At 67.8% G+C, this 56451-nt stretch carries 55 protein-coding genes and 1 pseudogene (1 of these 56 cut by a window edge); 24 read left to right on the forward strand and 32 right to left on the reverse strand.

Going from position 1 to position 56451, the window contains the following annotated elements:
* Window positions 1–113: 113 nt before the first annotated feature.
* The 5 genes from rsmA to rsmI form a co-directional block, all read right to left on the reverse strand.
* The gene (rsmA, locus tag ACFRFC_RS08830; RefSeq protein ID WP_382689708.1) at window positions 114–1007 is read right to left on the reverse strand and encodes a 16S rRNA (adenine(1518)-N(6)/adenine(1519)-N(6))-dimethyltransferase RsmA; all 894 of its coding nucleotides are present in this window, start codon (window positions 1005–1007) and stop codon (window positions 114–116) included.
* 405 nt (window positions 1008–1412) lie between these two features.
* Window positions 1413–2645: a ubiquitin-like domain-containing protein gene (locus ACFRFC_RS08835; RefSeq protein WP_382689866.1), complete on the reverse strand. Its 1233-nt coding sequence runs from the start codon at window positions 2643–2645 to the stop codon at window positions 1413–1415.
* 289 nt (window positions 2646–2934) lie between these two features.
* Window positions 2935–3846, reverse strand: a complete 912-nt coding sequence (locus ACFRFC_RS08840; protein WP_382689710.1) for a TatD family hydrolase — start codon at window positions 3844–3846, stop codon at window positions 2935–2937.
* A 102-nt stretch (window positions 3847–3948) separates the two neighbouring features.
* On the reverse strand, window positions 3949–4371 hold the full coding sequence (locus ACFRFC_RS08845) for a hypothetical protein (protein ID WP_382689712.1): 423 nt from the start codon (window positions 4369–4371) through the stop codon (window positions 3949–3951).
* A 351-nt stretch (window positions 4372–4722) separates the two neighbouring features.
* Window positions 4723–5571 (reverse strand): 16S rRNA (cytidine(1402)-2'-O)-methyltransferase, encoded by an 849-nt coding sequence (rsmI, locus tag ACFRFC_RS08850; protein ID WP_382689714.1) that lies wholly within the window; start codon window positions 5569–5571, stop codon window positions 4723–4725.
* 149 nt (window positions 5572–5720) lie between these two features.
* On the opposite strand from rsmI, the gene ACFRFC_RS08855 reads away from it, so the two are divergent.
* From ACFRFC_RS08855 to ACFRFC_RS08870, 4 genes are all read left to right on the forward strand, one after another.
* Window positions 5721–7475, forward strand: coding sequence for a dolichyl-phosphate-mannose--protein mannosyltransferase (locus tag ACFRFC_RS08855; protein ID WP_382689716.1), 1755 nt, complete (start codon window positions 5721–5723; stop codon window positions 7473–7475).
* 80 nt (window positions 7476–7555) lie between these two features.
* Complete coding sequence (locus ACFRFC_RS08860) at window positions 7556–7798, forward strand: hypothetical protein (protein ID WP_382689718.1); 243 nt, start codon at window positions 7556–7558, stop codon at window positions 7796–7798.
* A 206-nt stretch (window positions 7799–8004) separates the two neighbouring features.
* The gene (locus tag ACFRFC_RS08865; protein WP_382689720.1) at window positions 8005–9630 is read left to right on the forward strand and encodes a penicillin-binding transpeptidase domain-containing protein; all 1626 of its coding nucleotides are present in this window, start codon (window positions 8005–8007) and stop codon (window positions 9628–9630) included.
* A 364-nt stretch (window positions 9631–9994) separates the two neighbouring features.
* Window positions 9995–11665: a penicillin-binding transpeptidase domain-containing protein gene (locus tag ACFRFC_RS08870; protein ID WP_382689722.1), complete on the forward strand. Its 1671-nt coding sequence runs from the start codon at window positions 9995–9997 to the stop codon at window positions 11663–11665.
* 112 nt (window positions 11666–11777) lie between these two features.
* Here the strand turns inward: ACFRFC_RS08870 and ACFRFC_RS08875 are convergent.
* A pseudogene (locus ACFRFC_RS08875) lies at window positions 11778–12107 on the reverse strand (SsgA family sporulation/cell division regulator); the annotation flags it as partial.
* Window positions 12108–12338: 231 nt separating this feature from the next.
* Between ACFRFC_RS08875 and ACFRFC_RS08880 the strand changes: the two are divergent.
* From ACFRFC_RS08880 to ACFRFC_RS08895, 4 genes are all read left to right on the forward strand, one after another.
* Window positions 12339–13397 carry an energy-coupling factor ABC transporter permease gene (locus tag ACFRFC_RS08880; RefSeq protein WP_382689724.1) on the forward strand — a complete coding sequence of 353 codons (1059 nt, stop codon included), beginning with the start codon at window positions 12339–12341 and terminating at the stop codon, window positions 13395–13397.
* Window positions 13398–13404: 7 nt separating this feature from the next.
* On the forward strand, window positions 13405–14166 hold the full coding sequence (gene cbiQ / locus ACFRFC_RS08885; RefSeq protein ID WP_382689726.1) for a cobalt ECF transporter T component CbiQ: 762 nt from the start codon (window positions 13405–13407) through the stop codon (window positions 14164–14166).
* Window positions 14167–14255: 89 nt separating this feature from the next.
* On the forward strand, window positions 14256–15014 hold the full coding sequence (locus ACFRFC_RS08890; RefSeq protein ID WP_382689728.1) for an energy-coupling factor ABC transporter ATP-binding protein: 759 nt from the start codon (window positions 14256–14258) through the stop codon (window positions 15012–15014).
* A gap of 97 nt (window positions 15015–15111) precedes the next feature.
* Window positions 15112–16320: a serine hydrolase domain-containing protein gene (locus ACFRFC_RS08895; protein ID WP_382689730.1), complete on the forward strand. Its 1209-nt coding sequence runs from the start codon at window positions 15112–15114 to the stop codon at window positions 16318–16320.
* Here ACFRFC_RS08895 and ACFRFC_RS08900 read toward each other — a convergent pair.
* Window positions 16317–16676, reverse strand: coding sequence for a YybH family protein (locus ACFRFC_RS08900; protein WP_382689732.1), 360 nt, complete (start codon window positions 16674–16676; stop codon window positions 16317–16319). The two genes, ACFRFC_RS08895 and ACFRFC_RS08900, sit on opposite strands and share 4 nt — an antisense overlap.
* Before the next feature lie 130 nt (window positions 16677–16806).
* On the opposite strand from ACFRFC_RS08900, the gene ACFRFC_RS08905 reads away from it, so the two are divergent.
* Entirely contained in the window at window positions 16807–17697 is an 891-nt protein-coding gene (locus tag ACFRFC_RS08905) for a LysR family transcriptional regulator (RefSeq protein WP_382689734.1), read from the forward strand.
* A gap of 15 nt (window positions 17698–17712) precedes the next feature.
* Here the strand turns inward: ACFRFC_RS08905 and ACFRFC_RS08910 are convergent, their stop codons facing one another.
* Together ACFRFC_RS08910 and ACFRFC_RS08915 are read right to left on the reverse strand one after the other, a co-directional pair.
* Window positions 17713–17988, reverse strand: a complete 276-nt coding sequence (locus tag ACFRFC_RS08910) for a DUF1876 domain-containing protein (RefSeq protein ID WP_382689735.1) — start codon at window positions 17986–17988, stop codon at window positions 17713–17715.
* Between the two features lie 80 nt (window positions 17989–18068).
* Window positions 18069–18758 (reverse strand): alpha/beta hydrolase, encoded by a 690-nt coding sequence (locus ACFRFC_RS08915; protein WP_382689737.1) that lies wholly within the window; start codon window positions 18756–18758, stop codon window positions 18069–18071.
* Window positions 18759–19515: 757 nt separating this feature from the next.
* Between ACFRFC_RS08915 and ACFRFC_RS08920 the strand changes: the two genes are divergently transcribed.
* The 5 genes from ACFRFC_RS08920 to ACFRFC_RS08940 all read left to right on the forward strand — a co-directional run bounded on the left by ACFRFC_RS08920 (window position 19516) and on the right by ACFRFC_RS08940 (window position 24395).
* Window positions 19516–20055 (forward strand): hypothetical protein, encoded by a 540-nt coding sequence (locus ACFRFC_RS08920; RefSeq protein ID WP_382689739.1) that lies wholly within the window; start codon window positions 19516–19518, stop codon window positions 20053–20055.
* A 10-nt stretch (window positions 20056–20065) separates the two neighbouring features.
* Window positions 20066–20695, forward strand: coding sequence for a hypothetical protein (locus ACFRFC_RS08925; RefSeq protein WP_382689741.1), 630 nt, complete (start codon window positions 20066–20068; stop codon window positions 20693–20695).
* 208 nt (window positions 20696–20903) lie between these two features.
* Window positions 20904–23237 carry a glycoside hydrolase domain-containing protein gene (locus ACFRFC_RS08930; protein WP_382689743.1) on the forward strand — a complete coding sequence of 778 codons (2334 nt, stop codon included), beginning with the start codon at window positions 20904–20906 and terminating at the stop codon, window positions 23235–23237.
* 46 nt (window positions 23238–23283) lie between these two features.
* Window positions 23284–23709, forward strand: coding sequence for a hypothetical protein (locus ACFRFC_RS08935; RefSeq protein ID WP_382689745.1), 426 nt, complete (start codon window positions 23284–23286; stop codon window positions 23707–23709).
* Window positions 23706–24395, forward strand: coding sequence for a hypothetical protein (locus ACFRFC_RS08940; RefSeq protein ID WP_382689747.1), 690 nt, complete (start codon window positions 23706–23708; stop codon window positions 24393–24395). The genes ACFRFC_RS08935 and ACFRFC_RS08940 overlap by 4 nt, the downstream gene beginning before the upstream one ends.
* A 464-nt stretch (window positions 24396–24859) precedes the next feature.
* Here ACFRFC_RS08940 and ACFRFC_RS08945 read toward each other — a convergent pair whose 3' ends face one another.
* Window positions 24860–25705: an EamA family transporter gene (locus ACFRFC_RS08945; protein ID WP_382689749.1), complete on the reverse strand. Its 846-nt coding sequence runs from the start codon at window positions 25703–25705 to the stop codon at window positions 24860–24862.
* Complete coding sequence (locus tag ACFRFC_RS08950) at window positions 25702–26199, reverse strand: YbaK/EbsC family protein (protein WP_382689751.1); 498 nt, start codon at window positions 26197–26199, stop codon at window positions 25702–25704. Before ACFRFC_RS08950 ends, ACFRFC_RS08945 begins: the two co-directional genes overlap by 4 nt.
* Window positions 26200–26296: 97 nt before the next feature.
* Between ACFRFC_RS08950 and ACFRFC_RS08955 the strand changes: the two genes are divergently transcribed.
* Entirely contained in the window at window positions 26297–26800 is a 504-nt protein-coding gene (locus ACFRFC_RS08955) for a hypothetical protein (protein ID WP_382689753.1), read from the forward strand.
* A 9-nt stretch (window positions 26801–26809) separates the two neighbouring features.
* On the opposite strand, the gene ACFRFC_RS08960 is transcribed toward ACFRFC_RS08955, so the two are convergent.
* From ACFRFC_RS08960 to ACFRFC_RS09005, 10 genes are all read right to left on the reverse strand, one after another.
* Complete coding sequence (locus ACFRFC_RS08960; RefSeq protein ID WP_382689755.1) at window positions 26810–27748, reverse strand: CU044_5270 family protein; 939 nt, start codon at window positions 27746–27748, stop codon at window positions 26810–26812.
* On the reverse strand, window positions 27679–28128 hold the full coding sequence (locus ACFRFC_RS08965; protein WP_382689757.1) for an RNA polymerase sigma factor: 450 nt from the start codon (window positions 28126–28128) through the stop codon (window positions 27679–27681). The genes ACFRFC_RS08960 and ACFRFC_RS08965 overlap by 70 nt, the downstream gene beginning before the upstream one ends.
* Window positions 28129–28186: 58 nt before the next feature.
* Window positions 28187–29017 (reverse strand): hypothetical protein, encoded by an 831-nt coding sequence (locus ACFRFC_RS08970; RefSeq protein WP_382689759.1) that lies wholly within the window; start codon window positions 29015–29017, stop codon window positions 28187–28189.
* 117 nt (window positions 29018–29134) lie between these two features.
* Window positions 29135–30019: a hypothetical protein gene (locus ACFRFC_RS08975; protein ID WP_382689761.1), complete on the reverse strand. Its 885-nt coding sequence runs from the start codon at window positions 30017–30019 to the stop codon at window positions 29135–29137.
* A gap of 107 nt (window positions 30020–30126) precedes the next feature.
* Window positions 30127–30582 carry an NUDIX domain-containing protein gene (locus tag ACFRFC_RS08980; protein WP_382689763.1) on the reverse strand — a complete coding sequence of 152 codons (456 nt, stop codon included), beginning with the start codon at window positions 30580–30582 and terminating at the stop codon, window positions 30127–30129.
* Between the two features lie 201 nt (window positions 30583–30783).
* Window positions 30784–31632: a helix-turn-helix domain-containing protein gene (locus ACFRFC_RS08985; RefSeq protein ID WP_382689765.1), complete on the reverse strand. Its 849-nt coding sequence runs from the start codon at window positions 31630–31632 to the stop codon at window positions 30784–30786.
* A 12-nt stretch (window positions 31633–31644) separates the two neighbouring features.
* Window positions 31645–32163 carry a DUF6879 family protein gene (locus tag ACFRFC_RS08990; protein WP_382689767.1) on the reverse strand — a complete coding sequence of 173 codons (519 nt, stop codon included), beginning with the start codon at window positions 32161–32163 and terminating at the stop codon, window positions 31645–31647.
* The gene (locus tag ACFRFC_RS08995) at window positions 32144–32410 is read right to left on the reverse strand and encodes a hypothetical protein (protein ID WP_382689769.1); all 267 of its coding nucleotides are present in this window, start codon (window positions 32408–32410) and stop codon (window positions 32144–32146) included. Before ACFRFC_RS08995 ends, ACFRFC_RS08990 begins: the two co-directional genes overlap by 20 nt.
* Window positions 32411–32558: 148 nt before the next feature.
* On the reverse strand, window positions 32559–32747 hold the full coding sequence (locus ACFRFC_RS09000) for a DUF397 domain-containing protein (protein ID WP_382689771.1): 189 nt from the start codon (window positions 32745–32747) through the stop codon (window positions 32559–32561).
* Entirely contained in the window at window positions 32744–33598 is an 855-nt protein-coding gene (locus ACFRFC_RS09005; protein WP_382689773.1) for a helix-turn-helix domain-containing protein, read from the reverse strand. The genes ACFRFC_RS09000 and ACFRFC_RS09005 overlap by 4 nt, the downstream gene beginning before the upstream one ends.
* 135 nt (window positions 33599–33733) lie before the next feature.
* Here ACFRFC_RS09005 and ACFRFC_RS09010 point away from each other — a divergent pair, with 135 nt between their 5' ends.
* A complete protein-coding gene (locus ACFRFC_RS09010; protein WP_382689776.1) occupies window positions 33734–34147 on the forward strand; it encodes an ATP-binding protein in 414 nt (137 codons plus the stop codon).
* Window positions 34148–34248: 101 nt separating this feature from the next.
* Here ACFRFC_RS09010 and ACFRFC_RS09015 read toward each other — a convergent pair whose 3' ends face one another.
* Entirely contained in the window at window positions 34249–36453 is a 2205-nt protein-coding gene (locus ACFRFC_RS09015; protein WP_382689778.1) for an MMPL family transporter, read from the reverse strand.
* Window positions 36454–36630: 177 nt separating this feature from the next.
* Window positions 36631–37233: a TetR/AcrR family transcriptional regulator gene (locus ACFRFC_RS09020; RefSeq protein ID WP_382689780.1), complete on the reverse strand. Its 603-nt coding sequence runs from the start codon at window positions 37231–37233 to the stop codon at window positions 36631–36633.
* Between the two features lie 182 nt (window positions 37234–37415).
* Here ACFRFC_RS09020 and ACFRFC_RS09025 point away from each other — a divergent pair, with 182 nt between their 5' ends.
* Window positions 37416–40868, forward strand: a complete 3453-nt coding sequence (locus ACFRFC_RS09025) for a S41 family peptidase (protein ID WP_382689782.1) — start codon at window positions 37416–37418, stop codon at window positions 40866–40868.
* A 110-nt stretch (window positions 40869–40978) separates the two neighbouring features.
* Here the strand turns inward: ACFRFC_RS09025 and ACFRFC_RS09030 are convergent, their stop codons facing one another.
* Window positions 40979–41260 (reverse strand): hypothetical protein, encoded by a 282-nt coding sequence (locus tag ACFRFC_RS09030; protein WP_382689784.1) that lies wholly within the window; start codon window positions 41258–41260, stop codon window positions 40979–40981.
* A 92-nt stretch (window positions 41261–41352) separates the two neighbouring features.
* Window positions 41353–42951 carry a flavin-containing monooxygenase gene (locus tag ACFRFC_RS09035; protein WP_382689786.1) on the reverse strand — a complete coding sequence of 533 codons (1599 nt, stop codon included), beginning with the start codon at window positions 42949–42951 and terminating at the stop codon, window positions 41353–41355.
* Window positions 42952–43138: 187 nt separating this feature from the next.
* On the opposite strand from ACFRFC_RS09035, the gene ACFRFC_RS09040 reads away from it, so the two are divergent.
* Window positions 43139–43759, forward strand: coding sequence for a MerR family transcriptional regulator (locus tag ACFRFC_RS09040; RefSeq protein WP_382689868.1), 621 nt, complete (start codon window positions 43139–43141; stop codon window positions 43757–43759).
* Window positions 43760–43772: 13 nt separating this feature from the next.
* Here the strand turns inward: ACFRFC_RS09040 and ACFRFC_RS09045 are convergent, their stop codons facing one another.
* Window positions 43773–44573, reverse strand: coding sequence for an exodeoxyribonuclease III (locus ACFRFC_RS09045; RefSeq protein WP_382689788.1), 801 nt, complete (start codon window positions 44571–44573; stop codon window positions 43773–43775).
* Window positions 44574–44652: 79 nt separating this feature from the next.
* Here ACFRFC_RS09045 and ACFRFC_RS09050 point away from each other — a divergent pair, with 79 nt between their 5' ends.
* Together ACFRFC_RS09050 and ACFRFC_RS09055 are read left to right on the forward strand one after the other, a co-directional pair.
* The gene (locus ACFRFC_RS09050; protein WP_382689790.1) at window positions 44653–45135 is read left to right on the forward strand and encodes a GNAT family N-acetyltransferase; all 483 of its coding nucleotides are present in this window, start codon (window positions 44653–44655) and stop codon (window positions 45133–45135) included.
* A gap of 454 nt (window positions 45136–45589) precedes the next feature.
* On the forward strand, window positions 45590–46399 hold the full coding sequence (locus ACFRFC_RS09055) for a transposase family protein (RefSeq protein WP_382689792.1): 810 nt from the start codon (window positions 45590–45592) through the stop codon (window positions 46397–46399).
* Window positions 46400–47305: 906 nt separating this feature from the next.
* Here ACFRFC_RS09055 and ACFRFC_RS09060 read toward each other — a convergent pair.
* From ACFRFC_RS09060 to queC, 4 genes are read right to left on the reverse strand one after another with little or no spacing between them, the layout of a single operon-like run.
* Complete coding sequence (locus tag ACFRFC_RS09060) at window positions 47306–48076, reverse strand: GTP cyclohydrolase, FolE2/MptA family (RefSeq protein WP_382689794.1); 771 nt, start codon at window positions 48074–48076, stop codon at window positions 47306–47308.
* A gap of 3 nt (window positions 48077–48079) precedes the next feature.
* The gene (queD, locus tag ACFRFC_RS09065) at window positions 48080–48436 is read right to left on the reverse strand and encodes a 6-carboxytetrahydropterin synthase QueD (RefSeq protein ID WP_382689796.1); all 357 of its coding nucleotides are present in this window, start codon (window positions 48434–48436) and stop codon (window positions 48080–48082) included.
* Entirely contained in the window at window positions 48436–49071 is a 636-nt protein-coding gene (gene queE / locus ACFRFC_RS09070; protein ID WP_382689798.1) for a 7-carboxy-7-deazaguanine synthase, read from the reverse strand. The genes queD and queE overlap by 1 nt, the downstream gene beginning before the upstream one ends.
* Before the next feature lie 2 nt (window positions 49072–49073).
* Window positions 49074–49784: a 7-cyano-7-deazaguanine synthase QueC gene (gene queC / locus ACFRFC_RS09075; RefSeq protein WP_382689800.1), complete on the reverse strand. Its 711-nt coding sequence runs from the start codon at window positions 49782–49784 to the stop codon at window positions 49074–49076.
* A gap of 110 nt (window positions 49785–49894) precedes the next feature.
* Here queC and ACFRFC_RS09080 point away from each other — a divergent pair, with 110 nt between their 5' ends.
* The 4 genes from ACFRFC_RS09080 to dbpB (ACFRFC_RS09095) are packed head-to-tail and all read left to right on the forward strand — an operon-like array spanning window position 49895 to window position 54308.
* Window positions 49895–50785 (forward strand): hypothetical protein, encoded by an 891-nt coding sequence (locus tag ACFRFC_RS09080; protein WP_382689802.1) that lies wholly within the window; start codon window positions 49895–49897, stop codon window positions 50783–50785.
* Complete coding sequence (gene dbpB, locus ACFRFC_RS09085; protein ID WP_382689804.1) at window positions 50782–51924, forward strand: DGQHR domain-containing protein DpdB; 1143 nt, start codon at window positions 50782–50784, stop codon at window positions 51922–51924. The genes ACFRFC_RS09080 and dbpB (ACFRFC_RS09085) overlap by 4 nt, the downstream gene beginning before the upstream one ends.
* Window positions 51921–53165: a tRNA-guanine transglycosylase DpdA gene (gene dpdA, locus ACFRFC_RS09090; RefSeq protein ID WP_382689806.1), complete on the forward strand. Its 1245-nt coding sequence runs from the start codon at window positions 51921–51923 to the stop codon at window positions 53163–53165. The genes dbpB (ACFRFC_RS09085) and dpdA overlap by 4 nt, the downstream gene beginning before the upstream one ends.
* A gap of 48 nt (window positions 53166–53213) precedes the next feature.
* Window positions 53214–54308 carry a DGQHR domain-containing protein DpdB gene (gene dbpB / locus ACFRFC_RS09095; protein WP_382689808.1) on the forward strand — a complete coding sequence of 365 codons (1095 nt, stop codon included), beginning with the start codon at window positions 53214–53216 and terminating at the stop codon, window positions 54306–54308.
* Between the two features lie 53 nt (window positions 54309–54361).
* On the opposite strand, the gene dpdD is transcribed toward dbpB (ACFRFC_RS09095), so the two are convergent.
* Both dpdD and dpdK read right to left on the reverse strand, forming a co-directional pair.
* Complete coding sequence (gene dpdD / locus ACFRFC_RS09100) at window positions 54362–56383, reverse strand: protein DpdD (protein WP_382689810.1); 2022 nt, start codon at window positions 56381–56383, stop codon at window positions 54362–54364.
* Window positions 56380–56451, reverse strand: the final stretch of a protein-coding gene (dpdK, locus tag ACFRFC_RS09105; protein WP_382689812.1) for a phospholipase D-like domain-containing protein DpdK. The gene runs 450 nt beyond the window's last position; the window shows 72 of its 522 coding nt (coding positions 451–522); its start codon lies beyond the right edge, outside the window; its stop codon occupies window positions 56380–56382. The genes dpdD and dpdK overlap by 4 nt, the downstream gene beginning before the upstream one ends.

Consider the following 56451-nt stretch of genomic DNA (forward strand, 5'->3'; position numbering starts at 1 on the left):
TGGGTGCCGTGGTGCCGGTCCTCGGTGCCGTGGTGCCGGTCCTCGGTGCCGTGGTGCCGGTCCTCGGTGCCGTGGTGCTGGCCCTCGGTGCCGTGGTGCCGGTCCCGGGTCACCTAGTGCTGGTGCCGGGTCCCCTCGTGCTGGTCGGCGATCCCCTTGTGCTCGGCGATCCGGGCGAACTCCTCCACGGTCAGGGACTCGCCGCGGGCCTGGGGCGAGACGCCCGCCGCGACGAGGGCCGCCTCGGCCGCCGCCGCCGATCCGGCCCAGCCGGCCAGCGCGGCCCGCAGCGTCTTGCGGCGCTGGGCGAACGCGGCGTCCACGGCGGCGAAGACCTCCGCCTTGGAGGCCGTGGTCCGCACCGGCTCCGCGCGGCGGGTCAGGGCGACCAGCCCGCTGTCGACGTTCGGCGCGGGCCAGAAGACACTGCGGCCGATCGCCCCGGCCCGCTTCACGTCCGCGTACCAGTTGGCCTTCACCGAGGGGACGCCGTACACCTTGGAGCCCGGCGGGGCGGCCAGCCGGTCGGCGACCTCCGCCTGCACCATCACGAGCGTGCGCTCGATGCTGGGGAAGGTGGCGAGCATGTGCAGCAGGACGGGAACGGCCACGTTGTAGGGGAGGTTCGCGACGAGTGCGGTGGGCGGGGGGCCGGGCAGGGTGTCCACCCGCATCGCGTCGGAGTGCACCAGCGCGAACCGCTCCGCCCGCTCCGGCAGCCGCGCCGCGATGGTCGCGGGCAGCGCGCTAGCGAGTACGTCGTCGATCTCGACGGCCGTGACCCGGTCGGCCACCTCCAGCAGCGCCAGCGTCAGCGAACCGAGCCCCGGCCCGACCTCCACCACCACGTCCTTGGGCCCGACCTCGGCGGTGCGCACGATACGGCGGACCGTGTTCGCGTCGATCACGAAGTTCTGGCCGCGCTGCTTGGTGGGCCGCACACCGAGCGCCCCCGCCAGTTCACGGACATCGGCGGGGCCCAGCAGGGCGTCGGTGGAGCTGTTCACTGCACCAGGGTACGGGCCACGCCGACGGGGCGTGACGGCCCGGGGGAGGTGACGCCCTGGCCGGGGCGAGCCTCTTGGATACGGGGCGGGCGGGGACACCTTGAGCGCGCGGAACAGTGGCCCTCCCTGGAGCGCAGGATCCCCCGGGCGCGAAACGGGGACGGACCTTCAGGCGCGCGGGACCAAAGACCTCCTCGGACGCGAGAGCCACCCTCGGGCACGAGGCGGAGACCCTTCGGACGCGAGATGGGCGGCGGAACGCGGAACGCGAGGACGGGGGACACGGGGGCGCTGGACACAGGACGCGCGGCGGCGGCAGCCAGGGAGACCCTTCGGCCCGCGACGAGGCCCCCGGACGGGCGCCCCCGCCGCAGCCCGCCACGCAGCGCCGGACCGGCGCCCCCGTCAACCGCCCAGCCGCGCCCCGCAGTGAGGCCACGGACTCGCCCCGCGCTGCACGTACAGCTTCTTCGCGCGGAGGGTCTGTTCGGTGGCGGGGGCGTCCTGGGGGCGGCCGGAGCCGCCGAGGCTCTGCCAGGTCCGGGTGTCGAACTGGTAGAGGCCGCCGTACGTACCCGAGGGATCCACCGCACCGGGACGGCCGCCGGACTCGCAGGCCGCGAGGCCCGGCCAGTCGAGATGGTCGGCGCCCGCGACGGACGTCGGCATCGGCTTGGTGCCCACCCGCACCAGCCGGGTCTCCGGCTCGCGCACCACCTCGGAGCCGACCAGGCGCGGCTTCTGCCGGACCCCGTTGACACTCCGCACGGCGTACGTGTCCCGGCGCAGACCCGGCCGCCCGGCCTGGTCGATGACCTCGCTGCCCCGGAACAGCGCCGGGTCCTCGGTGCGCCGCACGGCGAACGGGATCGCCTCCTCCCGGACCTCCTGCGAGCCGGTGATCCGCAGCACGGTGACCGTCTGCCCGTCCCTCGGGAAGCCGGCCGCCGGGACGGACAGGGTGTCCTCGCCGCGCAGGGTGATCCCGGCCGCCGCGACCGCCTCGCCCACCGTCGCCGCGTTGGTGCGGACCGTACGGGCGCGGCCGTCGGCCATGACGGTGACCGAGCGCTCGGTGCGCACATCCAGCGTGAGCCCCTCGCGCCCGATACGCCGGGAGCGTGCGGCGGAGAGATACGCGCCCTCCGCGCGCACCCCGATCTGCTGGAGCGCCTCGCCGACCGTGCGCCCGGTGGTCCACACCTCGTGCCGGTCGCCGTCCAGGGTGAGCCGGACCGGACGGCCGTAACGGACGGTGATCTCGTCGCCGCTGGTCAGCGCGGTACCGGGGGCGGGCGCGAGCACATCGTGGGCGCCCACCTCGACGCCCTGGTCGGCCAGCAGTTCCGTCACGTCGTCGGCGAAGGTGTGCAGCGCGCGGGGGTGCCCGTCGACGGTCAGCTCCACCGCCTTGTCCTTGGCGACGAACGCCGTGGTCCCCCCGGCCAGGAAGGCGACGACCAGCGCCCGGGGCAGAAGGCGGCGGACCGTACCCGCCGGGCCGGGGCGGCGGCGGTGACCATCGGGTGGGGGAGGTACGGGGGTGCCTGCCTGCCGGGGGAAGTGAACGTCGGCCACGGTGGGGTGCTCGTAGGCAGGCGCGTAAGTGTCGTACGAGGACCCGTACGTGCCGTACATGTCGTGCGCGGCGTACGTGTCGTCGTCCTCGTACGTCACCCCGTACGGCAGCGTCGCCGTCTCGTACGCGGGGACGTACGGACGGACGTACGGGCGGACGTATGCGGGGACATGCTGCTGCGGCTGGGACTGCTGCTGGGGCCGGTCATAGAAAGAGTCCGGAGTGCTCACGCCGACACGCTCCTGGGGCCAGGGGTCCGGACGGGTCCGGTTCGGGCCCCAAGAAACTAGCGGAGCGCCCGTCACTCTCCAAAGCGGCACAGCCACGGAGAGTGGCGGTGCGGTCGGGTCAGTAGGCGAACGCGCGGGCGGTGTTCGCGGCGAGGGCCGCCGCCAGCTCGTCCTCCTCGACGCCGCGCACGGCGGCCATCGCGCGCACGGTGACCGGAATGAGATAGGGGGCGTTGGGCCGTCCGCGGTACGGGGCCGGGGTCAGGAAGGGGGCGTCGGTCTCCACCAGGAGCAGCTCCGGCGGCGCGATGGCCACCGCGTCCCGCAGGTTCTGGGCGTTCTTGAAGGTGACGTTGCCGGCGAAGGACATGTAGTAGCCCGCGCGGGCGCAGATCTCGGCCATCTCGGCGTCGCCGGAGTAGCAGTGGAAGACCGTCCGCTCGGGAGCGCCCTCCTCCTTCAGGACGCGCAGGACATCGGCGTGGGCGTCGCGGTCGTGGATGACCAGCGCCTTGCCGTGCCGTTTGGCGATCTCGATGTGGGCGCGGAAGGAGCGCTCCTGGGCGGCCTTGCCCTCGGGGCCGGTGCGGAAATAGTCGAGCCCGGTCTCGCCGACCGCCTTGACCTGCGGGAGGGCGGCCAGCCGGGCGATCTCGGCGAGTGCCTCGTCCAGCGCCGGGTCACCGCCCGCGACCCGGGCGCCCTGCCGGGACCAGCCGTCGGGGTCGCCGTGCACGATACGGGGCGCCTCGTTGGGATGCAGGGCGACGGCCGCGTGGACGGCGTCGTACGCCGCCGCCGTCTCGGCCGCCCAGCGGGAGCCGGCGAGGTCGCAGCCGACCTGCACGACCGTGGTGACCCCGACGGACGCGGCTTTGGCGAGGGCCTCCGCGACCGTGCCCGCCTGCATGTCGAGGTGGGTGTGCGAGTCGGCGACCGGTATCCGCAGGGGCTGCGGGAGCGGCGGCGCGGAGTTCTTGCCGGAGGCGTCCGAGCGGCGTGAAGTCTCTGAGGGGTCGTTCGCAGGCATGCCCCGATCCTACGGAAACCGCGGCCGGCGCCCGCCTGGCGGGAACGGCCTCGGACCCGGCGGGGGAGGCCGTCCCGCCGGGTCCGAACTCAGGTGCCGGGCTCAGCTGGCCCGGCGGTGGAAGGGGTGGAGCAGGTCGGACAGATGCCAGTGGTGGTGCTCGCGCTTGGCGGAGTCCGGGCCGTCCTGGTCACCCCGGTCACCCTGGTCGCCCTGCGCCGGGACGGCGGGCCGGGCGGTGCTGCGTCGCGCCGCCTCCCGTGCGCCCGACACCTGGCCGGCGGCCATGATCCGCAGTACGTGACCGCCGCAGTTGCCGCAGGTCGGCCGGTTCAGCGGGGACGGCACGACCTCGCCGTCCGCCACGTACAGCACGAAGAGGCGACCGTCGGCGTCCGTGTGGTGCTCTATCTCGTACGACTGCTCCCAGCCGTGCCCGCACCTCATGCAGGCGAAGGAGTAGGACTCATGGACGACGGCGCCCGCCGCGCTGCGGAGGCCGGGGTGCCCTGCGATCTCGCTCATGCCAGCTCCTGTGGTCCGCTGGACAGTGCCCCCGGCGTGAACCCACGGATCCACGGACCCCGTCGGAGGCGGGAACGGGTGCGTTCCCTCCGTCCAGAGAACGCCTCCCGGCCCCCGGACGCACTCCCCCTGTAGAGAGTTGGCCACGACTTGTACGTTCCTTGCCGAAACCCCCGGAGGCCCCCACTCCACTTTGCCGAAGCATGGGGCATGGCCTGAAAGACACGGCCCGGCAACGCCCCAAAGGGGCGCGGGGCTGTTTCGATATGCGGCTCCGCCGCGTGGGCGCGACCAGCCACAACGGACGGAAAGCCCGCATCAAACCGAACCCCCCACCCCAAACCCGCCCCCCTACCCCACAGACCGCTTCGCAGCAACAACCGCATCAAACACAACCCGCTTAGCCACCCCCACCTCCAAAGCCACCGCGGCGATCGCCTCCTTCCGCCGCTCCCCCGCCTCCTCCCGCACCCGCACCCGCCGCACCAGCTCCCCCGCGTCGATCTCCTCGCCCCCGCGCTCCGGCGCCCCCTCCACCACCACGGTGATCTCCCCGCGCACCCCCTGCGCGGCCCACGCCGCCAGCTCGGTCAGCGGGCCGCGGCGTACCTCCTCGTACGTCTTGGTCAGTTCGCGGCACACGGCTGCGCGGCGGTCGCCGCCGAACGCCTCGGTCATCGCGGCGAGGGTGGCGGCGAGGCGGTGCGGGGCCTCGAAGTAGACGAGGGTGCGGCGCTCGGCGGCGGCCTCGCGCAGCCGGGACAGCCGTTCGCCGGCCTTGCGCGGCAGGAACCCCTCGAAGCAGAAGCGGTCCACCGGCAGCCCGGACAGCGCGAGCGCGGTGAGCACGGCGGACGGTCCCGGTACGGCGGTCACCCGCACGTCCCGCTCGACGGCGGCGGCGACCAGCCGGTACCCCGGGTCGGACACCGAGGGCATCCCGGCGTCGGTCACCAGCAGCACCCGGGCGCCGCCCACCAGTTCCTCGACCAGCTCCGGCGTACGGGCGCTCTCGTTGCCCTCGAAGTACGACACCACCCGGCCCCCCGGCGTCACGCCGAGCGCCTGGGTCAGCCGGCGCAGCCGCCGGGTGTCCTCGGCGGCGACCACGTCCGCGCCCGCCAGCTCCTGCGCCAGCCGGGGCGGCGCGTCCGCGAGATCGCCGATGGGGGTGCCCGCCAAAACAAGGGTTCCAGTCACCCCCCCATCCTCCCAGGGGCGGACCAGCGGCGAGGGGCCCGGTGGCCCGCCGCTCCCCCTCGGTCCCCGGATCCGTACGAATCGGACGCATCACCACCCATCCCACCCATGCGCGGGACTCCCATAGAAGGGTTCCCTACGATGGCGCGGTGACCAGTACCGCGTCCTCCGCGTCCTCGACGGACACCCGGCATGACCAGGCCCCGCCCGACCGGCGGCCGGCATGGCAGCAGCGGCTGCGCCGTTTCGGCTACGTGGCGCGCGGCGGCGCGGGCGGCGACGTGCGGGAACGGCTGGTGCCGCCGTACGCGGAACCCGGTCCCCGGCTGTGGACGGCGCTGGGGGTACCGCACCACCTGGCCACCCGGATCGTGCGCTGGTCCGGCTGGGGCGGCCCGCTGCTGGTCACACTGTTCGCGGGGGTGCTGCGGTTCTGGGACCTGGGCGATCCGAAGAAGGTGATATTCGACGAGACGTACTACGCGAAGGACGCGTGGGCGCTCGTCCACCGGGGCTTCGAGGTCAACTGGGACAAGGACGTCAACGATCTCATCCTGTCCTCCGGCGGAAATGTGCCGATCCCCACGGACGCGGCGTACGTCGTGCATCCGCCGGTCGGCAAGTACGTCATCGGCCTGGGCGAACTGATCTTCGGGTTCGATCCGTTCGGCTGGCGGTTCATGACCGCGCTGCTGGGCACCCTGTCGGTCCTGCTGATCTGCCGGATCGGGCGCCGGCTGCTGCGCTCGACGTTCCTGGGCTGTCTGGCGGGCGCGCTGCTCGCGGTGGACGGCCTGCACTTCGTGATGAGCCGCACGGCGCTGCTCGACGGGGTGCTGATGTTCTTCGTGGTGGCGGCCTTCGGCGCGCTGGTCGTCGACCGGGACAAGGCGCGCGCCCGGCTGGCCGCCGCGCTGCCGGTGGACGCGGACGGCAGGGTCCGCCCGGACGCGCACATCGCCGACACCGCCCGCCTGGGTCTGCGGCCCTGGCGCTGGACGGCCGGTCTGATGCTGGGCCTGGCGATCGGCACCAAGTGGAACGGCCTGTACGTCCTGGCCGCGTTCGGCCTGATGACGGTCCTGTGGGACGTCGGCTCGCGCAAGGTGGCGGGCGCCCGGCACCCTTACCGCGCGGTCGCGAAGTACGACCTGGGCCTCGCCTTCGTCGCCCTCGTGCCGGTCGCGATCGTCACGTACGTCGCGTCCTGGATCGGCTGGATCCTCTCCCCGTCGGACGGCACCGGCGGCTACTACCGCAACTGGGCGGCCACCGACGGCAAGGAAAGCTCCTGGTCCTGGCTCCCGGACTGGCTGCGCAGCCTGTGGCACTACGAGTCCCAGGTGTACGACTTCCACGTCCACCTCCAGTCACCGCACACGTACGAGTCCAACCCGTGGAGCTGGCTGGTCCTGGGCCGCCCGGTCTCCTACTTCTACGAGTCCCCCGCCCCCGGCACCGACGGCTGCCCGGCGGACGCGGGCGAGAAGTGCGCCCGCGAGGTGCTGGCGCTGGGCACGCCGATGCTGTGGTGGGTGGGCATCTTCGCCCTCGCCTATGTGCTGTGGCGCTGGTTCTTCCGCCGTGACTGGCGGGCGGGCGCCATCGCCTGCGCGGTGGCCGTCGGCTATCTGCCCTGGTTCCTCTACCAGGAGCGCACGATCTTCCTCTTCTACGCCGTCGTCTTCATCCCCTTCATCTGTCTCGCGGTGGCCATGCTCCTGGGCGCCCTCATCGGCCCACCGGGCTCCTCCGACACCCGCCGCGTCGCGGGCGCGACCGGGGCGGGGGTGCTGGTCCTGCTCATCGCGTGGAACTTCATCTATTTCTGGCCGATCTACACGGGCCAGGCGATCCCCATCGATGACTGGAGGTCGCGGATGTGGCTGGATACATGGGTGTAGTGCCGGAAAGGTGTGGGTCGCGCCGGAACGTGTGTGTAGTGCCGGAAGCGTGCGTGTAGTGCTGCGGAGGGGGATGCGGGATGAGGGGACGTCACAGGGCCGGGCTCGCCGGGGCGGGGGTCGCGGGGATGCTGATGCTCGCGGGGTGCGCCGACCGCAGCGAGGTGGTCACCTGGACCGATGAGCACGGCCGGGCCTGCACGGGGGTCGCGGTGGTGGACGCGGACGGGGACCGGGAGATCAGCGCCATCGACTGCGACTATCCGCCGGAGGGGCGGACGCCGGGCGCGTCGACCTGGCAGCCGTTGCCGGACCCGGACTGAGGGCGGGCGCTCCGCGCGGGCCGGATACGTGCTTTATGCACCGGTTCTGTGTCTCAGGTCTGCCACCGTCCGGGAACAGCCGTCACAACTCTCTCCCGAGACACCTACAGTTCGACTCGCCCGGGTTTCTGAACGCGTTCGGATGGTGCGCGTGTCGCCGGGCCTGCGATCTGAGGATCAACGGGGCAACGGGGAGGAGCCGCGCCATGCGCAAGGGGGTCAAGGGCGCCATCGTCGGGACGGTGTTCGCCGGGATGGTGGGTGCCGCCGGGTACGGGGCCTTCACCATGGTGGCCGCGCTGGACGGGGACGGCGGGTCCGGGTCGGCCGGCGCCGAGGTGAAGAAGTCCGGGCCGCCGAGCGCGGACGAGGTCGAGGAGACCAGCGCCGAGTTCTTCGCGGCGTGGGAGAAGGGCGACGGGACGGCCGCCGCCGGGCTGACCAACAACCAGTCGGTGGCGGGGCCCCTTCTGCTGGCCTTCGACCAGGAGGCCCGGATCGGGGACGTGACGATCACGCCCGGCGCGGCGACCGGCACCACCGTCCCGTTCTCCGTGAAGGCAACGGTGTCATTCGAGGGCGAGAGCAAGCCGCTCGCCTACGACAGCTCGCTCACCGTCGTGCGCGGCGAGACCACCGGCAGGGCACTGGTCGACTGGGAGCCGTCCGTCGTGCATCCCGACCTCAAGGACGGGGACACGCTGGTCACCGGTCAGTCGGCGCAGCCGCCGATCGAGGCCGTCGACCGGGACGGCAACGTCCTGACCGAGGAGAAGTACCCCTCGCTCGGCCCGATCCTCGACGAACTGCGCGACAAGTACGGCGAGCAGGCGGGCGGCACACCCGGCGTCGAGCTGTCGATCCGGCACACCACGACCGGCGCCGCCGACACCCCGCTGCTGACCCTCTCCGAGGGCGAGCCGGGCGAGCTGCCCACCACGCTCAGCGCGGAGGTGCAGGCCGCCGCCGAGCAGGCCGTCGAGGAGTACGACGAGTCGTCCGTCGTCGCCGTCAAGCCGAGCACCGGGGAGGTGCTCGCCGTCGCCAACAACCGCGCGGACGGCTTCAACGCCGCGTTCCTCGGGCAGGTGGCGCCCGGTTCGACCATGAAGATCATCAGCGCCGCGATGCTCATCGACAGCGGGCTGACGACGGCGAACGGGCCGGCGCCGTGTCCGGACACGGCGCTGTGGGAGGGCCAGACCTTCAACAACCTGGACACGCTGGAGCCGAACGAGGGCGCCACCCTCGCCGATACCTTCGCCCGGTCCTGCAACACCGGGTTCATCAAGTACACCGACGACCTCGATGCCGACTCCCTCACGCGCGAGGCCGAGGAGGGGTTCGGGCTCGGCCAGGACAACTGGAAGGTCGGGATCCCGTCGTTCGACGGGTCGGTCCCCGCGGTCGAGGGGCCGGACATGGCGGCGAATCTGATCGGCCAGGGGCAGGTGCAGATGAGCCCCCTCACCATGGCGTCCGTGACGGCGACCGCCCTCACGGGGACCTTCCGGCAGCCGGTGATCGTGCCGCAGAGCCTGGACGGGCGGGAACTGGCCACGGCGGAGGGGCTGTCGGCGGACACGGTGTCGCAGCTGCGGTCGATGATGAACCAGACGGCGGTGAGCGGGACCGGGGCGGCGGCGATGGCGGGGCTGAGCGGGAGCATCGGCGCGAAGACGGGGTCCGCGGAGGTGGATGGTCAGGACGTCGCCAACAGCTGGTTCACGGGGTATCGCGATGATGTCGCCGCGGCGGCGATGACGGAGGAAGGCGGCCACGGGGGCGACGCGGCGGGCCCGATCGTGGCGACGGTACTGAAGGCGGGCTGACCGGGGTGCGGGTGCGGGCCGGGGCATATCACTCACCCGCGCCGGCGGGGTACCGCCGCGCCCACCCGTGCCGCCCCAGCGGCACGACTGCCCGCAGCGATGGCAGATGGCGGCGGCGGCTGGAGCAGGCGGCGGATGGTGGCGCAGGCCGGCCCCCACCCCCCAGGGGCGCGGGGAACTGCGCGACCAGCCACCCACCACCCGCACCCGGCCGCCGGCAGACGCGCCCCATGTCACAACCCTGTCCGAACTCCCCCTGATGAAGGGCCCCGCACAGAACGGGACTCTAGGCTGGTGAAGTCGTTGGCACGGTGAGTGTCGGGCAGGTCTGCGGGACCGCAAGAACGCGGAGGTTCGAAACAGCGTGGGCAACAGAAGGCGCGTCGCCGAGCGACGGAAGACGAGGCCGGCCGTCATCGGCGGAATGATCGCCGCGGTCGTGGGCGGAGCCGGACTCGGCGTCTACGCGCTCTACGGCGGTGGGGCCGCCGAGGCGGAGACCGCGTCCGCCACCGAGCAGGGGACCAAGTCCGTGAAGTCCGGCCCCCTGTCGGCGACGGAGGTCACCACCGCCGCGCGCACCTTCCTCACCGCCTGGCAGCAGGGCCAGGTCGGCGAGGCCGCCGCCGCGACCACCGACGCCACCGCCGCGACCACGCTGCTGACCGGCTACACCGAGGACGCCCGCATCGAGGACGTCACCCTCACCGCGAAGACCCCGCAGGGCGCCGAGGTGCCGTTCGCGGTGGAGGGCACCGTGACCTTCGAGGAGACCAGCAAGCCACTGTCGTACACCAGTTCCCTCACCGTCGTCCGCCGGGAGTCGGACGGCGAGCCGCTGGTGGAGTGGCACTCGGCGGTCGTGCACCCCGAACTCCAGGACGGTGACACGCTGGTGACCGGCGAGGCCGGGACCCCGCCGGTCACGGCGCTGGACGCGGAGGGCGGGGAGCTGACGGAGAAGGAGTACCCGTCGCTGGGGACGGTGCTGGACGGGCTGCGGGAGAAGTACGGCGAGACGGCCGGCGGCACCGCTGGCGTGGAGCTTCGGGTCGTACGCGGCGAGGAGTCCAAGGCGAAGGACGCCGCCGACAAGACGGTGCTGGAGCTGAGCGAGGGCACGCCGGGCACGGTCGAGACGACGCTGAGCCCGACGATGCAGGCCGCCGCCGAGGCGCAGGTGGCGAAGAAGGACCGGTCCTCCGTCGTCGTGATGCGTCCGTCGACCGGCGAGATCCTCGCCGTCGCCAACGCCGACCCGGGCTTCAACACCGCCTTCCAGGGCTCCCTCGCACCCGGGTCCACGATGAAGGTGGTCACCGCCTCGATGCTGATCGAGAAGGGGCTGGCGTCGGCGGACGAGGACCACCCCTGCCCGAAGTACTTCACCTACGGCAACTGGAAGTTCCAGAACCTCGACGAGTTCGAGATCAAGGACGGCACCTTCAAGGACAGCTTCGCCCGGTCCTGCAACACGGCCTTCATCAGCCAGGCGCCCGAGCTGGCGGACGACGATCTCACCAAGCAGGCCCAGCAGGTCTTCGGCCTGGGCCTGGACAACTGGGCCATAGGCGTACCGACCCTCGACGGTTCGGTGCCGGTGCAGTCGGACGCGCAGATGGCGGCCTCGCTGATCGGCCAGGGCGGCGTGCGGATGAACCCGCTGAACATGGCGTCGGTGTCCGCGACCGTCAAGGAGGGTGTCTTCCATCAGCCGTATCTGGTCGACCCGTCCGTCGACGGCCGTACCCTCGCCACCGCCTCCCGCACGATGTCCGCCGCCACCGCCGGGGAACTGCGCGAGCTGATGGCCTACACGGCGGCCTCCGGTACGGCGGCGGAGGCGATGTCCGGGGTCACCGGGGACATCGGCGCGAAGACCGGCTCGGCGGAGGTCGACGGGCAGGAGGAGCCCAACGGCTGGTTCACGGCGTACCGGGGCGATCTGGCCGCGGCCGGTGTGGTCCAGGAGGGCGGGCACGGCGGCTCGACGGCGGGCCCGATGGTGGCGGCGCTGCTCAAGCTCGGCGGCTGAGATCCGGCCCAGTGAGGTCCGGCTCGGTGAGGTCCGGCCCAGTGAGGTCCGGCTCGGTGGGGTCCGGCTCATTCAGATCCGGGGGCCTGGGAGAGGCGGCCGACCGGCCCCCCGCCAGATACGTCCGCCGCAGGAACCGCATCAGCGTCTTGGTGTCGAACTGCACCACCGAGACCCCGGACGCCGAGTGGAACTCGACCACGGCCTGCACCCGCCCCAGCGGCCACACCTTGACCTCGCCCGTGCCGGCGGGCTCGCGCAGCCCCTGTTCCAGCAGGGTGCGGGAGAAGGTCCACTCGTGCGGGCCGGGCAGCCCGATCCGTACCGAGCGGGGGTCGGTCTCCGGGTCGTAGCGCAGCACGACGGGGACGGCGTCGGTGTCGTCGGGGATGTCGGCGTCGGTGACTATGTGGGCTCGCGCGTACTGTTCGACTGCGGACATCGGACGGCCCCTTACCCTGCGTGACCTGCGCTGCCTGTGTGCAAGCTGTGCATCCCGCCCCACATCCAATGTCCCACATTTTCCGGATCCCGCCCCCCGGCGGGAGCGCTTACCGGCACCCCCGACACCCCCCCACCCCCCTTAATCGCCGATCTCCGTATACGCACACGAGACGTTCCCGACACCCATCCGCTCTTGCACAGGGTTCGCATCAAGTCACATCATCGTGCTGTGCATGTACCTGACGGATTCATCAACGCCCCCACCTCCGCGGTGGCGGGCGTCGTCGCGGCGGGCGCCGTCGCGGTGAGCCTGCGCGGCGCGCGCCGCGAGTTGGACGAGCGGACCGCGCCCCTGGCGGGACTCGTCGCGGCGTTCATCTTCGCCGTGCAGATGCTGAACTTCCCGGTCGCGGCCGGGACCAGCGGGCATCTGCTGGGCGGGGCGCTGGCCGCGATCCTGGTCGGGCCCTATACCGGCATGCTCTGTATCTCCGTCGTACTGCTGATGCAGGGCGTGCTGTTCGCGGACGGCGGGCTGACCGCGCTCGGCGTGAACATCGTGGACATGTCGATCGTGGGCGTCGTGGTCGCGTACGTCGTCTTCCGCGCCCTGGTCAAGGTGCTGCCCCGGCGGCCCTCCAGCGTGACCGCCGCGTCCTTCGTGTCCGCGCTGGTGTCGGTCCCGGCGGCGGCGCTGGCGTTCGTCGGGTTCTTCGCGATCGGCGGGACCACGGACGTCCCGCTGGGCACGGTCACGGCGGCCATGGGCGGGGTGCATGTCCTGATCGGCATCGGCGAGGCGGTGATCACCGCGCTGACGGTCGGCGCCGTCATCGCCGTACGGCCGGATCTGGTCTACGGCGCCCGGGATCTGCGCCGCCCGCTGAAACTGCGGGTCGGCGGGGAACTGGTCGACGTGCCCGCCGCCGAACCCGTACCCGCCGCCGCGCCGCGCGCCTCGCGCCGGTCGCTGTGGATCGGGGGTCTGGTCACCTCCGTGGTCCTGGCCGGATTCGTCAGCTTCTACGCGTCGGCCAACCCGGACGGGCTGGAGCGGGTCGCCGAGGACAAGGGGTTCGCCGACTCCGCCGAGGAGCACGCCAACGCCGATTCACCGCTCGCCGACTACGGCATCCAGAACATCGACAACGCCCGGCTGTCCGGCGGGCTCGCGGGCGTGATCGGCGTCGGCGCGACGGTCGTCGCGGGCAGCGCGATCTTCTGGGCGGTGCGCCGACGCCGTACGGACGACTCCGCGCCGTCGGCCGCCCGCGCCGAGAGCGCCTGACGACGCCATGGGCGCCGGGCACGCGCACAGGCTCTACCGGCACGGGCACTCGCCCGTGCACCGGCTGCCCCCGCACACCAAGATCGCCGCCGTGTTCGCGTTCGTGGTGGTCGTGGTGTCCACCCCGCGCGCGGCGATGTGGGCGTTCGGGCTGTACGCGGTGCTGCTGGCGGTCGTCGCCGCCCTCGCGCGCGTACCGGCGGGATACCTGCTCAAACGGCTGCTGATCGAGGTGCCGTTCGTGGCGTTCGCCGTGCTGCTGCCGTTCGTGGCGCAGGGCGAGCGGACGGAGGTGCTGGGCATGTCGCTGAGCGTGAACGGCCTGTGGGGCGCCTGGAACGTGCTCGCCAAGGGCACCCTCGGCGTCGCCGCGTCCGTCCTGCTGGCCTCCACCACCGAACTGCGCGCCCTCCTGCTGGGCCTCCAGCGCCTGAAACTCCCGCCCCTTCTCGTCCAGATCGCGTCCTTCATGATCCGGTACGGCGATGTCATCACCGACGAGATGCGGCGCATGCGGATCGCCCGCGAGTCACGCGGTTTCGAGGCACGCGGCGTACGCCACTGGGGTGTGCTCGCGAAGTCGGCGGGCGCGCTGTTCATCCGCTCCTACGAACGCGGCGAGCGCGTCCATCTGGCCATGATCAGCCGGGGGTACGCGGGAAGCATGCCGGTGATCGACGAGGTGAGCGCGGACCGGGCGCAGTGGTCGTACGCGCTGGCCCTGCCCGTCGCCGCGCTCGTCGTGTGTCTGCTGGGATGGACCCTGTGAGCGACCCTGTGAGCGATCCTGCGATGGACCCCGTGACAGCGCCCGTACCAGCCCCCGTACCGGTCCCGGTGACAGCCCCGGTGAACCCTATGGCGGCGGCCTCGCTGGAGGTTTCCGGTCTCGCCTTCGCCTATCCCGACGGGCATCAGGCGCTGTTCGGCGTGGACTTCCGGATCGGGCGCGGCGAGCGGGTGGCGCTGCTCGGCCCGAACGGCGCCGGCAAGACGACCCTCGTCCTGCACCTCAACGGCATTCTGACCGGCGGCACGGGCACGGTGAAGGTCGCCGGGCTGTCCGTCGGGCGGGCGCACATGGCGGAGATCCGGCGCCGGGTAGGGATCGTCTTCCAGGATCCGGACGACCAGCTCTTCATGCCGAGTGTGCGCGAGGACGTGGCCTTCGGACCGGCGGCGGCCGGACTCAAGGGCGCGGAGCTGGAGGCGCGGGTGGAGCGGGCGCTCACCCAGGTCGGCATGGCGGAGTTCAAGGACCGTCCGCCGCACCACCTCTCCTTCGGCCAGCGGCGCCGGGTGGCCGTGGCGACCGTGCTGGCGATGGAGCCGGAGATCCTGGTCCTGGACGAGCCGTCCTCCAACCTCGACCCGGCCTCCCGCCGTGAACTGGCCGACATCCTGCGCTCGCTGGACGTGACGGTCCTGATGGTGACCCACGATCTGCCCTACGCCCTGGAGCTGTGCCCCCGCTCGCTCATCCTCGGCGAGGGCGTGATCGCGGCGGACGGCGGCACGCGCGAGCTGCTGTCGGACGAGGAGCTGATGCGGGCGCATCGGCTGGAGTTGCCGTACGGCTTCGACCCACGGTCGGTACCGGCGGCGAGGCGGGGCTGAAAGGCCCACGTCCACATGTGATGGCGCAGAGGAATCACAGGTGGTGGATGCGTGTTGCATCCATTGTCATGGGCGTGGGCTCGGAATGGGGTAGATCGTGAGTACGGACGTGGGAATACAGGGCACGGTCGCCGAGGGGTTCGAGCCGGTCCGGGACGCGTTCGTGAGGAACTTCGAGGTGCTCGGCGACCGGGGCGCGGCCGTCACCGTCTACCGCGACGGGCGCCGGGTCGTCGAGCTGTGGGGCGGCACCAAGGACATCGACGGTACGGCGCCCTGGGAGCGCGGCACGGCCCAGATCGTGCGCTCGGCGACGAAGGGAGTGGCCGCCGCCGTACTGCTCCTGCTGCATCAGCGCGGTGAGCTGGACCTGGAGGCGCCGGTCGGGCAGTGGTGGCCGGAGTACAAGGCGCGGGGCAAGGAGCGCACGGCGGTGTGGCATGTGCTGGCCCACCGGGCCGGGGTACCGGCGCTCGACCGGCCGCTGACCCCCGCGCAGGCGGCTGATCCGGCGCTGGGGGCGCGGGCGGTGGCGGCGCAGGCACCGGAGTGGGAGCCGGGCACCGACCACGGGTATCACGCGCACACCTACAGCTGGCTCACGGCGGAGCTGGTGCGCCGGGTGACCGGGCGGAGTGTCGGGGAGTGGATCGCGCGGGAGATCGCCGGGCCGGTCGGCGCGGACTTCTGGCTGGGGCTGCCGGACGCGGAGGCGGCGCGGGTGGGCCGGGTGGGCCGGGATGAGACCCCCGACGCGGGCCCCGGCGGGCTGCGCACCCGCCCCAAGAAGGCCGTCTCCGACGCCTACGCCGACCCCGCCTCCCTCACCCGCCGCGCCTTCGCCGCGATCACGCCCCTGCCCGACGAGAACGACCCCGGCTACCGCGCCGCCGCGCTGCCCGCGTCCAACGGGATCGCGACGGCGGACGGTCTGGCACGGATCTACGCCTCGCTGATCGGCGAAGTGGAGGGCAGGGCAGGCGGGGTACGGCTGTTCACGCCGGAGACGGTGGCGCTGGCGCGGGGTGAGCGGTCGGCGGGGCCGGACCGGGTGCTGGTGGTGGGCACGCGTTTCGGGCTCGGTTACATGCTGCACGGCAGCGCGTCCCCGCTGCTGTCCCCGGGTTCCTTCGGGCACCCCGGCCGGGGCGGCGCGCTGGGCTTCGCCGACCCGGAGTCGGGGATCGCGTTCGGCTATGTGACCAACGGGTTCCGCAAGAGCGTGACGGCGGATCCACGGGCGCAGGCGCTGGTACGGGCGGTGCGGGCGTCGCTGGGGTCCCAGGGTCCCCGAGGCAGCCGCTAGGGCGTGACGAACTCCGGCTGGTCCAGCACCCGCAGCCAGCTCCCGTCCGCCTGCCGCCGGACCACCTGCGCCCTGGCCCCCGCCCCGTCCCTCGGCGGGGTCGCGGTGAGCGCGAGGTCGCCGCTGATCAGAGTCGGCAGCGGGGGTTCCGGCTCGAAGCGGGGGTTGCCCGCGAGCACCTTCGCCCACAGCTCACGGATGGCGTCCCGTCCGACGGTCGTCTCCCCGGGCGGGTACGCCAGCACCGCGTCCTCCTCGTAGAGCGCGGCGACCCCGGCGGCGTCCCCGGCGTTGGAACGCTCGACGAACAGACGGGTGATGTCCTCGGGGCGCATGGCTTTCTCGTACTCGGCCACGATGTCTCCTCCTGAAACGGCGAGATACGGCGATATGTCTCGGCTCCTGATGGGGCGATACGTCCCAGCCTGGCCGGACCCACACCAGAAGTCCAACAGCTAGCCCTTCTCAGAACTAGAATCCACAGTCATGGAACTGAGACAGCTGGAGTACTTCGTGGCGGTCGCCGAGGAGCGGAACTTCACGCGGGCCGCCGAGCGGGTGCACATCAGCCAGTCCGGGGTCAGCGCCCAGATCCGCCAGTTGGAGCGGGAACTCGGCGCCGAGCTGTTCGACCGGTCGGCCCGCACCGCCACGCTCACGGTCGCCGGAAAGGCGGCCCTGGAGCACGCGCGGGCCGCGCTCGCCGCGTGCGGGGCGGTCGGGGAGGCCGTGGGGGAGGTGACCGGCCTGATCCGGGGCCGGGTGACGGTCGGGATGGTCATCGGCTGCACGATCACCCCGCTGTTCGACGCCCTCGCCGCGTTCCACCGGGCGCACCCCGGGGTGGAGATCTCCCTGCTGGAGGACAACTCGGACCGGCTGGCCGAGCAGGTCCGCGCGGGCACGCTGGACCTCGCGCTGATCGGAACGGCGAGGGCCACGCCCGAGGGCCTGGAGGCGCTGACGATCATCCGGGAACGCCTGGTGGTGGCGGCTCCCGCCGATCACCCCCTGACCGGCCGGCCACGGATCACCCTCGCCGAGGTCACCGCCCACCCGATCGTCTGCATGCCGCCCGGCACCGGCCTGCGCACGCTCTTCGACGACGCCTGCACGGCACAGGGCCTGCGCCCCACTCTCGCCCTCCAGGCCAGCGCGGCGGACGCCATCGCCGGGCTCGCGGTGCGCGGACTGGGCGTGGCGGTGCTCAGCGAGTCGATGGCGACGACGTACGGCGACCGGCTCACCGTACGCACGATCGAGGACGTGGAGACACCGGCGCTGCTGGCACTGGTGTGGCGGGGCGGCACGAACAACCCACCGCTGCGGCAGCTACTGGTCCACAGCCGGAAGGCGTTCGGCCCGCCTCGGACTTGACCCGGTGAACGGACCTCACGCGTGGATGGGCCCGGACGTCCGCCCCGAGTCGGCGTCGATCTCGCCGTGCGCCTTGGTGAGCAGTCGCATGGCGAGTTCGTTGAGGGCGCGGGCGCCCGCGATCTCCTCGCCGACGCGTGGCTGATTGGAGTCGACCTGGTGGCGGCTGGCCCGGCCGTGGGCACGTAGCTCGGTGCCGTCCGGCAGGCGGACCAGCGCCGCCGCCCTGGTGTGCTGGTCGTCCTCCATGAACTCCAGCTCGACATGCCATCCCACAGTGGTGTGCATCATGACGGTCACCTCCGGAAGACCTGCTTCCAGGGTGCTCCTCGCAGGCCGGGCCCGCACGCGCCCGGGAACGGCGGCCCCGGTCAGACGGCGTTCGCGGCCTCCTCGATCAGATCGGTCACCGGCCCCGGCTGCGAGGCCAGTGAAGCGTGGCTGGCGTCCAGCTCGATGGTCTTGTGGGGCTTCATCCGCTCGGCCATGCGGCGCTCGTTGTCCGGGTGGATCATGCGGTCGCTGGTGGAGATCTGGTACCAGGTGGGCTTGGTGCGCCAGGCCGGGTGGGAGATGGTGTCACCGAAGGTGGAGGCGAGGGGCGCCTTCTGGGTCACGCCCATGACCAGCCCTTCCTCGGCTGTCAGGTCCTGACAGAAGCTCTCGTGGAACTTGTCCTGCTTGACCCACAGGTAGCCGTCCGAGTCCGGGGCGAGGTTGTCGAAGGCGGCCGGGGGTTTCTCCTGGCTGATGCCGCCGGGACTCTCCCCGGCGTCCGGGGCGAACGCGGCGATGTAGACGAGCCCGGTGACATTGGGCAGGTCACCGGCCTCGGTGATGACCGCCCCACCGTAGGAGTGCCCGACCAGCACCACAGGCCCGTCGATCTGCCGGACCATCTTGCGGGTACGTTCGGCGTCCTCGGCGAGCGAGGTCAGCGGGACCTCGACGGCGTGCAGCGAGGTGAAGCGACGCCGGTGCAGCTCGGTGATGACCTTGGACCAGTGGGCGGCACCGCCCCAGAATCCGTGCACGAGGACGATTGCGGGCTTGTCAGCCATGGGGGATGTCCTTCCGGAGTCCGGATGCCGGTCGACGCGGCGGACGGCTCGGCCGGCACATCTGATTGGCCCCCCCAGCCGATACAGGCAGCTTTCAGCAGACCGCGCGCGACACCTCCGCGCAACTGGAGGCCGACACCGGTAGTGCGCGCTCAGGCTCTCCGTCGAACCAGTGCTCTGCCTCCTGCCCATCGCCCCATGGGCCCGCCACGGGGCGGTTCGTCACACCCGCAGCCCGACAGCCGATCGGTTCTCAGCCACAGTCGGCGCGAAAGGCTCAGCCAAGAGCCACCGACCAAGAGAAGGACGAATCCAGAAAGGAAGTGATCTCAGCCATATTCCAAACACAGCGAAATCACAGAAATAGCCGGATGCACCTTGAATCCCGTGCTCCTACGAAAAATTGGCACGCCGCATGCTGGCCGATTCACACCGACCCAATCAATATCCACAGGCGAACCCTTGATCGATCCAGCGCAAGCCTATTGAAATTAGGGGTCGCAAGGCAGTAGGAGTTGAGATGCACTGCGCCTCAAGCAGTGGTCACAACACGAGGACACCCAATGCACCAAAATCTGGCACTTTGCGCACCAGATACGCGAAGCCATACCGAAAAGGAACCGGCACCAGCAGCACAACCCGTCTGAGGTTTCCTCCAAAGGCAAGTCCACAAAGAAAGGGCTTCCCGATATGACCATCAAAAGACGACCGGGTTGCCCTTTCAGGTTCGGAACAACCTGACTTCAAAGGGAGAATCATGCGTCGCACTGTCGCGATACGCAGAGTTGCCGCCGGAGCATTGTTTGCCGCAGCCGTTCTGGCTACGAGTCCATACTCGGCCAGCGCAGACTCGACACCCGCTATCCAAATCGCCAGCACTGTGGATGTCGAGGGCCGGGCATACGCGGCAGCGCACCCCGACGAGATGCAGGCAATGGCCACATTGTGCGGCGCCTCCTACGATGTCATCATCCGCGGCGAGCGCCTACCGACAGATGAGACGCGTCTGGGTACACTCTGGGTCTATTCAGACTCGTCCGCGCCAAACAATGAGCAAAACACCTGCTCACTTTTTGACAACAACACTGTCGGCGCCAAATGGATGAAGCTTGAACTCTGTGACAACTTCACTACCACGCCCTGCGCCGTCGACGAGGGCACGTACAGTCAGTACGCTGGCCCAGTTTGGCAGGAACCTGGCGGCTGCGGCAAAGTGACCGCACTCATGAAAACCTCCTCCACTGCCAGCACCTATCTCATCAACCGTGTGATCAGCAACGTGACCAGTTGCGACTGAGGAAGAATCCGTGAGTTTTGGAGCCAAAGCTGTGCGCCGCCACTCGACGGCGCACAGCGCCCGGCTGACGTCCGTACTCGGTGCTGCCTTACTGTGCACCCTTATCACGTCCTGCGGTGGTGACACCGGAGGTACCGACATGGGACCAAATCCGGTGTCGGCGACGGCAGAGCGGACACCGCCCGAGCCATCGCCGTCCGAACTCGTGGCGTCCGTCGGTTCGGGCGGCGAGGACGAAACCGCTCAGGAGGAGGCGCTCCGTGAGCGGGCGGCGGAAGCCCCGGTCGGAGACCCTGTCGCGCCCCAGCCGTACGATCCAGACGACAAAGAATTCCAGGACCCTTTCATCGCGAAGGGCGATGTGACTGTTTATCTCCCCACTGCCACGGACCTAGGGCTGATCGTTCCAGTCGCAATCCGAAATCAAGGAACGGAAACGTCCTTCTACGATGTCCTGCTGAACGTTACCGGCCCCGGCGGATTCGACGTCACCCTAAGTATTGAGATCAAGGGTGCCGGCCTCACCCCCAATGCAACCTGGCCCACCGAACTCACCGCCGCCGACCCCGGAAAGCCTGTTCCTGCCGAGCCGGATATCACCATCGTGAAGATTGACAAGCAACCGAACGGCACCGAATGATTCTCGGCCTGAACAGCGTCCACTTCCAACGCTTTCTGCCTGCATGCGCGTTCGGCCGATTGGGTCACGATCAGTCAACACGCTTGCCCACTGCGGCGGAGAATTCCTGACTAACGGGTCGATGCGCAAGATATGAACATCTGGCCTTCTTTGGGCCCTCGTTAGGAAGAACCAATCAGAATCTCAAAACCGAAGGGTTGACGCCGTAATGGCTGACGAATTGGTACTCCAGGCCCAGAAGTGGGTCAACGCCACTTACAGGAACGTTTCCGGCTACAACCTTGTCGCGGAAGATGGCAAGACTGGCTGGAATACCATGTACTCCCTCACCCGCGCACTACAACACGAACTCGGCATTGTGGCACTATCCAATGCATTCGGCCCAACGACACTTTCGATGCTGCAGGCCAAGGGTGCTATCAAGGTCGGCGAATCCAACGAAAATATCGTTAAAATTATCCAGAGTGGAATGTACTGCAAGGGCTATAGCGCGGGCGCTATCGATGGGCAGATGTCCCAGGCGACTCAGACTGGCATCAACACAATGATGCAACACATCGGACTTGCCTCAACCTATCTCGACGGTACTGTACGCCCAAAAATATTCAAGGCCCTACTCACCATGGACGCCTATATATTCCTATCTGGCGGATTGGAACAAATCCGTTTCATGCAACAATGGCTCAACGGCCGCTATTTTGATAAGTCAACATACTATATCGGTCCCTGTGATGGATTTTTCTCCCGGGACGTCCAACAGTCACTGATGAAGGCTATCCAGTATGAATCAGGCATCCCTGAGGACCAGGCTAATGGCGTCTTCGGCCCTGGCACCATAGCCGGCCTGAAAGCCCACACACTTTCAGAAGGCGACAGTGGCACTTGGGTACAGCTCTTCACAGGTGCGTGCGTCGCGAATGGACCCTCCAATACAAGTGGTGACATTGCCACCTTCAGCAATATATTCGACGCAGACCTCACGGACTGGGTCGAGAAGTTCCAGAGCTTCTCTGCGATCAGCCAGACTGGCAAGGCCGACTTCGACACCTGGGCACAGTTGCTCGTTTCCTACGGAAATCCTGATCGAGATGTCAATGCCTGTGACACTCGCTACACCATCACCGCCTCGCGGGCAGCAGCCCTTCGCGATGAAGGATATTGCGCCGTGGGCCGTTACCTAGATGAACCAGCTGGAGGCAATCTAAACAAGGAAATACAGCCGGGTGAACTGGATGCCATTTTCTCCGCTGGGCTGAGCGTCATACCTATCTGGCAGTACGACGCTACTGCTCTCGCAGACTTCAAATACAGCAATGGCTACCTTCATGGCAGCCTGGCACACGGCCGAGCCGAGGGATACGGATTTAATAGAAGTACGGTCATTTACTTCGCGGTCGACTATGACGCCACCTCAGCGGATATGGACCACATCATCGACTACTTCTCCGGGGTGAATGACGCACTCAAGAGCAATGGCAGCAAGTATCTGGCCGGCGTTTATGGGTCGCGAAATGTGTGCGCCAGCGTTTCCGGAGGTACCTACGTTCCCTACGCGTATGTCTCCGGCATGTCCTACGCCTTCTCTGGCAACCTCGGATTCCCGTTGCCCCAGAATTGGACGTTCAACCAAATCAAAGAGTTCGACTTTGTCAACGGTTCCGATACCTTTGGTTTGGACCGGGTGGCGCACCGCCCAGGCTCCGACTTCGGGCAGACGTCGGTCAATGACTCAAGTAGTTCACCAGTTGAAGAGTTCATGGCCTACGTTCAAATGGTATATGACGCCGCGGTCTCCTACGGAACGGGCGATCCGAACGAGCTCTCGTTGCAGTTCATGCGCTGGGATAAATACACCGATGCCCGGTGGAGGGCACTGTATGGTGAAGTCGACGACGCATTCATCAGCTACGCCTCTGGCCGGGGGATCAGCCGGTCGAGGGATCACGCGTATACCGACCCGTCGATGGGTGTCATCATCAATCCCGACCACCTTGCTGCAAGCGCCAGTGGCTATTTCCTCAAGGGTAACACTGAAGTTGGAAAGGCAAATCGCGCCGAATTGGCGAGCTGGGGCGGAGATTTGCTCACATTTTACGGCGAATGGAGTCGCTCGGACAACGCGTCGCCGCTGGACTTCTGCCGCAAAACACTGTGCAGGCCCGATGTTGCATCAACTTTCGCGCTGAGCGACCTCATCGAGGATATTGATGGATTCCTGGTCGCCGAGCGCCTGAAAAGCGGCAATACGAATATCGTCGAGGAACTGAATGAAATCTTACTCGGAGCAGGTCACCTGACGCGTTTCAGCGACTTCAAGCTCTACAAGTTCGGCGGCACATCAAGCAAGGTTGAGGAGACGGCGAAGGCGTTTCTCGAGGACCAGTTGGATGACACCCTGCTGTCTGCCACCCGTTCACTTCTCCCCCAGAGGAACTGCCCAGTGGGCAAGGAACCATGGAACGAGTCCGACTCTGTGATGAGTGAGTTCTACGCAGGTTTCGCTGAGACACTACAAAATCTCGTCGATCAACAGGTGGGCTGAGCAGAGTTTCCTTGCCACGCCAGAAGGCGGAAAAGGTAGGTTTCACATGCTCTTGATGAGCGCGCTGCTAATTGTGAGTGTGTTCACCGCAGCAGTGAGCATCATAGTAGTCCTCATACTGCTGAGCCACCCGCCTCTCCCTCAGTCCAGACTCTACGCGCTTATCGCCCTGATCCTGGCTTCTTTGGCAGTGGCGGTGTACTGCTACGGCTGGTTCTCCATCACTATGGGGGGGCCTTTTCCTGAACTGTGTACGAGCGAGAACGTCGTCGGTTCCAAGTTGGCAGCCATCAAGCAACAATACTGGCCCCTTCGAAGTGCCTGTGTGTACTCCGACGGATCAACCGTGGAGTACGTCTCGATGTCAATCAACGTATTCGTGTCCCTGATGGCGATTTCCGCCCTCGTCTCAACCGGCACCTCTATATATCTGCGCATGCGACTCAGACGGCCCACTGGAGTGATCTCGTGAACACTGATTTCTCGCGCCGCACACTACTCAAGGGATTTACTGCTGTCACCCTCGGAACAGCATTGCTTGCCGCCGGGGAAAATCTTCTCAATCCTGCCGCTGCCCAAGCTGCTGACGCCTCGTGGAACGATCCTACCTCGGCAAACGGCTGGGATTCTCTCACTGAGCGCTCATCAGGCACTGCTACCTACGATATCCCGGGAACGAATCTTGAGGTAATCCTGCGAGAAGGAGAAGTGGGGGTTGTCTTAGCCTATGTGGCACAACGCTTCCACTATGACGTCACCCAGCTTGAAGTAAATCGTGGACAGATCATTGGATACAGCAATGATCTTCAGATAAAGGCAGACTTCGAATCCAATCATCTTTCGGGTACTGCGTTGGCACTGTATCCAGATAGCTATCCGATCGGAGTCAAGGGTAATCTCTTCCCTTATCAGGTCACGGCGATCCGGGATATCCTCGCTGAGCTTCAGGGTGTCGTGAAGTGGGGTGGCGACATGGAATCGGCCAAGGAATCGACTTTCTTCATCGATGTCTCACCGGGTTCGACGAAGCTTTCATTGGTTGCAGAGACCCTCGAACAATGGAAACTCACTCCCGGCAAGGGAGCCGGGACTCAGAACGTCGAAGACCCCGAACGCATCGCCGCTGCGAAGAAACTCGCTAGCAGGCAGGCTGCCTGATACCTCGTCCAGGCCTAACATCGACCGCGCCAAGCTCACAGCATTGCTCGCAAGAATCCCAGCCGCGCCTGGAAACGTCGGTCGAGTAGTAGTGGTCTCTCTGGGCCCGCTTGGCTACCGCTCGCAGTACTGATCGCCGCGGACAGAGACCGTCCAGCGCGCTGGCGTGTGCCGAAGCCACCTCGGGAACGGAGACTCCCGGGCGGGAACGTTCCTGGAGGCAAAAGGAATCCAGCCCAAGGTCGCGCAGAGTACGCCCGATATCGAGACGTGTAGCGGCGTCGATGAAACGCTTCCCTTACAAGTGAACGAAATCAGCGGTGTGAAACCTGCGCCAATAGTGGGCCAACGACGGCGTGTGTACGCCTCCATGACGCCCCACCGCCACTCACCAGAGAGCAGTTCAGACGGCACGTGTCTCCGGCCCGCGAGGCCTCTTGGTACCACCTGTTCGCCACGCACACTCACCCCGAACGCAACATCAACCCGATCCCCACCACCAGCACCCCCGCCGCCGCCACCCGGGCCACCCCGAACCGCTCCTTGAACACCACGGCCCCGATGGCGGCCCCCACGATGATCGAGGATTCCCGCAGCGCGGCGACGGGCGCGAGGTCGGCCTGGGTCTGGGCCCACAGCACCAGGGCGTAGGCGGCCACGGACATAGCGGCGCCGAGCAGCCCGAGCCCCGCGTAGGGACGTAGCCGCGCGACGGTCTCCCCCCGCCACCGATAGACCGCGTAGGCGGGGAGGAAGCCCCCTTGGATCACCATCAGCCAGCCGATGTAGCCGAGCGGCGCATCGGCGGCGCGCACCCCGAGCCCGTCGACCACGGTGTACGCGGCGATGGTCAGCCCGGTGCCCAGCGCGGCCCCGATGGCGGGCCAGTTGGGGCGGCGTCCGCGCAGCCCCCACAGCGCGACCCCGGTCAGCCCGGCGCAGGACAGGGCGATCCCGGCGGCGGCCCAGGCGTCGGGCACCTCGTGGGCGAAGAGCGCGGCGAAGAGGGTGACCAGCAGGGGCGCGGTGCCCCGGGCGATCGGGTAGGTCTGGCCGAAGTCACCGAGCCGGAAGGACCTCATCAGCAGGGCGTAGTACCCGACATGGATGGCGCCGGAGACGAAGAGGTACGGCCAGGCCCCGGCCGCCGGAAAGGCGGCGAAGGGCACGAGCACGAGCCCGATGAGCACTCCGCCGCCGGATATCAGCGCGAACCCGACGAGCTTGTCGGTGATGCGGTGGGCGATGGCGTTCCACCCGGCGTGGGTGACCGCCGCCGCGAGGACGGCGGTGGCGACCAGCGGGGTCACGCGTGGTGCTCACGCACGTCCACGACGGTCGCGCCCGCGTGGGCGATGAGTTCCCCGGGCTCCATGGGGAACACGGTGTGCGGATCACCGGCCGCCGCCCACACCACGTCGTGCGCGAGCAGCGACCGGTCGGCCAGCACACGGGTCTTCGTACGGTGCCCGAAGGGCGGGACGCCGCCGATGGCGTACCCGGTGGTCTCCCGTACGACATCGGCCTTGGCGCGTGTGACCCGTACGGCGCCGAGTTCGTCGCGCACCCGCTCCACGTCCACCCGCGAGGCCCCGTCCATCAGCACCAGTACGGGCACGCCGTCCGCCGCGAAGATGAGGGACTTGCAGATCTGGCTCAGCTCGCAGCCGATCGCGTCGGCGGCCTCGGCGGCGGTACGGGTGGCGTCCGGGAAGCGCCGGACGCGGCCGTTCAGCTCGGCGAGCCCCAGCGCTGCGAGGGCCTCGGCGAAACGGGGATGGGCGGCGGAGGCGGAAGAGGTCATGGGCGGCACGCTAACGCCGTGTGCACGGTACAGGCGACCACGTTACTGATCCGCCCCCGCTCTTCCCCAGGCACACCGGGTGCTGGAAGATCACCCCATGACTAGCCAACAGAGCCCGGCCGCACGCTACTTGGCGGCATTACGCGAGCGGCTGGAGGCGGACGGCTGCGTGATCTCCTCGACGCACTGGTACGGCCATGAGGTGCTGGTGGGCAGCCGGTCGGACCGCAAGGCGCGCTGGTTCGGCACGTCGGTGCGGTTGTTCGTGTACGCCGCCGCCGTACCCGGCGTGGACCAGGCCGCGCTCTCCGAGTTCACCGGCTGGGCCCTGACCGGCGCCAAGAGCCGGCGCGGCGGCATCCCGGGCGCGCGCAACGCGGCGATGGTGCTGCCCGCGCTGATCAGCGCGGATGTCCAGCCGACGGCCGCGCAGTGGGCCGCGCGCGACGCCCGCGTCCTGGACTCGACGGTGGTGGGCCGCCCCATCACGGTCACCGCGACACCGGACGGCCTGCGGACGACCATGTACCGGGGCGGGGTGGTGTGGGGCGGCATGTTCACCAGTCATGTACTCCAGAAGGCGGCGCTTTACTTCCCTTGACGCCGGGGTTCAGGTCTCCAGGTCGTCGTCGAAGGGCGGCGGCGGGACATCGGTCCAACTCTGTTCCACGGTCGTGGTGTACGCGGTGACGGCGCCCTTGTCCCAGCCGTCGAAGGCGCGTGTGGTGGCGGTCAGGGTGCCGAGGAGGGCGCCGGTCGACGGGTCCAGGACCAGCCGCAGTTCGGCATGCCCGTCGTCGAAGGGCACGGCCACGCCCTGCCCCGCGCGCCCCGACCGGTCCTGGACGACGCCCAGGTCCCGTACGCCCGGCTCCTGCGACAGCAACCGGTAGACGGCGGCGCGCAGGTCGGCGTCGGCGGGCAGGCGGACGGCGATCTCGACGGCCTGCCGTACGACGATCCCGCGCAGATCGTCATCGGCGGCGTTCAACTTCGCCCTGGCCAGCTCCGCCAGCCGCTCCCGCAGAGCGTCCGGCTCGGTCGGCAGCCCGTCGAGCTGATCGGTCTCCAGCCCGCCGATGGGCATGATGTCGACGCCTCCACCAGGGGCGTCCTGCTGCACCACCCCACCGCTCTCCTGCCGGACGACCCCGCCGCCGCCCTCCTCCGGCAGCGTCCATTGTGTGGGGGAACCGGCGGCCTTCCAGGCCCGTTCGTCGGCGTCGGAGGCGGGTCCCGTCCCGTTGTCCATGCTCTGCGACCACCGCAGGTCCGCGCCCTCGGCGAGCCACTGCCGCGAGGTCTGCCGCCGGTCGACGACATAGCCCCCGGAGACCTGGTGCAAGGTGCCGGTCTGCTCTTCCTGGTACCAGTAGTCACCCGTGGCCTCCACCTTCTCGGCGGCGGCGAGCAGATAGTCCCGCCCCGAGGCGGTGTCGTCCGGCGTCCCGGACCCACCACCCCCGCCCTGTACGAGGGTCAGTGTGACCGCGACGGCGGCGGCCACCGGTACGGCGTCCAGCCCCACCGTGACCGCACCGGCCGCCACGACGTCCGGGGCCTCGCCACGCCGCCGTCCTGCCGTACGGCGGCAACGAGTTCCCGCGCCCGGGTGGCGGAGTCGGCGCGGCCCCCGTGGTCGAGCGCCTCCACCACGAACGACTCCCGTCTGACCTCGGCCCGTACGGTGTCGCGCAGCACGCTCCTGGCGACCCCGAGCAGCCAGGGCAACGGCGGGTCGGGTACGTCGGCCCAGCGCCACCAGGCAACGGCGAAGGTCTCGCTCACCACCTCGTCGGCGACCTGCCGCCCGGCCCGGCTGACCACATGGGCCCAGACCCGCGCCCGGCAGTCGTCATACATCGCGGTGAAGCGGCTCTCCTCATCGGCCACCGCCGCACCTCCGTCTTCTCCGGTGTTCTCTGCCATGGAGAAGTGGTGCGACGGGGGCGATCGTTACAGGCGAACCGGTGGATTCCCATGACGCTCATGGTTTCGAGCCGTCAAGTGGGGTGCGAAGTACCTGGGTGTCCGGAAGAGACCCTCCACTCGCGAGGGTGACCAGCTCGGCGCCGCGGGGCCGGTCGTTGGCGACCGGTGCCAGGCACGCGGCGATGATCTCCTCGAAGAGGGGGAAGGGCCACGGCCGGGCGTCATCGAACTGGAGACGCTTGCCGTCGGCGATGGCGTGGAGCTTTTCCGTTCGCGGGGTGTCATCGGCGTAGGGGACGGGGCGTTGTCCGGTCCAGCACCAGAACAGGGAGGCGCCCAGTCCCCAGATGTCGGCCGGTGGCCGGGCCTGGATGTGGGTGTCGGCGGGCGTGGTCAGGATGGCGTCGGCGATCTCCGGGGCGGTGGTGTGGGTCAGTGCGCCCCGGTACGGAAGCCGACCCGCCGTCTCGGGCCCGCACGACAAGGCGAAGTCGAAGAGGGCGGCGCCGCCGCCGGAGGTGACGAGGGTGTTGGTGGGCTGCACGTCGGCGTGGGCCCAGCCGACGGAGTGCAGCCGTTCGAGCTGCCCAGCCCAGCTGCGGGCGACGCTAAGGAGCCACGCCCGTACCGAGGGCCCGTCGCCCTCAAGGCCGCGGGCCACGGCCATGGCGGTCCACAACGGGGATCCCTCGATCCAGCGGACCGCCAGCCACTGGCCGCCCTCCCACGCTCCGGCGTCAACCCGGTACCCGGGGCCAAGGGCGCCCGCGTCGATGAGGGCAAGTAGGTGTCGGTCCTCCTGGGCCAGCTCCGCCGCTTTGTCGCGTCCGAGCGCAGCGTCGGGGTTGTTGGCCTTCAGCACCGCGATGCCCCGGGCTCCGCTCACCTTCCACGCGCGGGAGCCTCGCCGGTCACTGAGCGGTTCGCAGGTGACCGGGCCCCACCTCTGCTCCAGAGCCGCTACTGCCTCGGGGGGAGGTGCTGCGCCCATCGTTTGATGTCCTCAAGCCGTCAGGCAAGGCTCGAAGTACCCCGGCGTCCGGAACAGACCCGTGAAGGTTCCGGGGCCGTGCCGTTCGTCCAGCCACGCCCCCAGTCTCGTCACGTCCCCGCTGATGATGGCCGCGAGGAGGCGCGTGTGGCACTCGTGCTCTTCCCCGGGGGCGAATTCCTCAAGGAAGTGCGTGTACCGACGGTTGACGCCCTTCTCGTAGCCGAGGAGGGCCGCCGCGTATCGCGTCTGCTCTTCGCCTTGCGGTACGTTCACCACGCGCCCGGCGTCCTCCTCCGTCAGCGTTCCCGTCACGTCCCGGAATGCGAGTGCGCCGAGAACGTCTGAAGGTTCCGTCAATGCGAAGTGTTCTGCCGCCTGCCAGGTGATGAACCGCGCCTCTTTGTCGCACGCGCCTTCCATGACGATTCCGATGTTCCGGGTGTGGTGGCTTCCTCGCTTGTCGGCAGCCGAGTAGGGCTGTCCGTTCGTGCGGCGGTAGTTGATTCCGTACTGAGTCCGGACGGGCACACCTGCCACGTCCACGTACCGCCGACGCGATCCGTAGTGAAGGCAGTCATGCGCATACGCGCGCAGCAGGTCGAGAAGGACAAGCGGCGCGGGGGGCTCAGGAATTCGGCGGCCCATGGGCCCGAACAGGGTGATGACGGCCGCCATTTGAAGGTGCCGGTATCCCTGGTCCGGGTGGTGGAAACCGCCGAAGGCCCCGGCACGTGAGGATGCACAGCCGACCAGTACCCGCTCAAGCGGCAACATCCTCGCCAGCCCGTACCCGGCGTACCGATGGCCTGCGATGTCGACACCGGCGCGGAAGAGCGTGGTGTCGATTCCGTTCGCTTCCCACCCGCTGAGCAGGTCCGAGAGCGGCCGGAACACGTGGGCGGGGTGCTTGCCCGTGAGCGACGACGGGTCGGCTCGCAGGGCCGCAAGTGCCGCCCTTGCCCGAGCACCGGTCACGGACTCGTTCGGGGCCAGTTGTTCCGCTAAGTCGGCATGCCCGACTTGATGAGCTGGATGTGAGAATCCTGCATCCCCTCCGGGAGCGCATCCGGGCTGAACCATTTCGCCTCCAGAATCTCGAAGCCGTCGAGCTTGAGGGTTCCACCCACGTGGAGAGCTTCGTACGCGATCTCCACGCGGAGCTTGTAGCCGCTGGTCACCTGAACCAGCCGCCCGGGTACGACTTCGAGGCCGGTTTCTTCCCGGACCTCCCGAACGACGGTTACCGGAAATTCCTCGCTCTTGACCGCGTATCCGGTCGGAAGTCCCCATGGCCGGTCGGCGGGCCACATCCGATGCTTGAGCAAGAGGACCTGCCCTTGTTCATTCCGCACCACACCCGTCACGCCGACCATGAATTTGGCGTGCGCGAACCATAGGATGCGCCATTGCAGCGGGCCGCGAATGATTTTCCACACCCGGGCGACGATTCGCTTCATACGCACTCTTTCCATCAGGCAGGCACGCGAGGCGCGCTTGCGGTCTCTGACTCAACTTGTGGCGTGGGGTGCGAGTCACGCCTGCGACTTCACGATCCCGGCCTCGGCCAGAATTCCGAGTCGGGAGCGTGAATCGATGACGCCAACGTTAGGGAGTACTGATGCTCAACTCCCAGCGATGTGCACAAGGTTGCACGACGATCACCCGAGGGACTCCACAATCGATGCGATCAGCGCCCGAGCCGGTGGGCCATGGACTGCCAGTGCCGCCAGCTCCGCGAACGCCTCGGCGTACATGGCTACCTCGCTGGGCTGGGTGATCGTGAGGTAGCCAGAGATGAGTTCGACGTTGACCTGCGCGTTGTCGTAGATCCAGAACCCCTCGGCAGGCCAGCATTCCCGTTCCGGGGACATGGGAACGACTCCCACGCTGACGTTGGACAGGGTGGACACCGCGATCAGGTGGCTGAGTTGTCCAGCCATCACCTCGGCGCCACCGATCCCGGCCCGCAGCACCGACTCCTCGACGAGGAACGCGAACCGGCGACCGCCCTCGCGCAGGACGCGCTGACGTTCCATGCGCGCGGCCACCGCGCCCGCCACGTCGTCCACCAGGCCGCGCCTCTTCTGGATCGCTCGCAGCACCGCCGTGGTGTACGGCTCGGTCTGGATCAGGCCGGGCACGAGCCAGGAGGAGTACGAGCGGAAACGGCGGGTTCGCCGGTACAGCGGCATGCGCGCTTCCTGCGCCGCCTTGAGCCCGGCCCGCTCCATGCGCCGCCAGCCCACCCACATGCCCTCGGCCGTGCGCAGCATGGCGATCAGGTCTTCGGTCTGTTCTTCAGCCCCACACGCTGCACACCAAGCCCGAATGTCATCGGCCGACGGGGTCGTACGGGCATTCATGATCCGGGACGACTTGGAGCGGCTCCACTCACATCGCCCGGCCAGGTCGAGTCCGGACAGGCCGGCGTCCCGGCAGAGTTCCGCGAGACGATCCGCGAGAGCCTGCCGGGCTTGCTGAGCGCTGGACGATGCGGGTATGGCCATGGTGCGTGACCGTCAGGCTGGCCGGTATTCCGAGTGGGGAATGGCCCTCGCCCACGCAGCCTCGTACGCCGTCACGTACTGCGCCGCCAACGCCGGATCGTGGAGCACCTCCATGCGCGGGCCGACCCACTGCCCCTCGCCGCTGAAGTGATGGAGGATCACGGTCTCCTCGTCCACCACCCAGCCGTCCAGCACGGGGAGCAGGAGGCCACGCGCCTGCGAGCGCGGCAGCCAGCGCACGTTCTCACCGGCCGCCGCATTCGTGAAGGTGCCGTCGTACTCGTAGCGCACGTAATCGCTCAGCGGCTCGGAGACGACGCGGAGCCGTCGCATCGCCACGCCCCGGCCGGTGGTCTCGGCCACCACGTCCAGCCACGAGCGCCACCACGACACGCGGTCTGCCGGGTCGTACCGGTGGCCTTGCTGCCAGCGGATGAACTCCGGGTCGTCGCGCATGTAGCTGTCCCGCAGCTCCAGGTGCAGGGCCGAGCGCTGCGCCTTGGCAAGTGCTTCACGTACCGCTGTTGCCACGGTTGGCCTCTCTGTCCACGCGGGGGATGAACTGGAGCATGTTGGCGGGGAGGCGGATCACGCTTTCATGTTCTGGTACGTCGGTCGAGTGGCCGGGCACGGAGCCGACTTCCCGAGCCTGTCGGACGGTCTCCTCGTCGGCGGTCCATGACTGAATGATCAGGTCGCCGGTCGTGTCGTCCAGCCAGATCGTGGGCGAGCCGTCGTCGGGGGTGTTCGGCCAAATGCCGAGGAATTTCAGGGCCATTGGGCGCTCCAGGTGCCGAAGCGGTTGCACGGGTGTGCACGAGCCTGACGCCTGCGTCTGAGCCAGGGCAAGGGGGCGCTCGGCGCACGGCGGCCAGCCGGATCAACGCCTCGCGCTCTGCCGTGCGCTCAGCGTTGATCGGGAGTCCTCAGCGGTCGCCGGTACGCGAGACGAACGCCGTCCAAGCCGACCGGGCCACGGTGAAGTGAGGCGCGGTCGGGGTCTTGGAGTCGCGGATGTGGATGGTGGAGGGGGTTATGGCGACCTCCACGCAGGACTGCGGGTCTCCCTCGTCGCTGAAGCTGCTCTTGAACCAGTGCAGGTCGGGGGCGCTCATAGTTCTCCTAGTCTGCGCTCGATGAAGGCTTGCGACTCCCTCGGGGAGAGAGCCTGCGCGCGGATCATGCCATAGCGCAGTTCCAGGATACGAAGTTCCCTGGGATGGTCGACCGGGCGGCCATAGAACTCGCCATCGGACCGCCCCACTGCTGTACCGTCGGCGAACTTCATCACCTGGATACGACCGTTCACTCCAGCATGTTCCTCCCGATCGGTAGGCATGATCTGGAGTGCGACGTTTCGCAGCCGAGACACCTCCAGCAGGTACTCAAGCTGTCGGCGCAGTATCGCCCTGCCTCCGATGGGACGTTCCAGGGTCACCTGCTCCTGCACGAAGCTGAGTGTCGGGTTGGGCTCCCGCTCGAAAATGGCCTTCCGGGCCATACGCCACGCCACACCTTGTTCCACGACCTGTTCCGAGTGCGGCGGCTGCACCATCTCGATCAGAGCCCTGGCGTGCTCCGCTGTCTGAAGCAAGCCATGGATGTGGTGGTTGCTGTAGATCAGCGCCTCGACCGTCCGGTCCTCCACCGCCTTCAGTTCCCGTACCCGCTTGGGGTAGCGGGCCTTCTCGACGTCCTCCATGAACCACCGGAGACGCCCGTCCGCCCGCACCAGACTGTCCGCCCGGTCCAGGAACTCCGGCCGGGGAATCCGGTCTCCGCGCTCCAGCTTTCGGATCATGTCCTCGCCGTACCCCATGGCTTCGGCGAACGCGACCACCGATAACCCGGCACGCGTCCGGCAGGACTTCAGCATTCGCGCCACCGCCTCGATCAGCGGCATGAACTCCTCTCCCGGGGGCACGTCCCACCCCGGGTCGTCTGCACTCTCGTTGGTCATCTGCATCCTCCTTCAGCACGCACACGTACCCCTCGCGCACCCCAGGAACCGACAAGACAAGCGAGACAAGGGCAAGACAACCTGGATACGCACAGCCATCACAGCACGCCCAGGCAAGCACTTTCCGCCACTCTGTGTGACATGAACCCCCAACTCGCCAACCCCATCCCCAACTTCACCACCCTCCACCCCTCCACCCCCCTAGGCGCCCGCACCGCCCGTCTCCTCGCCCGCGAGCAACTCCTCGCCTGGGATTTCCCGCTGGACCCCGCGGAACACATCGTCGGAGAACTCGCCGCCAACGCCGCCACCCACGGCCGCGTCCCCGGCCGGAGCTTCCGGCTCACCCTCTACGTCGTCGGCGGCACCCTGCGGATCGAGGTGACCGACACCCTCGGGGAGCAGCTCCCCCGGCTCACCCACCCCAGGCTCGACCACGTATCGGGGCGGGGGCTGTTCCTGGTCGAGGCCCTCGCCGATCTCTGGGGCGTGAGCAGTGGCCCGTACCCGAAGAAGACCGTCTGGGCCGAGGTCCGTGCACAAAGCAGCCGGTGAGGGCAGCCCCGTCCCCACGGAACCCTCACCGGCCGGTCCTTGTCAGGCGCGGTACGTCACCGCGCCGTACCTCACCGCGCCGTACCTCACCGCGCGGTACGTCAGGCGCGTACCAGCTCCTTCTCCTCCTCGGGGTCGGACGCCGTGCGCAGCCCCTCGCCCTCGACGTCCACGTTGGGCACCGCGCGGTCCAGCCACTTCGGCAGCCACCAGGCCCTCTTGCCGAGGAGGGCGAGGACCGCCGGGACGATGGCCATGCGGACCACGAAGGCGTCGAAGAAGACGGCGATGGCGAGGCCGAAGCCGATCATCTTCACCATGGAATCGGAGGAGCCGATGAAGCCGGCGAACACGGCCATCATGATGACGGCGGCGGCGGAGACGACCCGCGCCCCGTGCCGGAAGCCCGTCACGATGGCCTGCGTCGGCTCCTCCCCGTGGACGAACGCCTCCCGCATCCGGGTCACGAGGAACACCTCGTAGTCCATCGCGAGTCCGAAGACCACACCCACCATGAAGATCGGCATCATCGACATGATCGGGCCGGTCTCCTCGACCCCGATGACACTCGCGAACCAGCCCCACTGGAAGACCGCGACCACCGCGCCCAGCGCCGCGAGCACACTGAGCAGGAACCCGAGCGCCGCCTTCAGCGGGACCAGGATCGAGCGGAAGACGAGGATCAGCAGGAGGAAGGCCAGGCCCACCACCAGCGCCAGGTACGGGATCAGCGCGTCGTTCATCTTCTGCGAGAAGTCGATGTTCAGCGCTGTCGTGCCGGTGACCAGGACACTCGCGTCCGTGTCGGCCTTGATGTCGGCGCCCGCGTCACGGATCGCGTGGACCAGGTCCTCCGTCTGCACCGACGACGGCTTCGAGTCGGGGATGACCGTGATCGTGTACGTGTCGCCCGCCTCGTTCGGCGCGGGCTCCGTCACCGACACCACGTCGGGCAGACCCTCGATCCGGTCGGCGACCTCATTGGCCGCCGCCTCCGGGTCGGCGCTGGCGCGGGCGTCGGTGACCACCATGAGGGGGCCGTTGAAACCGGGGCCGAAGCCGTCCGAGAGCAGGTCGTACGCGCGGCGCTGGGTCGTGTCCGTCGGCTGGGAGCCGTCGTCCGGCAGGCCCATCTCCATCGAGCCGACCGGGATCGCGGCGGCCCCCAGGCCGACCACGCCGATCAGCAGGACGGCCAGCGGACGCCGTACGACGAAGCGCGCCCAGCGGGTGCCCATGTTGGGCCCGGCCTCCGCGTCGGCGGCCTTGCCCCGGCCCAGCAGCTTCGGCTTCGCGCCCGCTGGCTGGACCTTGCGGCCCGCGTAGCCGAGCAGCGCCGGGATCATCGTCAGGGCGATGAGGACGGCGATGACGACCGTGCCCGCCGCCGCGAGGCCCATCTTGGTGAGCATCGGGATGTTGACGACCGCGAGACCGGCCAGCGCGATGACGACGGTCAGGCCCGCGAAGACCACCGCCGAACCCGCCGTACCGACCGCCCGGCCCACCGCCTCCTCGCGGTCCCGGCCCTCGGCCAGTTCCGCGCGGTAGCGGGAGACGATGAAGAGCGCGTAGTCGATGCCGACCGCGAGGCCGATCATCATCGCGAGGGTGGAGGTGGTGGAGCCCAGGTCGAGCGGGTTCGCCAGGGCCGTGATGCCGCCGACGCCGATACCGACGCCGATCAGCGCGGTGAGCAGCGGGAGCCCGGCGGCGATGAGCGAGCCGAGGGTGATGACCAGGACGACGGCGGCGATGGCGATACCGATGATCTCGGCGGCACCGGTGTGCGGCATCGCCTGGAGCGCGTCACCGCCGATGTCCACGGTCAGCCCGGCGTCCCGCGCGTCCTGCGCGGCCCCCTCCAGGGCGTCCTTGGTCGAGTCCGCCAGCTCCATGCCGGAGACGTCATAGGTCACCGAGGTGTAGGCGACCGTGCCGTCGTCGCTGACGGCGTTGGTGGTGTAGGGGTCGGTGGCGGAGGCGACCTCGGAGCCGTCGGACAGGGTCCGCACGGTCTCCTCGACGACCGACTTGTGCTCCGCGTCGGTCACCTGCTCGCCGGCGGGCGCCTTGAAGACGACCCGCGCGGTGGCGCCGTCGGCACTGGAGCCGGGGAACCGTTCCTCCAGCAGGTCGAAGGCGCGCTGCGCCTCGGTACCCGGGATGGAGAACGAGCCGGAGCCCGCGGCGGGGGCGCTGGCCGCGCCGACCCCGACGAGGGTCAGCATCGCCACCCAGAGAAGGGCGACGAAGTGCCGTCGCCTGAAGGCGAGTCGGCCGAGTTTGTAGAGGAAAGTGGCCACGTGGGCGTACTCCCGGTCGGGTCGTGGGGCGTATCTGGGCAGGAGTGATCGACCCGGCGACCACGCAGTGGGGGCTGCGCGGGCAGAGCTGATCAGCCCGACGACGTGAGCGGTGACGTCAGGTGGGCGAGGGGTGGAGCTGAGAGTGGGACTGAGAGTGGGACCGAGTCGGGTCGCCTACGAGGAGGCGGGCACACCGAGGGCGGGGAGCACCACGGCGTCGACGTACGAGATGAGGAACTCCTGCGTGGGCGGCTTGTCGTCCAGCAGTGCTCTGGTGGCGAAGCCGCCGACCAGCATGTGCAGCAAGAAGTCCAGCGCCGGACAGTCGGAGCGAACCTCGCCTCGGGCGATGGCCCGCTCCAGGATCTTGCGGAAGTCCGCCATCTCGGGATCGATGAGCTGGTCCGAGAAGGCTTCGCGCAGATCCGCGTTGGTGTGGATCGCCATGGCGATCCCCCGCATCAGCGCGGAGGTCTGCTCCATCGCGCAGTCGTCTTCCTGAGAGACCATCGCGTGCAGATCACCGCGCAGCGAACCGGTGTCGATGTCGTTGAGATGGTGCGGCTTGCACTGCCGCAGGGCACGCACGACCAGTTGCGCCTTGCCGCCCCACTGGCGGTAGAGGGTGGCCTTGCTGGATCGGGTGCGGGCGGCCACGGCGTCCATGGTGAGGGCGTCGTAGCCGACTTCCCGGAGCAGGTCGAGCACAGCCTCGTACAACTCGGCCTCGCGCTCGGGCGTGAGCCGACTGCGACGCGCCGTTGCGACATCAGTCATGTCCCTCGCCTTCCCTCTCCGGTTGAGGACGACACGGTGTCGTACAGGAGGAATATAGCGCGCCCCCTAGCGAAACGAAACTGTTTCGTACGTGGCCTGGGTCACCTCTGTGAGGATCAGATAAGGCCACTGGGTCATATGTACGAGTTGCCCGGCCTCCTCCCCCGGAAAAGCATGAGGAGGTGAGCTACCTCCGGATGCCCCATCTCCACGGCGACCTGCTGTGCTTCGTGACCGAGGACGATCTCTGGCTGGCCCCCCTCGACGGCGCCGAACGCGCCTGGCGGCTCACCGTCGACCGTACGAAGGCCGGTCACCCCCGCTTCTCGCCCGACGGCCGCCACCTCGCGTACACGAGCTGGCGCAGCCTGGCCCCCGAGATCCATCTGGTGCCGGTGGACGGCGGACCGGCCCGCCAGCTGACCCACTGGGGCAGCGCGGACACCCGGGTCTGCGGCTGGACCCCGCCCGGCGCGGGCGGCGCGGACGGCACGCCCGGCACGCCCGGCACGGACGGCACGCCCGGCACGGACGGCACGGGCGGCGCGCCCGGCACAGGCGGCGCGGGCGCCGAGATCCTCGCCGTCGCCTCCCACGGCGAGCCCTTCTCCTACTTCACCTGGGCCTACAAGCTCCGCCCCGACGGCGACCCCGGCCGCAAGCTCCCCTGGGGCCCGGTCGCCGACATCCAGGTCGCCGACCTCGCCGGGGAACGCCGCTCGCTGCTCCTCACCGGCACCCCGCCCCACGAACCCGCCTCCTGGAAGCGCTACCGGGGCGGGGCGACCGGCCGCCTGTGGCTGCACGGGCGGCGCCTCCTGGAAGACCTCGGCGGGCATCTCGCCGACCCCTTGTTCGTCGGCGACCGCATCGCCTTCCTCTCCGACCACGAAGGCGTCGGCAACCTCTACTCCTGCGCGTACGACGGCTCAGACCTGCGCCGTCACACCGACCACGACGCCTTCTACGCCCGCAACGCCGCCGCCGACGGCACCCGCGTGGTCTACCAGTGCGCCGGTGACCTGTGGATCGTCGACGACCTGTCCGCCGCCTCCACGCCCCGCCGCCTCGACGTCCGGCTCAGCGGACCCCGCGCGGGCCGCCGCCCGTACCAGGTCCCGGCCGCGCAGCACATCGACGGACTGTCCGTGGACGAGACCGGGCGGGCCGGCGCGGTGGTGGTGCGCGGCAGCCTGTACTGGCTCACCCACCGGGACGGCCCCGCCCGCACGATCAGCGACCGGGCGGGGGTGCGGGTGCGGCTGCCGGAGATGCTCGGCGCCGGCGGGCAGGTGGCGTATGTGACGGACGGCGAGACGGATGAGATGGGTGAGACCGGTGAGACCAGTGACTCTCGCGGTGCTGGCATCGGCGGTGAGGACGCCATCGAGATCGCCTATCTGCCCCGGGCCAGTGGTGACCGGCCGCCCCGGCGGCTGGCTGCGGGCGGCCTCGGCCGGGTACGGGAACTGGTCGCCGACCCGCAGGGCGAACGGCTGGCGCTGGCCGCGCACGACGGACGGCTGCTGCTGATCGACGCGAGCGAGGACCCCGGCGAGGCACTCGCCGACGGCGCCGGGGAGCCCGGCGAGGTCACCGAGCTGATCCGCTCGGTCAACGGCCCCGTCCGCGACCTCGCGTTCTCCCCGGACGGGGCCTGGCTGACCTGGTCCCACCCCGGCATCGGCCGCTCGCTGCGCCAGATCAAGCTCGCCCGGATCAAGGACCGGCTGATCGTGGACGTCACCAACGGCCGCTTCGAGGACGAGAACCCGGTGTTCACCCGGGACGGCCGCTATCTGGCGTTCCTGTCCTGGCGCGGCTTCGACCCGGTGTACGACGTCCACACCGGCGACCTCTCCTTCCCGCTGGGCTGCCGCCCGTATCTGGTCCCCCTGTCCTCGGCGACCCCGTCCCCCTTCGCGCTCTCCCCCGACGGCCGCCCGGCGGCGGGCGGCTGGGACCCGCTGGAGCCGGAGGAGTCCCCGGCGGAGACCGACACCGCGGCGGCGGAATCGGGGGCCGGCTCGGTGACGGTGGAGGTCGAGGGGCTGGAGAGCCGCGTGACCCCGTTCCCGGTGGCCGCCTCCAAGTACTCGGCGCTGTGCCCGGTCGCGGGCGGTGGACTGGTCTGGCTGCGCTGGCCGATCTCCGGCGCCCTCGGCGAGACCTTCGCCAACCCGGACGACACCACGGGCCGCCCGACCCTCGAACACTTCACCATCGCCAAGGCGAAAAAATCCGAACTCGTCCAGCACCTCGACTGGTTCGCGGTCAGCGGCGACGGCTCCCGCCTGGTCGTGGTCGACGAGGACGAGTTGCGGGCGGTCCCGGCCACGGAGGCTGGCGACTCGGATACGACGACCTGGATCGACCTGCGCCGCATCCTGCACGTGGTCGACCCGGGCGCCGAGTGGCGGCAGGCGTACGCCGAGGCGGGCCGCCTGACCCGCGACCACTTCTGGGACCCGGGGATGTGCGGCATCGACTGGGACGCGGTCCTCGACCAGTACCGCCCGCTGGTCGAACGGGTCGCCTCGCCCGACGAGTTCGCCGACCTGCTGCGCGAGGTCCTGGGCGAACTGGGCACCTCCCACGCCTATGTGACCGCCGCCCGCCGCAACGAAGGGCCCCCGCACTACCAGCGCCGCCAGGGCCTGCTCGGCGCGAACCTGGTCCGCCGGGAGGGGGCGTGGGTGGTCAAACGCATCCTGCCCGGCGACTCCTCCGACTCCAAGGCCCGCTCCCCGCTCGCCGGGACCGGCATCCGCGAGGGCGCGGTCCTCACCCACGTCGACGGCCGCCCGGTGGACCCGCTGACCGGCCCGTACCCGCTGCTGGCGGGCGCGGGCGGCACGACCGTCGAGCTGACCTTCACCCCGGCCGACGGGCAACCGGGCCACGCCCGCCGGGTCGCCGTGGTCCCGCTCATCGACGAACGCCCGCTGCGCTACCAGGACTGGGTGGCCAAACGCCGGGACGTGGTACGGGACCTCAGCGACGGCCGGTGCGGCTACCTCCACATCCCCGACATGGGCGGCTCGGGCTGGGCCCAGTTCAATCGCGACCTGCGCATGGAGATGTCCCGCCCGGCCCTGATCGTGGACGTGCGCGGCAACGCGGGCGGCCACATCAGCGAACTGGTCGTGGAGAAACTGACCCGCCGCATCCTCGGCTGGGACCTCACCCGTGACGCCCAGCCGGTGTCGTACGCCTCCCATGCCCCCAGGGGCCCGGTGGTCGCCCTGGCCGACGAGGCGACCTCCTCCGACGGCGACATGATCACGGCCGCCTTCAAACTCCTCGGGCTGGGCCCGGTGGTCGGGCAGCGGACGTGGGGCGGGGTCGTGGGCATGACCGGCCGCCACCGGCTGGGCGACGGCACGGTGATCACGGTCCCGATGAACGCGGCCTGGTTCGACGCGTACGGCTGGGGCGTGGAGAACCACGGCGTCGAACCCGACGTCCCCGCGCTGCGCACCCCGCTGGACTGGGCGGAGGGGCGCTACGCCCAACTCGACGACGCGGTACGGCTCGCACTGACCCTGCTGGAACGGACCCCGGCGGCCCGCCCACCGGACCTGCGCGAGGTACCGGACCGCTCCCGCCCGAAGCTGCCGCCACGGGCGCGGTGAGCCCGGCTGCCACGGACACCGACGCGGGGCGGACACCGGTGTGGGGCACCCGTGAGTTCCCGGGTGCCCCACACCGAAGGCCGGGCATCGGCCCAGGGTGACGCCGTCGGCTACGCGTCGTAGTCCGTGTTGAACCGCTCACCCTGCTCCCGCTGTTCACGCTGCTCGCGCGGCTCCCGGGATGGCTGCCCGCGATCGGGGCGGTCGCCGTGCCGCTCACCGTGCCGCTCACCCTGGCGCTCGCCAGGCCGTTCACCGGGCCGCTCGTCCGGTCCGCGGCCACGCTCGGGGCGCTCACCGGAATCCCGGCCGCCCTTGCCCCGCTCCGCCTTCTCCTTGGCCTGACGCTGCCCCTGCTCGGCCTGGTCCTGGAACTTGTCCTTCATACCCATGTCGTTTCACTCCTGTGGTGGGTGAGGGGTCCGGCCTCCGAAGGCCGAGACCTCGACCAGACAAACACGCCAGAACAAGCAACGCATTTCGATCAATAACGGTCAGTAGCCACGCCCCGCACCCGATCGCCATCGCCATCGCCGTCGCCATCGCCATCGCCATCGCCATCGCCACTCTCCCGCCCACCCGGCGCCGCCGCCCGCAGCACCACGTACTCACTCAGCTCCACCCGCCGCGTCACCCGCCGGAACTCCGCCGTCGTCCCCGGCCACACCGTCGTATTGCGCCCACCCGCGTCGAGGTACCAACTACTGCATCCCCCGGTGTTCCACACGGTCCGCCGCATCCGCTCCTGGACCCGCCGGTTCCAGGCGTCCACGGCGCTCACCCGGGCGTCGAGGGCGACCCGCCCGCCGAGCAGATCGAGTTGGCGCAGGAAGTCAGCCAGGTAGTTGAGCTGGGACTCGATCATCAGGATCATCGAGGAGTTGCCCAGGCCCGTGTTGGGGCCGACGATCGTCATCCAGTTCGGGAACCCGGCGGCCGAGGCGCCGCGCAGCGCCTCCATCCCGCCCTGCCATGCCTGGGCGAGCGTCCGCCCGCCGACGCCGATCACCCGCTCGGCGATCGGCACGTCCGTGACATGGAACCCCGTACCGAAGACGATGGCGTCGACCTCCGCCCGCGTACCGTCCGCCGCGACGACGGTCGAGCCGCACACCTCGCTCAGGCCGCTCGCCACCACGTCCACGTTGGGCCGCGCGAGGGCCGGATAGTAGTCGCTGGAGAGCAGGATGCGCTTGCAGCCGATGCGGTAGCCGGGCGTGAGTTTCGCGCGCAGGGATGGGTCCTTGATGGCCCGGCCCATGTTCCGCTCGGCGAGCCGCTCCACGAACCGCAGTTCGCCGGGGTGCTTGGTGAACGCCTGGACCTGCGTCTCCCGGATCCCCCACAGCAGCCCGCGCCGCACCCGCCCGGTGACCGGCACCCGCCGGTGCAGCCACCGCTCGACGCCGCTGATCGCCCGGTCGGTGCGCGGCAGAACCCACGGCGGCGTCCGCTGGAACAGCACCAGTCGCGAAACCTCCGGCTGGATCGCGGGCACGATCTGGATGGCGGAGGCGCCGGTGCCGACCATGGCGACCCGCTTGCCCCGCAGGTCGTAGCCGTGGTCCCAGCGCGCGGAGTGAAAGACCTTGCCGGGAAAGGAGTCCAGCCCGGGGATCTCCGGAACCCTGGGATCGGACAGCGCCCCGGTCGCGGAGACGACGACATCGGCGGTAAACGTCCCGGCACCGCTCTCGACGACCCAGCACATCCCCTCCCCGTCCCAGGTCATCCGCGTCACCTCCGCGCCGAAGCGGAGGTGCGGGCGCAGCCCGAAGACATCGGCGACCTGCTCCAGATAGGCACGGATGTGCTCCTGCCCGGAGAAGGTGCGCGGCCAGTCGGGATGCGGCGCGAAGGAGAAGGAGTACAGGTGGGACGGCACATCGCAGGCGCACCCCGGATAACTGTTGTCACGCCAGGTGCCGCCCACACTCCCGGCCCGCTCCAGGACCACGAAGTCGGTGACCCCCTCCCGCCGCAGCCGCACCGCCGCCCCGAGCCCACCGAACCCGGACCCGATCACCGCGACCCGCACATGCCCGGGTCGTCCACCATCTCGCCGACGAGTCTCCTGAGCCATCTGGCCGCCTCCACGCATCGCCCTGGACTCCGCCAGTGAACACTGGCGCAATGGGAGGTTAGAGGAGGCCCGTACCGACCGGTAGGGGCCAGCACAAGGAAAGTTACCGACGGTACGAATTTAGGTTACCGACGGTACGAACTAGGGTGCGGGCGTGGCAGACACGGCACGGACGCGGGAATACCGCATGGACGAACTGGCCCGGCTGGCGGGCATCACGGTGCGCACCCTGCGCTTCTACCGCGAACGCAGACTGATCCCGCCGCCCCGCCGCGAGGGCCGCATCGCCTGGTACGACGATCAGCATCTGGCCCGGCTGCGCACGATCGCGGCGCTGCTGGAGCGGGGCCACACCCTCACCGGCATCGCGGAACTCGCCGAAGCCTTCGACCACGGCCGCGATGTCGCCGACCTGCTGGGCGTCGGCCCGCCCACCGAGGAGACGCCGGTCCGCCTCACCCCCGGGGAACTCGCCGACGCCTTCGCGGGCCAGGCCACCCCGGAGAACCTGGCCGCCGCCCTGGACCTGGGCTATCTGGGCACCGACGGCGAGGACATCGTCCGCATCAGCCGCCGTCTGCTCGATGTCTCGCGGTCCCTGGTGGCCGAGGGCATCCCGCTCTCCGAGGTGCTGGCGGCGGGCCGCCGCGTCCGCGAACACGCCGACGCCCTCGCGGACCTCTTCGCCGCCCTCATCCTGCGCCACGCCCCCGAGGAGGACCTCCACCGGCTGCGCCCCCTGGCGAAGAGCGTGGTGGAGGCGGAACTGTCACTGGCGATGGACCGCAGACTCCACAAACACGACTGACGGCTCACGGCCGCTACCCGTAAACCACCGTCACGGGCGCATGATCGGACCACCGCTCCCCATGCGTGGCGGCCCGCTCGACGAACCCCTTCACCGCCCGCCCGGCCAGCCCCGGGGTGGCAACGTGATAGTCGATCCGCCACCCGGTGTCGTTGTCGAAGGCCCGCCCCCGGTAGGACCACCAGGAGTATGGCCCCTCCACGCCCGGGTGCAGCGACCGTACGACATCGACGTACCCCCCGTCCCCGGCGTCGAACACGGAGGTGAGCCAGTCCCGCTCCGCAGGAAGAAAGCCGGAGTTCTTGACGTTGCCCCGCCAGTTCTTCAGGTCGGCGGCCTCATGGGCGATGTTCCAGTCCCCGCAGACCAGCACCTCACGCCCGTCGGCGGCGGCCCGCTCCCGCAGCCCCTTCAGATGGCCGAGGAACTCCCCCATGAACCGGTACTTCTCGTCCTGCCGCTCGGTCCCCACATCACCCGACGGCAGATAGAGGGAGGCCACCGTCAGCCCCGGCAGATCAACTTCGGCATAACGCCCGCTGGAGTCGAACTCGTCGGACCCGAACCCGATCCGCACCCGCTCGGGCGCCCGCCGGGTGTACAGCGACACCCCGGCCCGCCCCTTGGCCGCCGCAGGGGCATGCACCACATGCCACCCCTCGGGCGCCCGCACGGCCCCGGGCAACTGCTCGGGTTCCGCACGCACCTCCTGAAGACACAGCACATCGGCGTCGGTCCCGGCGAGCCACTCCACGAAACCCTTCTTCGCGGCGGCACGCAGTCCATTCACATTCACGGAGGTCACAGTGAGCACCCCGGCACGATACCCGCACACTGGACCGAGTCCATTTACCGAGGGGCGCCACGCCACCCTCATAGGGCACCCTTGTCCGGTGACCAGCACGCACATACGCCCCCTCCCCTTCGACCACCCGGACGCCGTCAAGCTCAACGACGAGGTCCAGGCCGAGTACCACGAGCGCTACGGCGACGGCGACGCCACCATCCTGTCCCCGGCGGACTTCCGCCCGCCAAGCGGCATCTACCTCATCGCCTACGACGAGACGGACCGCCCCGTGGCCACCGGCGGCTGGCGCAGCCAGGACCACAACGCCGAGGGCAACGAGGACGGCGACGCCGAGCTGAAGCGCCTGTACGTGGTCCGCGACCTGCGGGGCCACGGCCTCGCCCGCCGGATACTCACCGCCCTGGAGGACGACGCCCGTACGGCGGGCCGCACCCGCATGGTCCTGGAAACCGGCCTGGAACAGCCGGAGGCCATCGCCCTCTACACCTCCAGCGGCTATGAACCGTGCGCGAAGTTCGGCTACTACCGCGCCCACGAGTCAAGCCGCTGCTTCGCGAAACCGCTGTAGCGGCAAGGTCCTGCACGGACACCCTGGAACCCCCGGAAACGACAAAGATCCCGACCGATCATGAAGATCGGTCGGGATCTCGTCAACTGCGCCTGAGCCAACTCAAGAACAGTGTGTGCGGTGGGACGTTCACGAGTGGGATCTACCTGGGGTGATGCGACTCGCCATTCAGCACCTTCCCGCGAGCACGAAGTTCGTTTCCCGTTATGTCATGCCCACATCGGCGAACCCAAAAAGGCCTCACCCGTCGGGCGGCACTGAAGTTGCTAACGAGCTCGTGCATGGTTGGCGGTGAGGTCTCGGGCTCCTGATCGTTGATCATGGTCACGCGGTGGAGAACGTGTCTCGTGCAGTGATCGTCAGCAACCGTCGAATCACCGGTCTGTCGGCTGACGTGATCGCTGAACTTGTCTCCGAAGTTGGCCCGTTGTGGCATGAGCGGCACCATGCCAGGTTGGCGTCCAAGCCGCGGAAGCGGGCCCTGGGCGCCGGCGCGAGGCACTGGCTGGTGTTCATCGACCGGCTGCTGGCCACACTGGTCCATCTTCGCCACGAGGTCACCCACGATGTGGTGGCCGGCTGGTTCGGCGTGGACCGCTCCACGGTCACCCGGGCCATCGGTGAGGTGCGGCCCCTGCTCGCCGAGCGGGGATGCACCGTCAGCCCTGACGTGCGGCTGCGGTCCCTGGCCGAGGTCGTCGACCATCTCGGCGCGAGCGGGAAGACCGGCATCGTCGACGGCACGGAGATCCGTGTCCGGCGGCCCGCCGCAGGACGCAAGGACCGGGACACGTTCATCTCCGGCAGGAACAAGCAGAACGCCGTCAAGTCCATGGTGGTCACGGACGGCGAAGGCCGCGTCCTGTGGTGCAGTCCAGCCCGTCCCGCAAGCTGCGCGGACATCACCCACGCCCGCCAGCTGGGGCTGGTCAAGCTCCTGGCCGACGGGCCCGCGGTGGAGATCCTGGCCGATGCCGGCTACCAGGGCCTGGGCGCCCAGACCGGTGGCCGTGTGGTCACACCGCCGCACCGCAAGTTCAGGAAAGACGCCCCGGACTGGTACGAGGAGATTCACGAACGTCGGCGCAAGGCGCACTCCTCACGCCGTATCCGGGTCGAGCGCGGCATCGCCCACCTGAAGAACTGGCGGGCCCTGGCCCGTCACCTCGGCCGCCGCGAGCACATGAGCGACATCGTCCAGGCTATCGCCGCCCTGCTGTCCCACCAACAAACCGCAGACCTGACCGCAGCTCGGCTGAGGTGAGCAAGAAGCCACGTCGAACCCTTCGATGCCTCACCGCCAACCATGCACGAGTTCGTTAGCCAGCTGTACAGCCTGGCTTTATGCCCGCTTCGCCGTCATCACGCTTCGACCGCCGCATCTACCTGCTACTCCTGGACGACCAGAGATCGTCTGATTCTCTGCAGGACTTGCTGCAGCGGCTGAACCGTCCCGCAGTCGCTCCTCGACCGCGATGCCGATTTCAAGGAGGGACCCACTCGGCACCTCGCCGAGAATTTTCACATCGAGAATCCTCGCTTCGGATCCGTATATGGAATTCATGAATCGCGCGAGTCCGACTGCTGAGAACATGACCAGCGCACCGTTTCCCACCTTTTCATCGTGCGGATCAGCATGGAGAAATCGGACTCGCTTCAGAAGATGTCTCCGTCGCACACCCGGTGGGGAAGCAGCGAACTCAGAGGGCGTCACCGAGATATCTCGCCTGAAGGCGTGATCCTTCTGATCTCCGGATACGTGGAAGGTTGGTCCCTGACGGACCCATCTCTCTCAACTGACCTGGAGACCCAATGCCTCTGCATGCCATTGAGATCATCCTGACCCGGACCGTAAGCGGAGTGGAACTGAAATCCGCGCGATGCATCAGCGGTATGCGCATGGCGTCGTCGTGCGACGGCAAGAGCATCGCCGTACTCGTATCGGCACGGGATGAGGAGCATGCCATCAAGAAGATATGGCGACGACTTGAAGACGCCCTGCCCATCGATGTCCTGTGCACTCTCTTTCCGGGACCGGACGGGACGCTGCGGATGAGCATTCCCTTCACACTTAGAGTAAAGCGAAGAATCCGCGCGCTGGCCAGGGTTTCAGGGAAGAGCCCGGAATGTTTCTTGAATCAAGCGATCAAAGACGCGCTGGCGCGTGGGGTCAGCCCCACGAGATCTGGGCGATGGCGTCGTGGCTATGGATGCTCTCAAGGTTCCGTACATGCACAGAATGGACCAAGCCCTGATCACGGCATGTTTGGCTTACGTCGCGGGCCATGTCCTCCACGAACACCGGATGGTCGTACGCCTGCATCGTCAGGACCCGTTCATCGGAACGCTTGACCAAGGGCACTACAGGAGCGGACGCGCATTGCCCCAACAGCCGTACGGCCTGCTGTACGCCAAGGGGATAAGGGTTGTCCCCTCGTCCTGTCACGGACAGCGTGACGCGACTTCGCTGGTTGTGGGCGCCATAGTCAGAGATCGCTTTCGAGCAGGGGCACAGACTGGTGACCTCAGTGGTAACCGACGTGACCACAGCCGTGTCTCCATCATCCCAGCGGCCTTCGAACCGAACGTCGTGAACCTGGAACGACTCAGCACCGCTTGCAGGCGCAATTACGGTGGTACTCAAAGGAACGGCTACCGACACCCTCACCGCCGGCGCATCAAGCAGGTCTGCACCGATCTTCAAGACGTACGGCAGCTTGCGTGGATCGAAACGACGAAGATACTCGTGTGCGAGACCGACCATGCGGCTCATGTGCGTACCCCGGCGGTCATACTGGAGCCGCACGGTTACCTCGATTTCGGCGACGCCCTCCTGACGGAGGTGACCGTCCTCGAAGTACAGCGGGTATCGAAGACCGCTGATGCCGACTTCGTCGATCTCAATGCCCCGAGAGTCCGTCTCGTTCTGGATGTCGTGCATCTCTTAGTCGCCCCGGTAGGTGCAGCCGGACGTGCATGTCTCACGAACGGTGAGCTCGGAGAGATCGGGCAGGATCGGCTTCAGCCGTTCCCAGATCCAACGGGCCAGGACCTCGCTTGTTGGATTCTCAAGACCCTCGAGTTCGTTGAGGTAGTAGTGGTCGAGTTGGGCCTCGATGGGCTTGAAGGCCTTCTTCAAGTCACCAAAGTCCATGACCCACCCCAACTCGGGGTCGACCGGGGCCTCGACGTGGACGATGACCTTGTACGAATGGCCGTGCAGGCGCGCGCACTTGTGCCCCTCGGGCACGTTGGGCAGGCGATGTGCAGCTTCGAAGGTGAACTCGCGAAAGATTTCCATTACTGAATTCCCAGATACTTGTGCGTCTGGAGAGAGAGGATCCAGCGCGGGTTCTTCATGCAGTAGTCGACCGTCGCACGGATGTTGGCTTCCACGTCCGGGCCGTCCATGGGCTGGAGCCGGAAGTACGAGAAGTCCAAGTGCTCGAACTGGCGGGGGTCGCCCCCCAACTGGGGGTAGACCAGTTTCAGTTCGTCTCCGCTGGTCACGACCAGTTCGGAACCGATCTTAGGGCTTACACAGATCCAGTCGATGCCCTGCGGCGCTACACGGGTTCCGTTCGTCTCGACGGCCACCTCGAAGCCGCGAGCGTGCAACGCGTCGATCGCTGCATCATCAAGTTGCAGCAGCGGTTCTCCACCGGTGCACACCACGAAGCGGTGCTCCCGGGAGGACCACGGCCACGCCTGCTCGACGGCTTGAGCGAGGTCCTCCGGGGTCTGGAACCGGCCGCCACCTTCGCCGTCAGTTCCGACGAAATCTGTGTCGCAGAACTGGCAGATCGCACGGTGCCGATCCTTCTCCAGGCCCGTCCACAGATTGCATCGCGAGAAGCGGCAGAAGACGGCTGGGCGGCCTGCGTGGCTCCCTTCACCTTGCAGGGTGTAGAAGATCTCTTTGACCAGGTAGGTCATTCTCACGCGCCCTGGTACTGAACAGGGTCGGTGACGCCAGCCTCGGCGAAGCCTTTGAGGCGGAGCAGACAGGTTTCGCAGTGTCCGCAGGCCTGACCCTGCTCGTCCGGGTCGTAGCACGAGGAGGTCAGGGAGTAGTCCACGCCGAGCCGCAGGCCTTCGCGGACGATGTCCGCCTTCGACATGGAGATCAGCGGCGAGTGAAGCTTGAGTCGCTGCGTGCCCTCAACTCCAGCGCGGGTAGCCAGGTTGGCCATCCGCTCGTACGCCTCCATGTACTCGGGACGGCAGTCCGGGTATCCGCTGTAGTCGACGGCCGTCACGCCCGTGAAGATGTCGCTCGCCCCAACCGTCTCCGTGTAGGCCAGCGCGAAGGACAGGAAGATCGTGTTGCGTGCAGGAACGTACGTGATGGGCACGCTGCTGTCGGAGTCCTTGCCGCTGGCGTCATCCAGGGACTCGCGCTTCGGAACGTCGATGTCAGACGTGAGCGCCGAGCCTCCAAAAACTCGCAGGTCGATGTCCGCGATGACGTGGCGTGCGACCCCTTGCGCCGCCGCCACGCGCTTCGCAGCCTCAAGTTCCACGCTGTGTCGCTGGCCGTACCGGAAGCTCAGCGCGTACGGCGTGTAGCCCTGGTCCTTGGCGATCGCCAGTACGGTCGTCGAGTCCAGTCCGCCACTCAGTAGAACGATCGCGGGACGCTCCGCCATGCCTTGCTCCCTAGTTAGATCTATGTGTTCGGGTGAAACCCTAGCGGAAACCGGCAGGTAGAGTAACGACAGCAAACTGCTAGTTATACTCGTCGGGGAGTAGGAGCTGCGTGAAGCAACTAACGGTGGTCGTCACCTGCACAGACCGCAAGGCTGCTGTGCCAGAGACCGCACTGCGGGCGAGGTCCCTCCCTGCAGGGACCGTAAAGGAGCGCGTGACGCTCTGGAACGAGCGCGTCACCAACGCCGCGCCAGCACACACGCTCACTGGGCTCTACCGCGGCGACCACTGGACGCAGGCACAGCGACTCCGTGAAGAAGCCATTAAAGCCGGGTTCAGCGCGGATCTTTGGGTGGCTTCCGCCGGCCTCGGCCTCCAGCCAGTATCAGCGTCGGCTCCCTCCTACGCCGCGACCTTCAGCACTCGACACGCCGACTCGGTGGCCGCCACAGCAGAAGACAGCGCCAAGTGGTGGGGCCACCTCCAGGAAGACACCGGTCGAGCAACGCTGCAGGAACTCGGTAAGGCAAGCCCTGTCCTGATGGTTCTCTCGGAGGTCTACGCGAAGGCCATGGAAGCGGAGCTGCGCGCCCTGGCCGAAGTCGCGCCCGACGTTCTCCTCTTCGGTGGCATCAAAGAGGTCGCTGGCATCCAGAGAGTCCCCGCGGACGCCGGGCTGAGACGGGTTCTGGGCGGAACGCTGACGAGCTTGAACGTACGCATGGCCACCTCGTGGCTCCAGCACTGCCAAGACCACCAGCTCACGTCAACGGCTACCACCGACTCCTGGAAGAAGTGGGCGGCGAGCCAACCCAGACCCGAACTCCACAACCGCCAGCCGACGACGGATGACGAGGTAATCGCCTTCATCCGGCAGCAGACTGCATCCCAGCCGCGCATCTCGAGGACACGGCTACTGCGACGGCTGAGAGACGGCGGCCAGGCTTGTGAACAGAGTCGCTTCGCCAACCTATATATCAAGGCCATGAGGGTGTCGTGACAGAGAATCCGATTCGACGCAGAGCTCTACGCATCGAACAGAACCCGAGCATCCCGCTGTATCTCTTCGCCCTGGAGGCCGGAGAAGTGGATCGTGTGGCTGACGTAGCAAGGATCTCCCGTGACGAGGCTGGGAAACTTCTCGGCTACCAGCGGCCCGAGAAGAAGCAGCACGTCAAGCAGATCCTTGACTACTTGGATAGCGAAGACGTCCTGTTCCCGAACGGTCTCATCCTCGCCCTCCCCGCCTCGGTCCGTTGGAAGGGCAGCCGAGGGCCCAATAACACCGACGGCTTGGCGACGATCGGGACCATCGAGATCCCGCTGCCGGAATCCGACGACGCTCCTCGGCCGGCCCTGATCGTAGACGGACAGCAGCGAAGCCTTGCTCTTGCACGCACCAAGCGGTCGAAGCTCCCCATCACCGTTGCAGGGTTTGTTGCTGAAGATCTGGAGATCCAGCGCGACCAGTTCCTCCGGGTCAACACCGTGTCACCTCTACCTACCAACCTCGTTTCCGAACTCCTCCCCGAAGTCAACACAAAGCTACCAACCAGGTTGTCTGCTCGGAAACTCCCATCCGCGCTTGTTAATGCCCTGAATCTAGACAACGATTCACCATTCAGGGGACTGATCAAGCAGGCTTCAACCGTAGGCGATAGGAAATCTGAGGCAGTAGTTAAGGATAACAGCCTCATCTCTGCCATCGAAGAATCACTGTCCCCCTCCGGGGTTCTATTTCCATACAAAAACCTTTCCAACGGAACAACCGACACATCAGCGATGAGAGATATTCTCGTCGTCTACTGGACAGCCGTTAGGGACACCTTCCCGGAAGCCTGGGGGCTCTCGCCAGCAAAAAGTCGCCTCATGCACGGTGTGGGAATTCGATCAATAGGGCGTCTCATGGACCGGATAATGGACCGCGTACTTGTGAGCGCGAATATCGGGTCGAAGGATGCTTACGAAAAGGCCATGGCTGAACTGAAGTTGGTTAAGCCTCACTGCCACTGGACAAAGGGTCGCTGGCCGGAACTCAACATTCCCTGGAATGAGCTGCAAAACACGCCCCGCCATATCAGCACCCTGTCAAACCTGTTGATTCGAATCTACCTTCAGTCGAGGATGAGCGCGTCGTGAGGTTCTACTTCCCGGACAGCCAAGACCAGATCAGCCCCCGGTACGACTTCGTTAGGGACGAGTATCCCGATCACCGAGTCCGACAGAGGGACGACCTGTATGCACATCAGGCTGTGAAGCCAGCGCCATACGACGGGATACTGGTCAGTAAGGCGATCGTAGACGGGTCAGTGAAGGGTGCCGGAAAGTACAGCACACCGCAGAGGGACCGCCTCTACCGGGACGGCGTGAGGGAGTTCTTCAGCCTACCGCTGCCTATGGACAGTCTCGGTGACTGCGGAGCATTCAATTACATTGACGAAGAGTACCCGCCCTACACCATTGAGGGCGTACTCGACTTCTATTACGAATGCAGATTCAATTCAGGTATCAGCATCGACCATGTCATCTTTGGCTACAAGCCTGACGTCCCAGAGAGCGAGGCAGATCCAGCATGGGTGAAGCGTCGCGAGATTTCGCTTGATCTGGCGGATAAATTCATAAGGGCCGTCCAAGGGCGTAACAAGCTGATCTCCGAGGCGAAAAGTAGGCTGGAGCCGGTGGGCGCCGCCCAGGGATGGAGTCCAGACAGTTACGCTGACAGCGTCGCCAGACTCCAGAAAATGGGGTACAAGAGGATCGCCCTGGGTGGCATGGTTCCGCTGAAAACGCCGGAAATTATTGCCTGCCTTGAGAGAATCTCCGAAGTCCGCAAGGATGGCGTTCAGTTCCATCTGCTCGGAATCACCCGCGTCGATAGCATGGAACGCTTCGTCGGCTACCACGTCAGCAGTTTCGACAGCACCTCGGCATTCCGGCAGGCCTTCATGGATGAGCGGAACAATTATCACACAGCCGACAAGTCTTATATGGCGGTCAGAGTTCCCCAAGTTGACGGAAACCTCACCCTGAAGCGGTTGATTCTGGCAGGAGTGGTGTCGCAATCACAAGCAATCGAAGCAGAGCGGGAATGCCTTAAATTGCTTCGCCAATATGGCGAAGATGAGAGCGTTGAAGTCCAGGATGTCATGGATGCCCTGCGCGCCTATCAATCACTTCTCGGCGACGAAAAGAAGCTGAAGAAGGTCGACAAGTACAGGGGGACCCTCGTCGACCGGCCGTGGAAGGACTGTCCTTGCGATCTATGCAGGAAGCACAAGATCGAGATGGTCATCTTCCGTGGAACGGAGCGAAACAAGCGCCGCGGATTCCATAACATGACAGTGCTCGAAGCCAAGATGCGCAAGCTGCCGCTCACTTAATCGCCCAGACCGCGCATAGAACTCAAAGTAACTTAAACAGGAGATGATGTGGCCGACCGCTACGTGTTGAAGGTTCCCGCGCTCAAGGTGCTGCAAGGCAGCAAGGAGATCTACTGCTTCGCTGTCGACGGCAAGAAGCTGCACGACTTTGCCTCTGTCTCACGCGTCCGCCGCGACGACCAGAAGCGATTGCAGGGATACCAGCGGCCTGAGGTCCTCAGCCACATCAGCTCGATCCGCCGCTACCTCGAGTCCGAGGGGGCCATGCTGCCCAACGCCGTGGTCCTCGCATTCGACGAGCGTGTGACCTTCGAACCAACGGTTCGCGGCGGCGACGTGAAGTACTCCATCCCTGGCGAGCTTGTTATCCCTGTTGATGAGTCACTGGCTGACGAACAGAAGCCGGCCTGGCTCGTGGACGGACAGCAGCGCAGCGCAGCCATCAGGGACGCTGACGTCGCAGAGTTTCCTGTGGCAGCCGTGGGCTTCATCGCGTCCCAGGAAGAGCAACGGTCGCAGTTCATCTTGGTCAACTCGACCAAGCCGCTCCCCAAGGGTCTCGTGTACGAACTCCTGCCGGAGACCACCGGGCAACTGCCGCGCTCGTACGCGCGCCGTCAACTCGCTGCGAAGATCATGGTCCTTCTGAATATGGGAGACGGTCCCTTCAGCGGGAGGATCAGCAGCCCTACGTCGCCTGGCGGCAATATCAAGGACAACAGCATTCTGAGGATGCTGGAGCACAGCATCTACGAGGGCGCCCTCTACCAGTACCGGAACGCCGAGGATGGAACCGGGGACGAAGAGAAGATGCTGGCGCACTTGCTGTCCTTCTGGACACCAGTGTCGAACATCTTCGAGGAAGCGTGGGGCAAGCCTCCCAAGGAGTCGAGGCTGACACATGGCGTAGGCATCCAGGCCATGGGCTTCGTCATGGACCGACTCACCGCCGATATCCCCTTCGACAAGGTCGGCTGGGACAAGATCCGCATCACGTTGCGTGGGTTGGAGGATCACGCGGCCTGGACATCCGGCACCTGGTCGTTCCCAGACGGGCAGGAACGCCGCTGGAACAGCCTGCAGAACACCACCAACGACGTACGACTGCTGAGCAGTTATTTGCAGAGTCTCGTCAGTCGATAGCTTCACCTGCCCTTGGCGGCGGCCGCCCTGGTTCGGGGGAGGCCGCCGCTTCGCTATTCGGTCGCCGCCGCGATGCGGAGTTCGTCGATGGCAGCACGGAGAAGCGATGCGGAACCACTGCCGTTCGCATACCCGACGTGCTCAGTCTTCTTGTTCTGGTCAATGAACCCGGTAGCCGCATGCTTGGCGCAACGTGTAGCCAGAACGATCACATTCGCGGCCCGTGCCTTCTGGCGCAACTGCGGTGTGCCCACATGATCGTAGGCCGTCAAGACCTTCACAGCCGGAGCGAGGCGCCTAAGTTCCTCCTGGCACCGGTTGAGTACCGCCTCGTCCAGCGAGTACAGCAAGACCGTCGCAGGAGGGAACTCGACGGGGGACCTGTCTTCGCCCTCTTTGCCAGCAGGGGCAGCCCAGGAGAAGTCGATGCCTAGGTCTTCGGAGAGCCGGCGAGCGAAGGCGAGGTCCGCCTCGGTGAGGCGGCGGCTGTGCGCAGACAGAGGCCCGAGCAGTTGCGAGCACAGGCTCGTGCGAGCCTCAGGATCAGGGCACGCTGCGAGGAACAAGCGGTCGACGAAGTCCAAGACAGCCGAGGCCCGTTCGGGAGCGACCCATCGTTCTGTGTCCGAACCGATGTCCTTAAGGATCTCCGCATACTGCTCGGCAGAGGGACCAGCGCGAAGTGCGATCTCCATCAGCGCCTGCAAGGCCGCCAAGTCTCCAGGGCTGTAGCGGTTGAAGAGCACTGCATTGCGGATGAAGGCGTGGGCGCATTCGGGTGCGGGGTCGTCGTAGCCCACGGCATCGATGAACGAGCCCACTGCCCGCCATAGTTCGCGCGCGGCACCGTCGCTCAACCCGTCCAGGAACTCGGCGAGGGTCCCATCGTGCTCTGCAGGAGTGGGCCACAGGGTCCACTGTTCCTCGTCCAGTGCGTCCTTCGCCGCAGTGTCGCCCTCGGCGAGCGCGAAGAACAGGGCTGGCCAATCGCTGATCGGAGCGGCCGTGTCTGCAGACTCCTCGGGCTGCGGCAATGCGGAGGCACCGAGGTCCTCCGAAGCCTGCCCAATAAGGGCATTAGCCTCATTCAACACAAGCAGGGGAATTTCGGGTGTTTCATCGAGGTCCTCAGCAGCTGTCACGAACCGGCGTGCGGCCTCTGCGTTCTTAAGGATCACGGAGGCAAGTAGGAGCACTGTCATGGCCTGCGGTCCATACGACCGCGGGTCGCCTGCGAGTAGCTCGGGGACGGCCCTGCCGTGAGTGATGAGGTTGGACTTGGCCGTCTCCAGATTCCGACCGGCGAGTGGCTCCTCCAGGGCAACGGTGTACACGGCGTTCAGGATTGCTGCCTTTACCGGCGCAGGAGGGTCTTGCCGGGCAACGTCCTGGAGTGCCGGGAACTCCAGCACCTTGGTACTCGCTCCGAGACGGTCAAGTCTCTTGAGCTTGAGATGCGCGAGATTCGTCGCAGTAAGCCCGCCCGCGGCAGCGAGTTGCTCAAGGAGATCAAGGGAGGCAGCTTCACCGCCGGCCGCGAGAGCCGCGTCGAACTCAGCGATGAGACGGCCGACCGGCTTCACTACGCGCCAGAGCCTTGGCGGACGCCTCAGGTAGGTCTGCTGCATCAGTAGCAGAGCATCAGTCAGACCCTGCCGGTACTTGTCGCTCTCCCCGGTTGTCAGGCGAAAAGTGGAACGTTCGCCGGACAGGTCGATGACGGCGCGTTCCACAGGATCGTCCCGATTGAGCAGAGTTGGACGAAGGCCACCGCGCTCCATGTTGCAGTAAATATATGTAGGCCCGGCAAATGCCTCAATGAGTTCAGCTGTCTTGCCGACATCTGCTGGGTCGCGTGCGATGGCGTACATCGTGTACGACTGGTTTTCAGCAATCCAGCGGGGGAGAACGATAGGCGCGTCGTTCTCGCCCAGCGCGATCTTGACGAAGGGCTCGGTGCGCGCCGTCCACGAGTGTGTATAGTCCATCTTGGGCCACGCATCGTTGCCCTCGCCGAAGAACCTATGCAGGAACGCCTGGATACGATCAGTGGTCCAGGACGTGGTCTGGTTCATTCTCCGTTTCCCCACCGCTCGGCCAGGTCAATGCGTGCTTGGGCGGCAGCGTCGCTGCCTGCCCGGTA

Origin of the sequence: Streptomyces sp. NPDC056734 (assembly GCF_042790455.1) — a bacterium.
Lineage (GTDB): Bacteria > Actinomycetota > Actinomycetes > Streptomycetales > Streptomycetaceae > Streptomyces.

Excerpts from the sequence above, each read along its gene's own strand:
- ACFRFC_RS08835 (WP_382689866.1), bottom strand. The coding sequence starts at position 2,645 with ATGTACGGCACGTACGGGTCCTCGTACGACACTTACGCGCCTGCCTAC.
- ACFRFC_RS08840 (WP_382689710.1), bottom strand. The coding sequence starts at position 3,846 with ATGCCTGCGAACGACCCCTCAGAGACTTCACGCCGCTCGGACGCCTCC.
- ACFRFC_RS08845 (WP_382689712.1), bottom strand. The coding sequence starts at position 4,371 with ATGAGCGAGATCGCAGGGCACCCCGGCCTCCGCAGCGCGGCGGGCGCC.
- ACFRFC_RS08860 (WP_382689718.1), top strand. The coding sequence starts at position 7,556 with ATGAGGGGACGTCACAGGGCCGGGCTCGCCGGGGCGGGGGTCGCGGGG.
- ACFRFC_RS08865 (WP_382689720.1), top strand. The coding sequence starts at position 8,005 with ATGCGCAAGGGGGTCAAGGGCGCCATCGTCGGGACGGTGTTCGCCGGG.
- cbiQ (WP_382689726.1), top strand. The coding sequence starts at position 13,405 with ATGGGCGCCGGGCACGCGCACAGGCTCTACCGGCACGGGCACTCGCCC.
- ACFRFC_RS08890 (WP_382689728.1), top strand. The coding sequence starts at position 14,256 with ATGGCGGCGGCCTCGCTGGAGGTTTCCGGTCTCGCCTTCGCCTATCCC.
- ACFRFC_RS08905 (WP_382689734.1), top strand. The coding sequence starts at position 16,807 with ATGGAACTGAGACAGCTGGAGTACTTCGTGGCGGTCGCCGAGGAGCGG.
- ACFRFC_RS08910 (WP_382689735.1), bottom strand. The coding sequence starts at position 17,988 with ATGATGCACACCACTGTGGGATGGCATGTCGAGCTGGAGTTCATGGAG.
- ACFRFC_RS08915 (WP_382689737.1), bottom strand. The coding sequence starts at position 18,758 with ATGGCTGACAAGCCCGCAATCGTCCTCGTGCACGGATTCTGGGGCGGT.
- ACFRFC_RS08920 (WP_382689739.1), top strand. The coding sequence starts at position 19,516 with ATGCGTCGCACTGTCGCGATACGCAGAGTTGCCGCCGGAGCATTGTTT.
- ACFRFC_RS08930 (WP_382689743.1), top strand. The coding sequence starts at position 20,904 with ATGGCTGACGAATTGGTACTCCAGGCCCAGAAGTGGGTCAACGCCACT.
- ACFRFC_RS08935 (WP_382689745.1), top strand. The coding sequence starts at position 23,284 with ATGCTCTTGATGAGCGCGCTGCTAATTGTGAGTGTGTTCACCGCAGCA.
- ACFRFC_RS08950 (WP_382689751.1), bottom strand. The coding sequence starts at position 26,199 with ATGACCTCTTCCGCCTCCGCCGCCCATCCCCGTTTCGCCGAGGCCCTC.
- ACFRFC_RS08955 (WP_382689753.1), top strand. The coding sequence starts at position 26,297 with ATGACTAGCCAACAGAGCCCGGCCGCACGCTACTTGGCGGCATTACGC.
- ACFRFC_RS08965 (WP_382689757.1), bottom strand. The coding sequence starts at position 28,128 with ATGGCAGAGAACACCGGAGAAGACGGAGGTGCGGCGGTGGCCGATGAG.
- ACFRFC_RS08980 (WP_382689763.1), bottom strand. The coding sequence starts at position 30,582 with ATGAAGCGAATCGTCGCCCGGGTGTGGAAAATCATTCGCGGCCCGCTG.
- ACFRFC_RS08985 (WP_382689765.1), bottom strand. The coding sequence starts at position 31,632 with ATGGCCATACCCGCATCGTCCAGCGCTCAGCAAGCCCGGCAGGCTCTC.
- ACFRFC_RS08995 (WP_382689769.1), bottom strand. The coding sequence starts at position 32,410 with ATGGCCCTGAAATTCCTCGGCATTTGGCCGAACACCCCCGACGACGGC.
- ACFRFC_RS09000 (WP_382689771.1), bottom strand. The coding sequence starts at position 32,747 with ATGAGCGCCCCCGACCTGCACTGGTTCAAGAGCAGCTTCAGCGACGAG.
- ACFRFC_RS09005 (WP_382689773.1), bottom strand. The coding sequence starts at position 33,598 with ATGCAGATGACCAACGAGAGTGCAGACGACCCGGGGTGGGACGTGCCC.
- ACFRFC_RS09010 (WP_382689776.1), top strand. The coding sequence starts at position 33,734 with ATGAACCCCCAACTCGCCAACCCCATCCCCAACTTCACCACCCTCCAC.
- ACFRFC_RS09020 (WP_382689780.1), bottom strand. The coding sequence starts at position 37,233 with ATGACTGATGTCGCAACGGCGCGTCGCAGTCGGCTCACGCCCGAGCGC.
- ACFRFC_RS09030 (WP_382689784.1), bottom strand. The coding sequence starts at position 41,260 with ATGGGTATGAAGGACAAGTTCCAGGACCAGGCCGAGCAGGGGCAGCGT.
- ACFRFC_RS09035 (WP_382689786.1), bottom strand. The coding sequence starts at position 42,951 with ATGGCTCAGGAGACTCGTCGGCGAGATGGTGGACGACCCGGGCATGTG.
- ACFRFC_RS09040 (WP_382689868.1), top strand. The coding sequence starts at position 43,139 with ATGGACGAACTGGCCCGGCTGGCGGGCATCACGGTGCGCACCCTGCGC.
- ACFRFC_RS09060 (WP_382689794.1), bottom strand. The coding sequence starts at position 48,076 with ATGCACGACATCCAGAACGAGACGGACTCTCGGGGCATTGAGATCGAC.
- queD (WP_382689796.1), bottom strand. The coding sequence starts at position 48,436 with ATGGAAATCTTTCGCGAGTTCACCTTCGAAGCTGCACATCGCCTGCCC.
- queE (WP_382689798.1), bottom strand. The coding sequence starts at position 49,071 with ATGACCTACCTGGTCAAAGAGATCTTCTACACCCTGCAAGGTGAAGGG.
- queC (WP_382689800.1), bottom strand. The coding sequence starts at position 49,784 with ATGGCGGAGCGTCCCGCGATCGTTCTACTGAGTGGCGGACTGGACTCG.
- dpdD (WP_382689810.1), bottom strand. The coding sequence starts at position 56,383 with ATGAACCAGACCACGTCCTGGACCACTGATCGTATCCAGGCGTTCCTG.